Below are 49405 nucleotides of genomic sequence, written 5' to 3'. Positions count from 1 at the left end.
ACAGTAGCATATTCTGCAATGTCTGTACTAGAAATTTGGAACACATAGTTTGACGTTTCTACTTCACGGAACTCATTAGTTAACGTATTAGTTAATCTAAAACGGTAACCTGTTCTAGCAACCCCATTTGGAACACTTGGTGATACTAAATCACCACGTAATACCTCATTAATAGCTGTTAGTGTTGCTCCGCAATTATTTGTACGCAATTGAGCTAAAACAACAGGACATCCGTCGTCTAAATTACCATTACAGTTTTGAAGAATGCCATCATAACAGATTTCTGTGGCTCCAGGATAGATAGTATCATCATTATCATTACAATCACCGCCTACTAATACGTATGTTGCACCAGGAGAATTACAGTTACTAACTAATGTTGAATCAACACCAAATCCATCTCCATCAGCATCAATGTACCAATCTAATGGCATACATAAAGTTGTTAATGAAACACTAGCAGGTGAAGAAAATTGATTTGTTTCTGTGTTAAATTGATATAACCAAAATGTGTAGTTTGTACTTGATGTAAGTCCACTAAGAACAAATCCAAAAGCACTTACTCCGCCTCCATCGCCTGGTGTATCACCAAAATTATATTCCGATGCAGTTGTTGGATTTGCAGGAGCTGTTGCAGTTGGTGAGTAAAACAATCTATAAACGATAGTTCCATTTACATTATTTGGACCAACAGCTAAAAATGCACTTGATGGTGTTGGGTTCATTGCCACAAGACCAACAGGTTGCGCAGGTGGAGGTGGAAATGAAAAATTAACAGTATAGGTTTGTTGTACAGATGTATCTTCTGCTGTAACAACAACAGTTGCACTACCGGGTAAAGCTGTTGCTTGAGTAATCACTGTTGAAGCAGCACCACTATTTGGTGTTGCAGATGTTATTTGTGGTATTTCAGTTGTACCAAATGGTATGTTATAGGTATACGTAAGTTGAGACGGATTAAAACCATCAACTGGAATAAAATCTACTTGTAGATCACTTAAAGTTGCATCTGTACTCACACCTGGATTATTCCAAAAGTAAACATTGTCCAGATAGATATCAATTGGAGTTGTACTTCCTGCACCATTGGCAGCAAATTTCATTTGAACAACATTATCCCATGTCATACCGCCAAAAGCACTTTTAGGAATATCTACACTAACCCATTGTCCTTGAACGTGATTGATTGTTACTAAAACTTCACCAGGTCCAGAGCCTGCGTTAATTGGGCTTACTTGAATTATTGCATTAGAAGTAGCAGCATTTGTCCAAAGATCAACATGCAAAAATTCCATTGCAGATAAATCGGTTGCGGTAACTTCTGTTCCTTGATAATTAAAATTCGCATAGTGTAAAATATTATTTCCAGAGCCAGAAACAGCAACAAAATTAGGGTTAACTAAATTATGTCCTGATTGTCCCCAAAATGGATCATAATTCGTTGTAATATCGCTATAACTATCACTGTAGATAGAAACAACATTAGCAGAATTACGAGTTGGAACAGGTGCGTTGGTTGTTGGAGGCACCAAAGGAGCTGGAGCAAATAATGTAGTATTTGTTGACGTACCCGGAGTCGAGTAAACCATACTTACCGTGTTATATTGATACAACCAAAAGGTATAGTTCGTTGATGAACTAAGTCCGGATAAATTAAATCCAAATGCAGCGGTTCCGTTACCATCACCGGGTGTAGATCCAAAAATATATTCTGTGGCAGTTAATGGATTTGCCGGTGCGGTTGCTGTTGGTGAATAAAACAATCTATAAACTATATTTCCACCAACATTATTTGGTCCAACTGCCAAAAGCATAGACGTTGAAGTTGGATTAATTGCAACAAATCCAACAGGTTGTGGTACATTCGTTGCAGATGTAGTTGTTGCTGTTACTGAATTTGGAGCGGAATATAATCCGGTAGTTGAATTATATTGATACAACCAAAACGTGTAATTTGTTGACGAATCCAATCCGGATAACGTAAATCCAAAAGCACTAAAACCATTTCCGTCACCCGGTGTGCTCCCAAAAATATATTGAGAGGCAGTCAACGGATTTGCCGGAGCGGTTGCTGTTGGTGAATAAAATAATCGGTATTCTATTTCGCCACCAACATTATTTGGGCCTACAGCCATAAATACGCTAGAAGAAGTTGGAGTGTTTGCAACAAATCCAACAGGTTGTGCTGGTGGAATATCTCCACCTGGACCTTCGTTTTCAACAATTTCAACATCATCAATATAAACAGCCGCTGTTGTGTTAACTCCCATATTAGCCATATGGAAATTAAGTTGAGCATTGTTATTAGTTGATGTGGCATTAAAAGTATAACTGTAAGTTGTCATTGTAGTGGTTAAAGCAACGGCATTATTTCTGAATTGATCATTCCAAATACCTGTATTTTGAATATTAACAGACATGGTTCTGTTTGCAGCCGCACGAGCTTTAAAAGTCAGCGTGTATGAAGCGGCTCCTGTAAATGACAAGTTTGTTTGTTTTAGCTCAGTTCCCCAAGGATCTCCACCAGCATTTGCCGTGCTGTAGAAAGCTTCTCCGGAAGCAACTACTCCAGGAGGACCAAACACCCAACCTGTTGTGCCATTTTCAAAATCACCGTTGGTGAGTAAGTTCTGAGAAATTCCTATCATCGATAAGAATAACATAATAAGTAAAGTAAATTTTTTCATTTTAAATTGATTTTTTGACACTCAAATTTAATTTTATATTATTTACAATCATTTTTATGTAACTGTACAAAAACTATACAACCAATTAAAACGTTTTCGTAGAATCGAAATCCGTCGTAATAGCTGTATTTCAAGGCTTCAGAGAAATGGTTAATTATATTGTTTCTCACTATTCAAAATTGCAGTTTTTAGCGAATGTTGTGTTGATGTATTGGTGAATGTAGTCTTTTTCTTTTTTTTAAATAGTAAGATATTACCTAATCTGTAATTAATAAGGTAAAAAATTATACTTTTTGTAATAAATAAGCATTTTGATTGTTGTTTTAATAAATCTATTTTCATCAATTTTTTTAATAAAAAGATGATAAAAATGAAGTTATGGTTTTATTATTTTATTAATTTATTAAAATGTTAGGAAAGATGAATTGCTTGAAAATAAATAAGTGCAAATTGACCTTCTTTTTTTCATAAAAATTCACTTAAACGAATAACTTAGTTTAAATTTGTTAGTAATTCCTGTTTATGTTAAAAGTCACTCAAATTTCATTCTCATACGATAAAAACGAAGACATCAATCAAGTCAATTTTTCACTTCAAAAAGGTAAAAACTTGGCTGTAATAGGTGAAAGCGGTTGCGGGAAAAGCACCCTTTTAAAACTCATTTATGGCTTGTATGATTTAGAAAAAGGACAAATTTTTTGGAATAATCAAGAAATACTTGGTCCTAAATTTCACCTCATTCCCGGAATGCCATTTATGAAATATTTGGCACAAGATTTCGATTTGATGCCGTTTATCACCGTGGCAGAAAACGTTGGGAAATACCTTTCCAATTTTTATCCAGAACTAAAAAAAGAACGCATTGCCGAATTACTCGAAATCGTTGAAATGACCGAATTTGCTAACATCAAAGCAAAATATTTAAGTGGCGGACAAATGCAGCGTGTTGCTTTAGCAAGAGTTTTAGCACTAGAACCGGAAGTTTTATTGCTCGATGAACCCTTTAGCCACATCGATAATTTTAGAAAAAACAGCTTACGCAGAAAATTGTTTGCTTACTTAAAAAGTAAAAATATAACCACTTTAGTCGCCACTCATGACAGTACCGATGTACTTTCTTTTGCCGATGAAGTAGTAGTTATGCAAAACGGAAAAATAGTAGCAGAAAATTCACCAAAAGAATTGTATAATTCACCAAATTCAAAATATGTAGCTTCACTTTTTGGCGATGTAAACGAAATACCTGGGTTTTATTTTAATCAAAAAGAGACTCAATTATTATATCCTCATCAATTAAAAATAGTTGAGAATTCCAATTTAGAAGTTACTGTTTTCAACGCATATTTCCGAGGAAGCAATTACTTGATAGAAGCTCATTATCCCGAAGGAATTCTATTCTTCGAAAATAAAAATCACCTAGAGCCCAAAACAGTTTTGTTTTTATCCCAAAAATAAACCCTGAAATTTTTCAACTTCAGGGTTGTTGTTTATCTTTATTAGAAGCTATTCCGGCTATCCGCTGCAAGCTTTTTTGTGCACTCCTTTTTTTGTAAAAAGCCCAAAGAGCTTCCGTTGGTCGCTTTTGGACTTTAACAAAAAATAGTCGTTTACTGCAAAAGGCTTTCCGCTATTATCCGGGCTAGGGAATTGTGCTAAAAAAAAGTTTCAGGTTTCAAGTTTCAAGTTATTATCAACGGTTTTTCAACCTGAAACCTGAAACCTGAAACAATTCTCAATCTACTTCAAATACTTTTCCAAAAACTGATCTTGTTCCCACAATAAATGCAAAATATTGTCTTTGGCTACATAACCGTGGCTTTCTTTTGGTAAAATTACCATTCTAACCGGAGCACCTAAGTTTTTTAATGCTTGGAAATAACGTTCGGTTTGCAAAGTAAATGTGCCTGGATTGTTATCTGCTTCACCGTGTGTTAACAACATTGGCGTTTTCATTTTGTGAGCATTCATAAAAGGTGACATGGTGTTATATACTTCAGGAACATCCCAATAATTGCGTTGCTCGCTTTGAAATCCAAATGGAGTTAAAGTTCTGTTATACGCTCCGCTTCTTGCAATTCCGCAAGCAAATAAGTTAGAATGCGTCAATAAATTGGCTGTCATAAACGCACCGTAGGAATGTCCGCCAACTGCTACTTTTTTTCTGTCGATATACCCTAATTTATCCACAGCATCAATGGCAGCTTCGGCATTGGCAACCAATTGTTCAATAAATGTGTCGTTTGGTTCAGTAGTTCCTTCACCAATTATTGGGAAAGAAGCATCATCCAAAACCACATATCCACGCGTTACCCAATAGACAAACGAACCGTAATAGGGAAACGTAAATTCATTCGGGTTTTTATCGCTTTGACCGGCTGAGTTTTTGTCTTTGTATTCAGCAGGATAAGCCCAAATTAAAAGTGGTTTTTTCTCTTTCTTAGTTTTATCATAACCAACAGGAAGATATAGTGTTCCCGATAATTCAACACCGTCTTTACGTTTGTATTTAATCACTTCTTTGTGCACATTTTCAATACTCTCAAACGGATTTTTAAAATTGGTTAATTGCGTTAGTTTTCCTTTTGATTTAAAATTTCTGTAGTAATAATTCGGATATTCATTTTTAGACTGAATCATCACTAAAGCTTCACCTTTTTTCACATCTTCCACAGACATGATATCTTCTTTTTTGTCTTTATAAGTCGATTGATATAAACGCTTGGTTTTTAACGTGCTTAAATTAAATTCATCAATAAACGGAAATTGTCCTTCTTTTGTGAATCCATCACCAACCAAATACGCTTTATCATTATCCAAAGTCAAAACAAATTTGCCATATTGGTTTTTCTTGGTTTCAAAATTCCCCGGATCAGAATAAATATCTTGGTAATTTCTGTCCGAAATCACCTTTGGAGCCTGAGCAGGATTAGATGGATTGATGATATAGGTTTTCATATTTCGCGTGTCATACCATTGATCCATCACAATGGCAGTATTGTCATTCCCCCAAGTAATTCCGGCATAACGCTGTTGTGTTTTTACCAAAGAAGTTGGGTTAGAGGTAAAAGGAGCATCCCATAAAAACACTTCATCTCTAAAGTCAACTTTGTTCGCTTGATCTCCTTCGTCTAACGCTTCAACAAATGATAGGGTAGAAGGCTTGTCACTTCTCCATCCCATACTTCTTTTTCCTTTTCTAACAGAAGAAAAACCTTTTGGCATAATTTCTGTCAACGGAACTTCGTTCACCACTTTTACTTCTTTTCCGGATTTGTCATACACAACAGATTTCTGAGGAAAACGACTCAACGGAACTATATATGAAAATGGTTTCTGAATGGTTGAAATCATCACATAATTACCATCAGGCGAAATGCTTTCTCCGGCATACATATCTGCTTTTTTAAACAATTCTGCTTTTCCGTCTAAAGTAACTTTATATAATTCTGAAGTGATTAACGTTTCAAAGTTTTGTTCGTCCAACGGATTTTTCAATAAATCTTGATATGTTCTGTTTTGCGAAACACTTCCATCACCAGTTGATACAATTGGTCCGGTAGGCAAATCTTTCTTTAAATCGATTAATGCCGGACGGTTTTTTACCAACATTCTAACCAAAATAGTTTGATTATCGGCAAACCAACTAAACGGATTTCCCATATTGGCATTCACCGTAGCATCAGTTAATTTTGTAGCTTGAGCTGTTGCTATATCCAAAACCCAAAGTTCTACACCAGTGTTTGTGGTGTGTGAAAAAGAAAGTTTCTTTTCATTAGGCGACATGCCCAAATTGCTAATTCTTGGATTTTCAGGTAATCCTTTAACTTGCACTTCATTTTTTTCGGAAACTTTTCTAACTTTTAAATTAGTGATGTACGTAACCGTGCTGGAAATGTTGGTCACCGGATTAATCCGAAGTCCGCCCAATCGCATTTCTTCCTGATTCAAATCGTCTAAGGTTTTGTAAGTACTTCGATAAGATAACAGCATATATTCTTTTTTGCTGTCCATGTTTACCGATGGAGCTCTTTCGTAATCGGCCAATTCCAAAATTTCTTTGGGTGGCTTTTGAAACGATAAATTTTCTTGGGCCGAAGCAAAATAGCCCACACATAAAAGTAATAGTAATTTGATTTTCATAAAGTTTTTGATTGATTTATTGAGGCTCTAAAATAAGACTTATAAAAATCAAACTTCTAAAAAATCTGTTAAAATAATGAAAAGGAAAGAGGTTGGTTGAGAATTATTCTCTAAAAATACTCATCGTAGCTTTTGCTCCGGTGGCTAAATTCCAAATATTTGACATGATGGTCGCATCAAATTCATCCAAAACAGCAAATTGAGCTGTGTTCGGACCGGAAGCACCTTGATTCAAAGCCACAAATTCTAAATTATTGAATCCGGGAGCTAATTCAATGTAAAAAACAGAAAACTCTCCGTCAAGAAAAATATTGGCTTCCACCACTTTATCATTCAAAATAATGCTCACGCGGTCTCCATCAATGGCTTGATGATCTCGACATAAAACTTTGACATACTTTGATTTACTGATAAAACTTCCAAAATGTTTTCCGCGTTTGTATTCTTCCATCATTTCATTTTCGCCATTCAAATTGGGTTGAAGTTTATGCTCCGGTTTAATAAATCCGTAATTTTTGGTCAAATCAATTTGTTTCTCTTTTCGAAGCGGTGCAGAATATAAATCTGATTTTTTATCTTCTTTCTCTTTTGGAGAAAAGATAGAAGTTCCGGAAGTACTCGGAGTAATGCCAAAATTTCCACTAGGTGAAATTGATTTTCCGCCCGTGTCAAATTGTGCCATTCCCGTAAGGGAAAAACATAAAACTGAGAGGATGGAAAAGAGTACTTTCATAGTCCAAATATACTGTTTTAATAAAAAAAGAGTCTTAACAAAACGCTAATTTTGAAAATACCTTCTCAACAATAGTGCCAAATTTGTAGTGTCGTTTTTTGTCAACTTATAAAAAAAACGTTAACAATGACGGCTATTTTTAAAAGATTGCTAAATTTGTTAGACTAATTTTATTAAAACAGCATACTATGTATCATTCAAAAATAACCGGATTAGGATTTTATGTTCCTGAAAATGTGGTAACAAATGACGATTTGTCTAAGATTATTGAAACAAATGACGAATGGATTCAGGAGCGAACCGGAATAAAAGAACGACGACATGTAGAAAAAGGAGACGGAAACACCACCACAACAATGGGTGTAAAAGCCGCCAAAATTGCCATTGAACGTTCGGGATTATCGAACGATGAGATAGATTTTGTTGTTTTTGCTACGTTGAGTCCCGATTATTATTTTCCTGGTCCCGGCGTGTTGGTTCAAAAAGAATTAGGGCTTCGAACCGTTGGAGCGTTAGACATCAGAAACCAATGTTCCGGATTTGTGTACGCACTTTCCATTGCCGATCAATACATTAAAACCGGCATGTATAAAAACATTCTAATAATTGGTTCCGAGTTACATTCGTATGGTTTAGACATGACAACAAGAGGTAGGGGAGTTTCAGTAATTTTTGGCGATGGTGCCGGTGCAGCTGTGGTTTCTCGTGAAGAAGATACAACCAAAGGAATTCTCTCTACACATCTTCATTCCGAAGGTCAACATGCCGAAGAACTCGCCGTTATCGCACCCGGAATGGGCAAACGATGGGTGACCGACATTATTAAAGACAACGACCCAAACGACGAAAGTTTCTTCCCGCACATGAACGGACAATTTGTGTTTAAAAACGCAGTTGTTCGCTTTAGCGAGGTAATTAACGAAGGATTGCAAGCCAACAATCTCAACGTTTCCGATATCAACATGCTGATTCCGCATCAAGCAAATTTGCGTATTTCCCAATTTATTCAGCAAAAATTCAAATTATCAGACGATCAAGTGTATAACAACATTCAAAAATACGGAAACACCACAGCTGCTTCCATTCCAATAGCCTTAACCGAAGCGTGGGAACAAGGCAAAATAAAATCGGGAGATTTGGTTGTGTTGGCCGCATTTGGTAGTGGTTTCACTTGGGGAAGCGTGATTATCCGATGGTAATTTTTTGAACCTTTTTCCAGCTTTCCACTTCAAGATTTTGGGCAAAAAAAAAGAATTCAACAAACCAAAAAGAGCTTCCTCTGGTCGCTTTTTTGCTTTAAGAATTCTAGTTTTTTTGCCCAAAATGCTTTCCGTTACAATCTGGGGTAGGGTTGGGCACAATCAATCATTTCGTTAGAAATTACAATTGAAAAGTTTAATTCATTTTTTCTAAAACACAAAACCCGAAGTACTTCTACTTCGGGTTTGCTGATTAACTAAAGCAATATATAAAGAACCAATTTTTAAAATATTCCGCCACCTTGGGTTTCGTTTTGGTCACGTTGTTTGCGTTGCAACGCTCTGTTTTTTCCTGAGCCAAAACGGTAATTAAAGTTCACGTTAACCATTCGGCTTTCCCATCTAAATTGTCCGGTAGTTACGTCTGGATTTTCACCATAAAAACGTGCTCTCATCGTGTTAAAAATGTCATTTACACGAATACTGATTGAACCTTGGTCTTTCAAAATAGAATAGCGAGCTGCTACATCGGTTTTCCACATCACTTTGTTGCTAAACTGGATGTCTTCTACACCACCTCTATACATAGCAAACCAAGTAAAGGTTAATTTTTTATTCGCTTTAAAAGTGTGATTCATTCGGGCATTAAACGGAGTAGACAAAACCGTTTTTTCAACTAGATTTTGATTTACATCTTCTACCACACCGGTTGCATTTCTAAAATAAACATCAGCACCATAATTCACACTCCACCATTTTTTTAGATTCAAATTTCCGGAAGCTTCAATACCGTATTCTGTTGTGCTTTCAAAGTTGTCAAAAGTCATTAACTTTTTGTTTTCATCATACGGACTTTGAATGAATACCTGATTAATTGGGTCATTAATATATCTAAAAAATACTCCCGATGTAATGGCTCCAATTTTCGTAGTTCTAGTATAATTCAACTCCATAGAATTAGTAAATTGAGGTTCTAAATTTGGATTTCCTTCCTGATCAATTGTTGGGCTACTCCAATTTCTAATTGGGTTCACTTGACCTAAATTAGGGCGATCAACTCTTCTGGAATAACTCAAATTAAACGTGTTTTTTTCTGTTGGGACATACGATAAAAAAGCAGAAGGATATACCGTTAAAATATCATCTTTAAATTGTCCCGGATTTTCATCTACTCTTCTAAAATTGGCTTCAACCTGAAAACTTTCTAAACGCATACCCACTTGATAACTCCATTTGTCCAATTGTTTTCCGTAATTGGCATAGGCACTTTGAATATTTCTTTTATAATCAAAATCGGAGAAATAGGCGTAATCGCGGTCAAAAGTATTGTCTGTTCCGTCAAAACGACTTTCTAAACCTAATTCTAATTTGGTTTTCTCGTCAAGCGGATTAACAAAATCAAGATTCACAATCACATTTTCACCCAACGTTTCAATTTGGTTTGTTTGTAATAGATTATTGTTGCCATCCAAAAACACACTGTCTTCCGGTCTGTCGTTGCGGTTATAGTTAATTTCTACGTCAAATGTTTTTTGAGGTTTTTCAAATTCATATTTATAACCTAAATTATACACTTGATTTCTGCTTTCATTTAATGCAATATTGTTTTGAACAATGGTTGGATTAACTCCTGAGAAGTAGTCAATTCTGTTATAAAAATCTCCTTCAGAATTATTCATATTTTGATTAGTGAAGAACGAAATTGTGTTTTTTTCATTCAAATAAAAATCAACCCCGGCTTTTACAAAATGATTTTTGTTGAAATTGTTAATCACAAATTCAGAACGATTGGAATTATCAGCGTCTAGAGCATCGGTTGTATTTATAAAACCTTTGTTGTTCCATTTTCCATGATTAAGTGAATACGTAGTATAAAAATTAAATTTGTTTACTCTGTAATTCAAATCCAAAGAGACATTTGCTTTTGGCGTTACACCAAAATTTGTTCCGGCATTGATACTTCCGTTAAAACCTAAATTTGAATTTTTCTTTAAAATAATATTGATAATTCCACTCATTCCTTCCGGATTATATTTAGCCGAAGGATTCGTAATCAATTCAATTTGCTTAATCGAAGTAGAAGGAATCTGTTGCAACGCTTGTGAAGCCGATAACTGCGAAGGCTTTCCGTCGATAAAAATCTGTACATTCGGATTTCCGCGTAAGGTTACAGTATTGTTTTGAGAATCAACACTCACAGATGGAATGTTATTTAAAATATCGGATGCAGTCGGCCCGGCATTAATTAAGTCGGGACCAACGTTTACCACTTTTCGATCGATTTTTTGTTCAATTGTTGTGCGTTCGCCTACAACTTCAACTTCTGCAAGCGACATAGCATCTTCAGATAAATAAATGGTACCAACATTCAAATTTTTAGATGTTACGTTTATTTTTGAAGAATGTGATTTATAGCCGATAAATTGTGCTTCAAAATCATAATTTCCATAGGCAATTTTATCGATAGTAAATTCACCTTTTTCATCGGTAATTCCGCCTGTGATAACTTTGTCTCCCATTTTTATTACAATGGTAGCGTAGGGGATAGAAGAATTGTTGGATTTGTCTATAACTTTTCCGTTAACGGTTGCAGTTTGTGCAAAAGAAAAAGTGATAGTACACAAAAGCAACAGTAGAGTAGCTTTGATTTTCATGTTGATTGATTTTTGATTGATGATGCAAAGATATTCGCTTTTTATTATTATGCAATACAAAGTACTATGTATTGTGTAAATTTAACAAACGTTTATCATTTAAAGTAAGTAGACTGTTAATAGTATTTTTTGTTACAGTATTTAACAAAAAAAATGACCTTCACGAGGAAGGTCAAATTTTCTAAACAACAAAACAATATAAAACTATCTCTTTAATGAAAAGTGAGATTTAAACTCTTTGGTTTGATTATTTTCTTCATAAGTCACTGTAAACCAGTAGTCAGAAGAAGGCATGGCGGTGCTGTTATAAAATCCATCCCAACCATTTTTAGAAGGATAGATTTGTGAAAGCAACTTACCGTAACGATCATAAATATATATCACAGCATTTAATTGCGAGTCTAGGTCGGTAATATTCCAAGTTTCATTATATCCGTCACCGTTTGGTGTGAAGAATTTAGGATAATTAACTACTAACACTTCATCTGTTACACTACCACAACCGTTCTTGTCTCTCACAGTAACTATGTGTGTTCCGGAGGAAACATTATCAAAAGTTGGGCTATCTTGAAATGGACTACCATCTAACGAATATTCATAATTTCCGCCAACACCCGAAGCATTAATCGTAATTGAATTTGTGTCGCTAAACGCCATACTTACAGTAAAATCAATTGCAGCTGGTTCAGAGGCTACAACTTCAACTTCAGTTGGTTCAGAAGAACATCCTGTCGCATTGCTGGTTGCAATCACACTATAAATTCCGGGAGCTGTAACTTGGAGTGTGCTTCCTATTGCACCATCAATCAAAGAAGTATTTAAATACCATTCGAACGTGTGCGTAGAAGAGGATAAACCACTAACAATTGTAAACGGATTCAATAGGTTTCCTGATTCACTTTCAACACAAACTATTCCACCTACCGGAGTTGGTTCCGGAATTTTATTGACAATAATTGTGATAGGAAGTAAATCAAAACAGTCTGGGGCAAGTGTATTATTTACTCGAACATAAACGGTTTGCAATGTTGTATCAGTTATTTCGTTTGTACCTGCCGTTGCATCAGCTAATGTTGGATAATAGTCAACTGTAAATTCTGTTCCGGTTTGAGTTCCTAAAACAATAGTGTTTAAAGTACTAAGAACAAAACTTGTAACGCCGTCATTTGTTCCATCTTCATCACAAACTGTTCTATTTACAGCCGGAACTGCATTTGCAACCGGAGTAGGGATGATGGTTACTTCAAAAGATGTTTCATCAGAACAATTAGGAGAAAATCCTGATTGAGCATAAATATAAACTGTTTGAGAAGCTGTAATTGAACTTCCAAAAGCCAATTGCCCGCCAGTTCCGTTCGGACCGTTATAAAATCTTCCGGTTGTTAACGTTGGTAAAACATAGCTTGAACAAATAGTAACATCATCTAAATCATCTACATTAAAAATTGTAATAGCAAAACTCTCTTGGTCAAAACAATTTGGATTTGTACCCGTTTCTGCATAAACATATAAAGTTTGAGATGTTGTAAGTTCTGTTCCTCCGGCAATTTGTGTTCCACCACCATTTGGTTCTGTGAAATAGTTTCCAACAGTAAGCGTTGGTAAAACATATGAGTTACAAACATTCACATTAGCAATTGGCAATACATCCGGTGTTTCATAAACTGTAACTGTAAAGGAAGATTGATCTATACATGAAAAAGCGGGACGAATTTGATTTTCTTTATAAATAAAAATTGTTTGCGTTGTTGAAATTTCTGTACCCGGAGTTAGTTGTGTTCCAAAACCATTAGGGCCATCAATAGCTGTATAATAAAAATTTCCGGTTGTTAAAGCGGGTAGAGTAAAACTATCGCACACTTGAACATTTGGCAATGAGTCAGCTTGGATTTCAAAAACATTAATTTGGAAACTCGTTTCCGCAGAACAACCATTTTCTATAGCATAAATATAAATAACTTGTGATGTAGTAATAATATGTCCTCCTTGAAGCATAGTACCCGTTCCGTTCGGTCCGGTATAATAGTTTCCTAATGCTAAGTTGGTTAAAACATAATTATTGCAACCATCAATATCAGATCTTGAATCAATCTGAGGAGGTGAAAGAACTAATGCATTAAAACTTACAGAGTTCTGACATCCTTGACCATTATTCAAGTAGATATAAATTCTTTGTGACTGAGTAATTTCAGTGCCCACAGCAAGTGGAGTCCCTGTTCCGTTTGGACCGGTAAAATAATTTCCAATCGGAATAGAAGGTAAAATATAGGAGCCACAACCCGAAACAACTTCCGGAATTTCTATTGTTGGTAGGGATATTGTTACTGTAAAATTCAAATTATCAGTACAGTTTGGAGCAGACTGACTAGGTGCATACACATAAATTGTTTGTGTTGAACTAATAACTGTACCTACCGGAATTTGCTGTCCTCCTCCATTAGGTTCTGTAAAATAACCACCAATCGGGAGAGAAGGTAAAGTATAGCTAACACATTGTATTGATGACGTTGGAGCATCCAAACCAATAACTACTGAAAAGCTGGATTGACTTTCACAAAAATCATTGGCAGCATAAATATAAATCGTTTTACTTTCTGTAATTACAGTTCCAACAGACAGTTGATTGCCGGTTCCGTTAGGACCATCAAAATAGTCTCCATTAGCTATAGAAGGCAAAGTAAATGAAGTACAGTCAAAAACATTTGGTAATGTGTCAACTGTTGGAGTGGGAAGAATTGTTAACCCAATCGGAAGATCTAAAACACAATAAGGTGGTTCTGGTGAAACAAAGTAAAAATAAATTACTTGTGATGTTGTAATTTGGCTTCCGCCAACTAGTTCAACTCCTGAACCGCCAGGTCCTGTAAAATAGCCCCCAATTTCTGAATTTGGAATAGTATATGAATTACAAAATTGATTACTAGTTGTACTAATGTCTTCCGGTTTGATAATTGTAACTAAAAAACTAGACTCATTAGGGCAAAATGGTAAGTTCTCACCTAAATTGAAGATATAAATTCGTTGTGTTTCATCAATAATATCCCCAGGAAATTTTTGAGTTCCTGTTCCGTTTGAACCAGTATAATATTTTCCATGAACCAAATCGGGAAGAATATAATAATCACAAACAATAACATCTTCTTTATAATCAACCAATGGTAACGGAGCTACTAATATTGTGAACGATACAATACTGTAACAGTCAGAATCTGTGATGCTTTGAACACGTGCATAAATAATTCTTTCAACAGAATTGTATAAATTCGAGCTTAGTGAATTACTGCCTGCAACAGCATTTTCCATTGAAGAGTGATAAGAAATCTGGTATAAATCTGTAGATTGACCATTTAAAATCTGATCGTCTTGAAGTGATAATCTAAATCGGCTTCGGGTTGGCACTTCAACAATTGCACAGCCTAACAAATCAGATGGTTGATGAGCAACTGGGGGAGCTGTTAATAGTAAATTGAAAGGTTTTATTGCAAAACAAGTGGAATTGTTTTTTTGAACTCTAACATAAATTGTCTCATTTCCTGCACTTGTGTAAATAAGCGGTAATGGACTGGTATTGTTTTGTGCATTATTTAATGAATTAAAGTAGCTAACAGTCGTTCCTCCGGATATACCTTCTGTTACAACTGGGTTATTTAATCCCAAATTATAAGTATAAGTGGCAGCTCCACTATCACAACGCATTAAATCAATTGGATCAGCAATTAAAAGTTGTTGATTGTATTGAACAAGTACTTGATCTGTTACAACTTGGCAAGGAAATGTAATATTGGTATATGTTAATTCATAAGTTCCTGCTTGTGAAACGGTTAGGGTGCTTCCTGTTTCACCGGCTAAAATAGCACCATTTCTTTTCCATACAAATGAGTAAGTGTTCGAGTCTAAACCACTGTCTAAAACATGAACATCACCACTACATAGTGCAGTGTTTGTGGATACTGTTAAATCTTCACCCAACACGTTCTGACCAATATTAAACGTATTTGCAGATAAAAATATGGCAGAATCAGACTGTGGGTCAATACGGTCTGCAATAACTAGTTTTATTTTATAAGGAACATTTGGTGTAAGAACAGCCGAAGCATTCATCACAACAGTTTGTCCGTTAAAATTAATTGGTGATAAATTTGAATTGGCTCCTCCATTAAACGAACCAAAATATTGTGCATTTTCAGATTGACATGCTGAGTTGTAAAGAAAATCCCTAACTGTTACCACAGAAATTGGCGTCTGAGTTCCGGGAACAATAGCCAAATTGGTCGTAATTCCTGTTTCTAAATTAGTTAGTAAAAAAGCAAATGCATCCGAAAATTGACATTGGAAATTTCCATATTCTTCAGAAGCAAATAAAAAGTCAAAATCAAAATAAGGCGATAATGCAGTAAAATTAAATTCTAAAACAGTTGCGTTTGTTGAAGTCATTGATATACCTGCATTGGCTAAAATATCCTCCAAATCTGAATCTCCCGGCCAAGTATTCAATCCATCATCCAACATCGTATTGTTAGGTCCGGGTGCATTTAAAACATTTCCTGTACTCAAAATAACACCTCTTTGCATCGGAAAGTTCGGATTGGTGTTCTCAAAATAACCAATTCCATTTGATGAACCATAATTTGTACCCGTGCTCCAATTGATATCATTTACAGACAGACAAGGTGAGTTTACAAGAACATTTGTTACTAGTTCTGGAACTGTGTAAGTCGTTGTGTTTACAGTAATGGATTGAGAAATACCTACTAATGGAATTAGCAACAGCAAATAAAGTAATTTCGTTTTCATGTTTTTAAATTTGGGTGAACTTGAATTAATTGAATTTTGACACTGCAAATAAAGTAATACTCATCGATTAAATGCAAATAAAGTCGACGAAATGCACGATTTAACGAAATAAAAGTGATAATTCTTACGATATTGTGTCCGTGATTTTGCAATGTGATTTCGTTTAGTATCAAATTGTTACATAAAATCATAATTTCTAAACTTTGAAATGCTTTTAAGTTGCCTATTTTTTACTTTTCTATATCTTTGCACCCTTAAAAATAAGTAATCATGAACGTTGCAAAAATCCTTAACGAGCCAATTAAACAGGCTGTTTTAAATGTGTTTGAAATAACCGTCGAAAAGATTGAATTTCAGGCAACCCGTAGGGATTTTGAAGGCGATATTACCGTGGTTATTTTTCCTTTACTGAAATTGATTAAAGGAAATCCGGCAGAAATCGGCAACAAAATTGGAACGTATTTAGTTGAAAATGTTGCTATTGTAGAAAAATTCAACGTAGTTTCCGGTTTTTTAAATATTGTCATTTCAGATGATTATTTCATCAATTTCTTTTCATCGATAAAAAATGATGCCTCTTTCGGATTTGTTCAACAAAACAATTCTGAAAAGGCTGTGATGGTTGAATATTCTTCGCCAAACACAAACAAACCCTTGCATTTAGGGCACATTCGAAATAATTTATTAGGATTTTCAGTAGCCGAAATTATCAAAGCGTCCGGTAAAAAAGTCTATAAAACTCAAATCATTAATGATCGCGGAATTCATATTTGCAAATCGATGCTGGCTTGGCAAATGTTCGGAAATGGACAAACGCCTGAGTCAACTGGTTTAAAAGGGGATAAATTGGTAGGGAATTATTATGTAGCATTTGATAAACAATACAAATCCGAAATTAATGAATTAATCGGAAAAGGTCAAACAGAAGACGAAGCAAAGAAAAATGCTCCAATTATTCAAGAAGCCCAACAAATGCTCCTCGATTGGGAAGCCGGTAAACCCGAAGTCATCGAACTTTGGAAAACCATGAACAATTGGGTGTACGACGGTTTTAATCAAACGTATAAAAGCTTAGGAGTCGATTTTGATAGTTATTATTACGAATCAAATACGTATTTATTAGGAAAAGAAGTCGTTCAATTAGGTTTGGATAAAGGAATTTTTGAAAAAGATCCCGATGGTTCAGTTTGGATTGATTTAACCGAAGATGGCTTAGATCGAAAAATCGTGCTTCGTTCAGACGGAACAGCAGTATACATGACGCAAGATATCGGAACTGCCATTCAACGTGTAAAAGATTTTCCGGATGTGGGCGGAATGGTGTACACTGTTGGTAACGAACAAGATTATCACTTTAAAGTGCTATTTCTTATCCTGAAAAAACTTGGTTTTGATTGGGCAGAAAATTTATATCATTTGTCGTATGGAATGGTAGAATTGCCGTCCGGAAAAATGAAATCTCGAGAAGGAACTGTAGTAGATGCCGACGATTTAATGGTGGAAATGACCGAAACCGCCGCAAAAATTTCTCAAGAATTAGGAAAATTAGACGGCTATTCAGATGAAGAAAAACAACGTTTGTATAAAATCATCGGATTAGGAGCTTTAAAATATTTTATGTTGAAAGTAGATCCGAAAAAATCAATGCTTTTTAATCCTGAAGAATCTGTTGATTTTGCAGGAAACACCGGTCCGTTTATTCAATATACGTATGCTCGAATTCAATCGATTTTACGAAAAGCCAACTTCGATTTTTCCGCAGAAGTAAACGAAATTTCGTTACATCCAAAAGAAAAGGAATTGATAAAAGTGTTGGAATCGTATCCGGAACTCATTCAAAATGCAGCTCAATCCTATAGTCCGGCTTTGGTGGCTAATTATACGTATGAATTGGTGAAAGAATATAATTCGTTTTATCAAGCGGTGCCCATTTTACCGGAAACCAATGAAAACCTGAAAAAATTCAGAGTTCAATTGTCAAAAAAAGTAGGTGAAACCATAAAATCGGCCTTTTCATTATTAGGAATTGAAGTGCCGGAACGCATGTAAAAAATCGTAAATTTTCATATAAAAAGACAGTCAAATATAGGCTGTCTTTTTTGGTTTTTTTAGAATTGAATTTAATACATTTGCACTTTATTTTTAGGTAGCTGTGGGCAACAAAATTTCTTACTTTTTCCAAACATTGGCAGTGATTTCTATTTCTGCCGTATGCTTTCTTTTTTTCAAAGAGGTATTGCCTAAACGTATTTTTTCTGAGGCAAAACCATCGGCTAAAAATGTTGTAGTAGATAGTATTTTATTGGAAGCAGTTGCTTTAGGCGAAAAAGAAGACAAAGCTGAAAAAGGTGTGGATACTTTCCGCAGAAAAAAAATTGTTTTCGAACAAATCGACGGAATCACTTTTCCACCCGAAGAATACGAACAATACAAAGGTTTTCAGTTTTTAATTCCGTTCTTCGAAAAACTATATTTATTAGAAACCGAACAAAAAGGCGATATTCGAATTGCTTATTTTGGTGATTCCATGACCGATGGCGATTTAATTGTGCAAGATTTTAGAAATTCACTTCAATCACAATACGGCGGAAAAGGAGTCGGGTTTGTTTCCATAACTTCCGAATCGGCAGGCTCAAGAAGCTCTATTTCACATCAATATTCCGGCAATTGGAAAACCCAATCGTATCTCAACGTGAAACGTCCGTTGAAACCTTTTGGTGTAAACGGACATGTGTTTTTTGCGAATGACACGCTCTCAAATCCTTGGGTGCAATACAAGGCAGGTCACGGCGTGCATACTTCTCAACTAAATAATCCAACGTTGTTTTATGGAAATTCAGACAACCAAGAAGGGGAACTCATTGTAAAAATTGGAAAAGATACCATTATAAAAAAACTAAGTCCGGACAAATTGCTCAACACGTTGGCTATTTCAAATTCGGCTGTAAAAAGTTTTAAAGCTTCGTTTAATGTAGCTGATTCTATTCCGATTTACGGATTTAATTTTGATGATGGGAAAGGCGTTCACGTGGATAATTTTTCCAATCGAGGAAATTCAGGTTTACCTATTTCAACATTTAATGTGAAGTTGATGAACCAGTTTCAAGAACGATTTGATTATGATTTAATCATTTTGCATTACGGAACCAATGTGTTGAATTACGGTTCGTATAATTATGATTGGTACGAAAAAAGCATGACTCGTGTGGTCAATCATCTAAAAGCATGTTTTCCGGGTGTAACCGTTTTGGTAATTTCTACCGCAGACAAAGCCACGAAATATGATTTGGAAATGAAAACCGATTCGGCTGTTGTTCCATTAACATTGGCTCAACGAAAATATGCCGTGCAATCAAAAGCAGGTTATTTCAATTTATTTGAAGCCATGGGCGGAGACGGCTCAATGACCAAATGGGTGGAAGAAGAAGTTCCGGCCTTAGCAGCCAAAGATTATACGCATTTTAATTACAAAGGAGCACAAAAAGTGGCAGGCTTGTTGTATCAGCAAATTCAAACAGGTTATGCTCAATACAAAGAAATGCGAAAAAACAGAAAAATAACACCCAATAAAGCGGCTGTAGATTCCGTTTCATCTAAAACGACAACGGCTAATGCTCAATAAATCTCTTTGCTTTCTTTTTGTTTTTCTAATGAATTTGAGCGTTTCTGCTCAAACGGATTCGTTGTATGTTGAAGTTGATACGACTCAGGTTGTTATTGCTGTAAACGAAATTACAAACCAAAAAGCATTACATCCCATCTTCGAAAAGATTAAAAAAATCCAAGCCGATAAAAGTGGAAAAATAAATATCGTTCACATTGGTGATTCGCATATTCAAGCCGATTTTTTCTCAGGAAAATTTCGTCAAAACTTACAACAAAATTTTGGTGATGGCGGTCGCGGATTTGTTTTTCCGTATAGTTTAGCCAAAACAAACGGACCGAGTGATATTCGATTTTCATCGAATGAATCGTGGGAAAGTCAGCGAAACATTTATGCAGATAATGGCAATCCTGTTGGGTTAAGCGGTTTTGCCTTGTTTACCAAAAACAAAGATTTCGCCATTGAAATGAATGTAAAAACCAAAGAAAGCGGTTTCTCCAAACTAAAAATACTAACGCCAAACAATCAAAAAATGTTTGAAGTGGCGTTGGCTTCCAAAATCATCAAATTAGAATCGGATATTCCTAAAAATATCGTGCATAAAATTCGAAATGGCGAGAGTTTATCGGTTATCGCAGATAAATATGATGTTACGATTAAATCCATCAAATCGGCAAACGGATTAAAAAACAATAACATCAGAGCGGGAAAAACATTGAAAATTCCATCCAATCAAATGGAAAAAAGAGTAGTGGAACGTTCCGAATTTATTCCACTGGAAACAAAAAGGGAAGAGGGTTTTCATTCGTATGAATCAGATTCGCTTTTACATAAAATTTATTTGATTCCTGCCCTTGAACAAACCGATTTTGCGTTAAACGGATTGGTTTTGGAAAATAATAACCCCGGAATTATTTATCATACCATCGGTGTAAACGGAGCAAAATGTTCGGATTACAACAAGTTTCCACTGTTTTTTGAGCAGATTAAAACATTAAATCCCGATTTGGTAATTATCTCATTAGGTACCAATGAAAGTTTCGATAAATTGGTGACAGCCGATTATTTCTTGCAGCTCAATCTGATGATGGAAGCCATTGTAGCCAAAAATCCTTGGGTTACCTTTTTGATTACAACACCGCCGCCATCGCAATTTAAACGAAAATTTCCCAATACATTTGTAGCCGATTATACCAAACAAATTATGGCAGAAGCAGAAGTGAGAAATTACGCTGTTTGGGATATGTTTACCAATTTTGGAGGACTTTTCGGCATCAATCAAAATGCAAAAGATGGTTTGATTGGTGGCGATAAAGTGCATTATACCAAAGCAGGTTACGAAAAACAAGGACAATTGTTAACCGAAGCTTTTTTACAAGCTTTTCAAAATTATAACACCGAAACAGGCAAGTGATACCGCTTTTTAATTTCAATCAATGGATTGATCAGAACATTGGAAATGTCACTTGGGAGCAGGTGCAGAGTTGGTTTGTTTTTGACCCGCAAAAGCCATTGTTGTTCAACAGTGCGTTGTTTTTGGGATTGTTCCTTATCTTTTATTTCTTTTATATTCTTACTCAAAAAACACATCGGCTAAGGATAGCGTATGTGGTGGCATTTTCGCTTTTCTTCTATTATAAATCAAGTGGCATTTTCTTTTTACTGATTATTTTTTCATCGGTGTTGGATTATGCAATTGCTAAGTTAATTTATGATGAAGAGAATAAATTTTATCGTAAGTTCTACTTAATCGTAAGTTTAGTGGTGAATTTAGGATTGTTGGGTTATTTTAAATACACCAATTTCTTTATTGATAATACTAATTTACTTTTTGATAGAAATTTTGAATTTCAAGATATTATTCTTCCGGTTGGAATTTCGTTTTACACTTTTCAAACGTTAAGTTACACGATTGACGTGTACCGAAAAGAGCTTGAACCCACCAAAAGTTTTATGGACTTTTTGTTTTTTGTTTCCTTTTTTCCGCAATTGGTGGCGGGACCGATTGTTCGTGCAAGCGATTTTATTCCGCAGATATATAAACGATTAAATCTTACGAAAGAAGAATTTAATGCGGCTTTGTTCTTGATTATTGGTGGTTTGTTGAAGAAAGCCGTGATATCCGATTACATTTCTATCAACTTTGTAGATCGTGTTTTTGATGCTCCAAATAGTTACACAGCCTTTGAAAACTTAATGGCTTCGTATGGATATGCGATTCAGATTTACTGCGACTTTTCGGGTTATTCCGATATGGCAATTGGTTTGGCTTTGCTGATGGGATTTTGGTTGCCGCCGAATTTTAGAACACCTTACAAATCCGCTTCTGTGACGGAGTTTTGGCGACGTTGGCATATTTCTCTTTCCACTTGGTTACGTGATTATTTATACATTTCGTTGGGCGGAAACCGTAACGGAAAATTTAGAACTTATATCAATTTATTCCTAACGATGTTGTTGGGCGGTTTGTGGCACGGAGCTTCTTGGAAGTTTGTGTTTTGGGGCGTTTTGCACGGATTGGCATTGGTAGTGGAACGTTTTTTTGGCAAACTAATCAAGTTACCTAAAAACTATTTCGTGCGAACGATTCAAATTTTCTTGACGTTTCATTTTGTAGCGTTTTGTTGGTTGTTCTTTAGAGCAAAAGACTTTCAAACGGCGTTTCAAATCATCAAAAATATTGGGGAGATTACTTTTAATCCGAACCAGTGGATGATTATTGCTCAAGGATATCAAAATGTGTTTTTATTGATTGCCATTGGTTTTGTATGGCATTTTCTTCCTACCAATTTTATTAAATTACTTCAAAAAGGTTTTGATGCTACGCCATTAATTGGAAAAGCCGTTGTGTTGGCTTTTGTATATTGGATTGTGTATGCCACGGCTTCTGCAGGACCGCAACCGTTTATTTATTTTCAGTTTTAGGGGGTTTTAGGAGTTTACCTAAAAATAAGAATCCGCGAAGTAGGGAGACATTTGCGGAGCGTTCTAAGAACTCTTTGCGAAGCTGGTTTTCATTTCAATTTATTTTCAACAATTACTAAATAATCAGATGTATCATTTTTCAAAATTTGAAAATCTTCCTTTAGGGAAAGTACCAAAGTGTCATTGATAAAAAATGACGGTTTATAATCTTTATGAAATTCGAATACAAATAGTGTATCGTTTATGTTTTTAAATTTTCCTGAATAATATCCGGAATTAACCAATCCGATAACTTTTGAATAGTATCGAAATGTTTTATTTTTTCGTAAAATCAAAATATCATCTCCCATTTTCCAGTTCTTTGTAGCCTTTAATTCAGTTTTGGAGAATCGATTGAAAAAGTCATTTCTTCTTGCCATCCGATCATTTTTTTCCATCGTTCCACATGATAAAAATATGAAGAGTAGAAGAAATAGAAATATGATATTTTTCATTTTAAATTTTTTTAATGAAGTCGGTGCCCATTGCTATCGGAATTGATGAGTGTTCTAAGAACTCTTTGCCAAGCTGTGAGCTAGTTTTTCAGTAAGGTTCATAAACTAATTTGGTAATTCCATTAGGATATTCTTCAACTAAATTTTCACCCACTTTATATATTTTACTGATATATTCTATTCCATTAGGCAAGGTAAATTTATAATTGTTTTCGCCTAAATTAGTCCAAATAACTCCTGTATCTAAATAGATGAGGTTGCATGGGTCGTAAAAACTCCCCGATGGCAGTCCAAATCCGGTAGCAGTTCTGTTTGCTCTAAATTCTTTGTAATATTCTAATGTACAAGGTAGAATTTCTTGAGGCTCATCAGATTCATAATGTTCAATCGTTCTCCATTTCCCGATGATGATATCGTTATTACTATCGTCATTATTATTTGAGCAAGATGTAAAAAGCATAAAACCAGCTAAAAACATATAAAGTAATCTCATTATTTTCATTTGTAAAGTGTCGTTTTATTTGTTTAAAAAAATAGTTATCTGGTGGCTTTAGAATTAAATGGTTTACCAATTGCTATTCTTTAATTTCAACCCAACTATTATATTCATTAATCAGATTAATTATCTGCTCTTTATTAGCTTTAGGTTTTGATAAAAATAATTTTTCTAATTTATTTCCAATTTCATCATTACCATATAAATATACTTTTAATAATTCATATAATTCTTCTGTCAATTCTAATCCTTGTCTTTCGTTGATTAATTCTAATTTTGAATCGTAAATTGAAATATAATACGTTACATCATCATAAGAACTTTGAAAATTACCATGGTAAGCATCTCCACTAGCAGGTAGTGTAACAACTTTTTTAAATAGTTTTACTTTTCCATCAGTTAATCGATGAAAAAATTTATACTCAATTCTTTTTTCATAATCGTCTATGTGTGCCGTTTCTAATGCTCGATAATCATATCGATCTATTTGCTTCGCTTTAAGTTTATCTGCCTGAGGATTTTTTACTCTTTCATAATGTTTATTTTCTTTTGAAATGTAATAACTGATTATTTCATCTGTGTTATATTTATTTTTTTTGCCGTTTATCACCGTTTTTACGTTATGGTCAGTTACACTAACTTTATCGACAGAAATGGTGTCCAAAGAATTTGTAACAATAAAACTAGACGTTTGAGCATTACAATAGGAGCAAAGTACTAGTATAAGTAGAGTTATAGAGTTTAGAATTTTGTGTTTCATTTTTGCTAACGTTTCATAAAGTTTCAAACAGATGCTGCTACGTGTGGTTATTTTTTTAGTTCGTTAAATAGTATTTCATCATTAAATTCAACTTTAGAAATATGTATAACACTATTATTCCAGTCGAGTGGTGTCCAATAGTTCGGATATTTCACGACGATTGCATTTCCGATTAATTTTTCTTTCAGATTGTTTAATTCTAATCCATTTTCCAATCCTCTATTAATGTAAAATCTACGTTCAGTATTTTCCATGACGAAAATAACATCATTTCCTTTATTACTATAAATCTCCTTTACAATTCCGCTTTCCGATATAGCTTTATCTTCAGATACGATGGGTACAGGTCTAAAAATTAAGACAGCCATTATAAAAATAAGTAAACTGAAACTAACTAAAACAATCTTCGCAATTTTCTTCATAATCGTGATTTTTAAATTGGCTACAACTTGTCCCTAAACGCTGAAAATATTCGTATTTATACTTGATTTGGATAGTTAACTTATATTAACCAAACTCAAATATATCCTTTTTTACTTTGATTTGAAAATGGTTAGTTTTGATTTTGAAAAATCACTTGTTTAAAATGGAATGGTAAATTGCAGCGAAGCCATGTCCAGATGGCGATTTGAGCAACGGTTACGACTGTTACTAGTAGTTTTTTAGAAAATTTTCCAAAACTTCTTCAATTCAATATGTTTTTTGTACAGTTCTGGCAAAAATGGTTGCATTTCTTTTAACGTCCAATCTCTATTTCTATTAAGATTTCCGTATTTAATTTCTGATTTTATAGATTCAAATATATTTTTGAAAGGTGCTATTTCATATTCTTTATTTAAATCTGCAATGGTTTGTTTTATTTTTCCTTTCATTTTTATTTTTGCTAACCGAATTGCCATAAAGCGTATTCCTTCAAAATTACATTTATCTTTTTTAGCATCAGTTTTTGCTAAATAATCAGCATTTTTCAACGTATTCAAATAAGTTTCTTTTCCATTCGAAATTAACCAACCTGCAAATCCATAAGTGTTAGTACAATATCCTTTATTAATTAGTATTAAAGCTGACCAAATTAAATTATTTGCATGTAAGATAACAGCTGTTTCATATACTTCGTAAATTGTTTGAAAATGGTATAAATCTGAATAAGACCAAATCGATAATTCCTCACTCATTATCTTTGTAAACGCATCAAGATTTCCTCTTGATTTTAATTTGGCATTTTCAATTGTACTCCAAAATTTTTCAATGGTCATTGAAGTATTTTCCATACTGGATGTTTTAAATTTATGTTATTGAACTCTCCCTTCGATTGTAAAATTATCGCCAACAAGTCCCTAATCTAAAAACATTTGAAGATACACCTCCTTTTAGCGGTATAATGAAAGTTCCCCTCGTGTTAACCAAACCCAAATATAGTTTTTTCCTCTAATTTAAAACTAGTTTGTTTTGATTTTGAAAAATCACTTGTTGAAAATGGAAAGATAATTTGCTTCGAAGTCTTGTCTAGCTAGTAATCGACACTGGAGAACACCAATCTTTATTCATTCCAATAATCAAATTTTTTAATGTCAATTTTGAATACTTTTGCCCATTCATTTATTTCTAAAGGCTTCCAATTTTCGTCGTTATAGGTTTTGTAAATTAAATCATATTGAGGCTTAGTTAATATAACAAGTCTGCCGTCATTTCCTCCATTCACGAGGTAAATTTGTTCGTCTATTTTTTGTTTATGTAATTCAATATTTAGAATTTGTGCCATTCTAAATGGAGCCTCGCCCCAACCATATTCGGTAAAGTTCTTGAAAATATGATATTCATTTCCATTAATCGTTATCTTATGATTAAGCCATTTATTTTTATCATCCCATTCTTCGGAGTGGTTGGTCACTTCACATTTAAAATTCATTTTTTCAAACACCGGTTTCAAATCCTTTAAAAGTCCAATTATTCCGCCTTGTTCGAAGATTTCTTCACCATCACAAAAATAATATCGAAAGTCTTTGGGCAAATTAGTATCGTCGTCCCAACTACTTATCAGTTCAGAATTTGGGTCAAACTCTTGGATGAAAGCGTCTTTTAAAATAGCACGATTTGATTTTTCAGCATACTTGAAATAGCCATATTGGTCAAGCTGGTTTACAAACTTTTCAGCCTCATTTTTTTTGTGAACAGTTACTTTTTCTTGAATTGGTTTTGATTTTCCGTCCGATTTAAAAAGACGTAGTCCTGTTATAACGATCACAACGATTGATATGATGATTCCTAATGTCATTTTCATTTTATGTATTTTCTTGGAATTGTCAGTAAATTGTATACGCAACAAAATATATCGATTCCTACTTTTTTATCTTAAATTTATACGGGACAGAACATCGTGGTATAATTTAGATTTCGAGCAACCATTTCGAGCTTACACTAAGCATTTCAGCTCAACAACAACAAATTCAGTAAAAAAAATTGTTACCTAATTTTAAACATTTGCCCCAGATAAATTTGACCCTCCCATTCCATTTCAACAAAAATAGATTCTTCATCCTCATTTATAATTTCGTACTTAAATACTTGTCCTTTCTGAAACATTTCTTTTTTCAATGGATCATCACTTTCTTGAAAAATTAAATCATATTTACAATTTTCTTTCCACACTATTTTTAACCGCGAATAAGTTGTGTTATTTCTCATCTTTTCAAAATATTCATCTTTCGAAATCGTTACAAACGTTGTGTCTTGAATTTTCGAATCAGGTCGTTGCGTTAGATAATAAAATTTTCCAACTTTCAAATTTTCACAATTCAGATTTAATTTTTTTGGCACTTTTTTACTGACAAGTCCCGTAGGAAAGTTATTTTTAATGTATGCACAGCTATACAGCATTTTTGCTGCAACCTTATTTTTAAGTTCAAATATTTGTGCATCGCTTAACTTCTTCGTTTGATAATATTCTTTGGTGAGGTTACCATTTTTGTTAAATAGTTCTTCATAGCAGGGTTCAATTTCGCTGGCATTTTTATATCCGGCCAATTCAATACATTGGCACATTTCATTTGATAGATGATCTATAGTGTCTTGTCCTGACATTTTATTTGCACAAGATGTCAGAACTATACTACTCACAATCAAAACAAAAAATATTCTGGACATTAGTTTTTTTTTAAGGTATTCAAAATTAAGATAATTTAATCATAACTCAGTTTTATTTTAGTCGCTCCGTTGTCTTTATAACATTTCAGTATTTTTTTTAACGTTTCTAAATCGTTCAGAATAGCATTTGAACTTAAATACTCATCGTCGTTAGGGTAACCATACATCGGATGATTTTCATATTCTTCTCGCTTTTGTTGTATTTTTTTCATCTCAGTTAAATCTGTTGAGAACGCAGGTCCAAGTATTATTGGATTGTATTTTACTTTTTGATAATACGTCGGGTTTGCTTCAATTTTTGAAATGAACGCGTCAATGACAGATTCAAATTGTGTGATGTCTTTCCAATATTTTTCAGAGGGTTCTTCATTGTCAATAAAATCATATTCTTGAAAGGTTGATAAATCAATACCGAGAATGCTCTCCGTTTGAGAAACCATACTTTTGTCACCGTAACCGCCCACTTGCTCAAAGAAAAACGAAAGTCCTGAAGGAAAATTATCTTGGCAATTTGTTTTTACATTTGCTTCAATGGAATAGTGCATCCCGATAGACATAAAACTCAAATTGATAAAGCATAGTAGTGCGATACTTATTTTTTTCACGATTCTGTAAGGTTTTAAACTTTTATACTTTTTTTAGGCTAGGTTTTAGAGAAGTTGATTAGTATATGCTGCGAAGTCACAGACATTCGAAGAGCGACGTGCTGATGATTAGACTACGGTGAGCCGGGGGGTTCTCCTTATCAGTTTCTGGCAGGGCAGTCTACTCGATTAGACGTTCGTTTTTTTTATAATATTTCTACTTCTATTTTTTTTATTATTTTCTCATTTTTAAAACCAATCTGCTCAAATTCAAAATCAAAAGACATAGTAATTTCAGCAGTTAATTTTTCATTCTCAATAGTTATAATTTTTATTTCAGTTACATCAACCGGATTATGAGAATTTCTGATCCAAACCGAACCATCTATATAACCTTCCACTGGATTTATTGGAAAATGGATTGATTTTCCAACGTAGGTTTCTAAATTATTTTGTAATACTATAAAATCTAATCGAATTGAAGTGTCAACAATTTCGTTATCAAGAACAAATTTTGAAAGGGGTAAAAATAGCGTGTAATAATTTTCTTCTTCGTTTTTAACAATACTACCGGTAAGAAATTCTAATTGAGTAACAGAAAAGTGTTGCGTCAAATCAATATAATCGTTTAGACTTTCGTTTTCATTTTCAAAATCTAAATAAGTTTTTCCTTTTTCAAATTCTAAAATTAGTTCATTAATAAACTCATTTTCGGTTGTAGCACCATTTTTCCAAAATAGTTCCATCATTCTTATGTCATTTCCATAAGAACTCCATTCAATTCCTGTTGTGTCAAATCCCAAAGTTCCATTATCGATTGGTTTGTTTACATCAAAACCATTTCGAATTAGAGTTTCAACCGCTACATAATTTCGCTCTACAATTAAATTTAATATTTCTTTATCGGTCATAATTAATTGTTGTTTTTATTCGCTTTCTAATTCATCCTTAGTTAAGTAGATGTAAGACAAACTGTTTCCATCACCACCCATATATTCATCATTCGCCATAGTTAACTTTAGTTCATTGAAAAAATAGTTTCCCTCATCATTTTCAGAGTATGGATACTGCAATTTTTCAATTACTCTATTTATGTCTTCTCCTATTGCGATTTTCGTATTTCCAATAGTTAATTCAATTCCCATGTGAAATTCTATTTCGCTAAGTTTGTTTTCTTCGTCATAATTAAAGAAAAACAAATTTTCCTCATTTTGAAAGTCTTGATAAATATCTCTTTTTTGAATTATATTGAAAGATGTATCTCCATCAAAAAAATCAGAGTTATCAAACTCTTTGTCATCCTCCTTATGACTTTGTTTAAGTTTAGCTCTTACATTTTGACGAGATTCGATCCAAAAAATTTTTTCAGAATGGATTTCGATCCCTAAATTTATAAAATAAGTAACTTTCATTTTTTAAAAGTAATACGGTATATACTGATGGCTAACGGAGTCACTGGTATTTGCAGAGCATCTTGCTATCAAAGAAGTCTTAGGGGAGCTGGCTACTCACAATTTACCATTTTTAATTTTCAAAATTTTAGTTTCTAATTCTAATATTCTTTCACTTTTTATTATTAGACCTAAATTATTTGGTATTCTCGATATTGTAATTTGTTTTTGAACAGTTGGAACATCAACTATTTCTATTTCTCCTTTTGCATTATGCTGAGGTCCAGCATAAAGAACACCCAGAAATATAATCCTATTTCCAGCAGAAAGAGGAGTGTTTTTAGTTTTGTAAACTCCTTCATTTAAAATAAATACTGGAGACCCGCTTGAACCGGGAAAACAGGCTGCATCTATCATAATTTCTTTACGTCCGCAATAATCAAATTTAGGATGAGTAGCAGTTATTCCTCGTCTTAATATAGGTTTATTATTATATGTATCCCAAATGCCGTTAGGATATCCTATCATTAATATTTCTTCAAGTGCTGTCATATCATCAATTACATCTTTTGAAGGAATTAGTTCTTTGTTTAAAGGGATGTAAAATATCTTTTCATTTCGAGAATGGAAATGAAGTAAAATATTTGCGATTGGAAGAACACAAAGGTCAACCTCGTTGTCATCATGATAAATCCATGATTTCCCAAAATTATCAATATCTATGCTTAAATGTTCGGTATCTAAAGGCGAGTTGTTTTCATTTGATTTAGTGAAAATTATTTTACCCCTTAATGCACCATTTATCACATGTTTATTTGTAATTATTACAGGTACGTGTTCTCGAGTTTCTTTGTTTTCTAAAAAATTAAAAAAGAAACCTGTTCCTGTACCAACAATTCCCTCGTTAAATTTGCATTCTATTCTTACAGTTGAATATGATAATTTTTCTGATATAGTTAAATTCATTGATATCTTTTTTAAAATAGCATTCAATCTTTGCCGATGTGCTTTAGAGAAATATTATTACTAACAATATGTTGCGAAATCTTGCGATTTAGAAAATCACTTAATCTGTTTCAACATATTTAATAAATCAGGAATTCTGCTTACCTGTGTTTCTGTCCAAAAATAATGGTAATTATCTGTTAAACCCAAATCTTTTAGATAAACCGAAATACGCTTATGATTGCGTTCAATATGAAAGCTGAACCTGATCTCTTTAGAGTTGAAAACATATGTCGTTGATTGCTTAGACTCTGTTCTGTCTTTAAGGTTTGGTACAATATATGATTCAAGGAAGTTAATAAATTCATCAACTTCTTTTAAATCAATCCAAGAAGACTTAAAATAGCTTCGATTTCCATCAGTAACAGTCATATCCATTTGCAAAGCATTAATTTTTGAGTTTGATTTTAAATCAATTGCTTCTACAGGGAAAAAAGAAACTACTTCGCCTAATCCAGACCTAAATTCAGCCTTAATGCTCCAATCTCTATTTATTTGAGTAAACTCTGCATCATCGATGAATTTTCGTGTTTCAGAATTTTCTTGTGTGAAGGCTATCGAAGAAATTAAAATAAAAAAAAGTGTAATTTTAAATTTTAAAGTTTTCATATTGAGTTTTTTAATTAATTATTTTTAAAGAGAACTCCTTGCGGAGCTTGAGGCTAGTTGTTTCTAAGAACTCTTTCCGGAGCTAGGTTTTTGATCTTTTAGAGAGCCTTTTACGGAGCGAGGCTTCTTAACAATATCCTCTTTTTGAGAAAGTTTAAGATTTTGGACTTCTAATTCAATTTTTTCTAAATTTAATTTTGCAGTTTTATCGCTAATTAACTGTGTTTTCCTCCAATTATAAAAGCCAAAAATAATTAGTAAAACAGAAAAGGAAATCAAGACATAAAATTCACGATGTATGAATCTATTGTATTTCATATTTAATATACTATTTTTCCTCATTGGATATCCAGTTATAGAATTAGCTAAATTTATTTTTTCTAATGCTAAATCAATAGAGTCAACATATTTATCTAAAATAACCTTTAAAGCAACAGAATCCTTTTTGAAATCTTCATTTGATATATAAGTTGAATGTTTTAATGCATTTAACTTTTCAATAAAAATTTTATATTGTTTTTTATAAATAGTATCATGATGTTCTAGTTTATCATATAAAGTATCAATATTAGGCTTTCTTCTCATAATAAATTCCGAGTCCAAATTGGTCTCATCATTTTTATTTTTGTAGTCAACTCTTAATGTAATAGCTAATACAAAAATTATCACACCTAAAGTAAAACATGTTTTATAAAGTGTTTCGGTTGGTAAATTGGTATTAAACATAGTTTAAGCAAATTTGTTGTTCATTTATTTTTAAAATAACTAGATGCCATTGCAGAGCAGTGAAATAATGATGGGATTTCGGATAGCTATAGCAAATAGCTTAATGATTAGTTACTTGAATTATCAACTTTTTTAAGTTCAACTAAAATATTTTTGATACAATTTTCAAAATCAACATAAGGAATTATTTTTAAAATATTTGGAAGTCCAATTGCCATTAGTGATACATAACCTTCTCCAATCTGTAGGTTGTATTCTTTTTTATCAGGATTTGTATAGGCTATAGGCATAGCTTTATAAGATTGATTTTCATTATATATGAGAATTATTGGTATGTTTTTAGCTTCTGCTATTTGAAGTTCTATACCTAAACCAATAGATGGAAAGCTAGCTTCAGCGATTATAACGTCTGATTCTTCAACCATTTTTCGATCCCATAAATAACAATATTTAGCCTTTTCATTTGACGGTATTTCTTTAAGTTGAGGGTCACTATGAAGTAAAGCGTATTTTACCTGAAATTTTTCTAAATGACTTGCCAAGGTATGAATTGTTTTTACATATGCATCAAAATAATCTCTTGGTACATGTGTAAGACCGCAAGCTATGTAAATTTTTAAATTCATGATGCTTTCCTAATATTTGGTTGTAAAAATTGGTATCCGGTTATTTCACTTGCGATTTCATCCAGAAATTGATCAGGTGATTGTTGTATAAATTCGCTTATGAGCCAGTTTTTTTGACTATCTAAAAAAGAGTTTAACTCTGTTGGTTTATATCTACACAATTCACTTAAACGATGCATTGCAGCAAGTGTAAGCGTTGTGGGAAATCTTGCTACTATTCCTGGTCCATTAGTTGTACTTTTCGCATACCATAGTGTATGAGAACCATTAATATATAAAAGATCTTTCCTTAAAAACTTATGAAAAGTTAATAAATCTAATTTTTCAGCATTACTTAAATTACTTGGTCTATTTATAGTAATAAAATTAACAGATCTGATAAAGTATTTACCATTTTCAATCTTATCAAGTATGAGAGAAGACGGCAATTTCTGGAGTGTATATCGATTTGAAAAGTCATGAGAAAGAACTGCACTTAGATAAGTTTCGTTTGTTAAATTATTTTTCACAAAGTGACATTCCATAAGAGGGATAAACATATCTTTTTGGCTTGGATAGCTTAAGCAGTAAGTTCTATGTATGTAAGGAAGATTAAAAAAAACTTGTTGTAAAGTGTGCTTACGCAATGTTTCAGTTTCATTGTAGAACAACGATAGTGAAGGTAGGATCCCATGATTTTTTATTTCAACTCCTTCATTAGATAAGCTAATCTTTCTTCGAGCTGTTGCAGTATGTGCTCGTACACCATGGTGGTGATTAAAAGTAATTGTTTTTGAAGTTAGTAATGCTTTAGCGGCGTTCATAAATGAGTAATAATGTAAAAGAGGCGAGGCTTGTATTGATAAACCAACTGTTGCTTTGTTAAATTCTTTTGCTTGAATCCAATAAAACAAAGCTTCTGACTTTTTTTCTTTTTTTAACCATAATTCGACAAACTCCCATCGTGAATTTGTCAAAACATTTTTAGATCCAAATAAAGGATTATTTATAGCTTTTTGCAGAGTTATTACTTTACCGTTGATTTTAATTGGAGTTGTACTCATTTTTTTTGTTTAAAATTTGCCCTTAATGATAACGAGGTTTAAGTAGTTATAGATTTTCATGGCCGAAAAATTTTAACTTAGTATTTAGTACAAATATTCAAAACAAACCTAAAATGACGCCATAATGTTTTAATTACTTAAAAACGTTTTTGGTTAATTTATTATTCTAGGTCCATTTTCAATTGAATTGGATTTTCTTTTCGTTGCTTTTTATATTTTTTTCCTTGAGTTGTCTCAAATGTATTATCAGAAGTAATTACTTCTATAACTGTAATGACTTTATTTAATGTTATGTAAATTTTGCCTGTATCATCAATTCTTCTATTCTGTTGTAAAACACATTTTATTGCTGTAGCTGTATTAAAATCAACTTCAAAGTTCAAAACGGAATCTTTAAAATACTGATCTTTCATTTGAAAACCAATAATCTCTTTGTTGTAATATCCTTTCCAATGGAAATTCCCAGACTTGAGAACTGGTGAAATTATATCGATTGTTGCATCTTCATCAATTAAAGGTGGAAATTCAGAGGTATTTATTATGAATGAAGAAAATTGATTTCTTTCAACAATTTTTTCTGGTATTGTAGTATTATCATTTGAATCTGTTGCAGTAAATGAAACGCTTGTAATTTCTTTTTCAGAAAGTAATTTCTTATAAAAATTTGATTTGTGCCAATTAATTTTAAAATCATTTTCAAAATATTCTACAAGTAAAATTATTGTATCATTTTCTACGTCATTGATATTTGATTTTTCACGTAATTGTTTAAGTTGCTCTTTTTTGATTTCATTATCTAATTCAAGATTTTCAATTTGCTTTTCAATTAATTTTTTATTTTCAACTGGGACGCGAGAATATATTAATGCAAGAACAGCAATTAATAAAGAAAGTTGTCCAGAATGTTTGCCAAGAAACTTCCATATCTCTTTAAAACCACCTTCTTGAGGTATTTCAGAAATAATATTTGCATCAATTTCTAAATCTGAGCATAAAATTTTTATAACACTTAATAATTCGTGTTCACATTCATTTAATATAAAAGTATCGATTATATGTAATTCATCATTACGATAAAAATGTAATTTTAAAATATTTGATATTTCTTCCATTTATTCTGAGTTTATCAATGTGTAGCACAACTTGTTGATAGCTCACCAAGTTCATATTATTCTAAACTATTGATTATAGTTATTGTTAAAATTTAGTTTCAAAAAATTATTAATTCTTTTAAATCACAAACCCCGCAATTTCTTGAAACGTTCGATGTTAGATTTTTTTTACTTTTCTAAATTATTCCATTCATCATAAACTTTCATTATTGCTTTAAACTTTGATGTTAGTGGATTAAAATATTTTAAATTCAAATTCTTATTTTCTACTAATTGTCTAATTTCTGTATGATACGTTTTTTTAAATCTTTCTGTGTCAATTTTGCAATCAATATATTTACTGCAAGCAAGTTCATATGCGTTTAAATTATTTTCAATAGATGAGTCTAAAACTTTCATTTGTGCTTCTAAAGTTAATTCCTCATCGTCAGTTATGGTTTTTAATTGTCTTTTTGAAAGTAAAGGAGAGATAATTATTGTAATATCACCAACTTTATCTCGAGAATTTGATATTCTTTCGTTTATAGTTGCCTCCAATGTTCCCATTGAAATAAGATTTTGTATTTCAGATTTATTTAATGAATTTTTTGAAAATAAATTTGATTTTATTAGTGCAATAATTGCAACAATTAGTGAACCAAGGGCAAATAATACTGAAAATATTGCGATTATCATAGTAATATTGTTTTCCATTATTTTTTAACATTAATAAATATATAGTCTATTACATCAAGATAATTTGAATTGTCTTTTTGTTGTGATAAAATTACTTTTCCCCCATCTCTGTATTGAAATGGTCTTTTTCCTGAAATAAATTCACCAATTAACCTAACTAAATCAAGTTTGTCTTCAATTGAAATTTTATTAGTGGAACCTTCATAAGTAAATGAATTTAGTTCATTAATAATTTTGCTAGCTCCTTCTTCTTTTGATGATGAAGCAATAAATTCTTTAGCTAATCTATTAGCTATTTCGATTTTTGTTGCCATTTTTTTGTTCTAATTATTAAATTGTTCTTTTTTTTAGGAAAAATTACTGCCAACTTGTTTATACTCTCTATACATAAATATTTGAGTAGACTGTCGCTAAAAGCAATCTATTTTTTTATTTTTTTAATTCAGCAATATTCGTATTCTTAATTTATCCCACCACAAACCTAACCCATCCCCACCAAACATTATTACGGATTTCCGTAAAGCACTAAAAAAATAAATAAGGAGTTAATTCGCCAACCGGCAAATTCGTTTTTGGAATCACTAAGATATACAAAAAGCAATTAGTCGCACAAAAAAGTTAATTATTTTTTATATCCATAAAAAAATGCCTTCCAAAACGGAAAGCATTCAAATAAAATTTGAAAATTCGATATTTTATTTATTCAGCAACTTCTCCAAATAAGCGACCTTATCTTTTTCTGCTTGAACCAATCTTTCATATAGTTCTACTACTTTGTCCAACGGATTGAAAGTTGGAGAATAGCTTTCAGTCTTTAAAATTGCTACTCCATTATCATTAGTATTAAAAGTATTATTAATGATATTAAGAACTGCATCCTCAGAGAAATTCTTAATTCCTTCCACGGAGACACCTAATTCTTTAGCGATTAGCTCTAACTTTTCTTCTTCTACGTTTTCACTTGCTTCAATATTCGAAATCGTCTGTTGGCTCACACCAATAGCAAAGGCCAAAGCTTCCTGCTTCATACCTCTAAGTTCGCGAATGCGGCTAATGTTCCGCCCGATGTGTTTGGGTTTGGCTGTTGTATTCATAAGCCAAATATATAAAAATGTTTGCAATCATGCATGGCCAAAAAGGAAAAAATAAGTGGTAAAAAACAAAAGTGGGCTGGTACATTACCAATCAACGTGGTTAACTTCAGCAGCGAGGCTTCCCAATCTAGTGCAAATAGCCCAAACCATAAAAACAAAATCCGTCAAAACCCGTTCCATCCGCCCAACCTGCCTGCCGGCAGGCAGGTCCGTGGCCCAACAAAAAAAGCGAAGCGTCTTCGTGCCCTTTGCGACCTCCTTCGCGACCTTTGTGGTTAAAAAAAGCCAAGCAAAGCGTCCTCCTTTCCAGTAAAAAAAATTCCTTCAAAAGAAAATACCCCACAAAACGAATCCCTTCTAATCCAAATATAGCAAAGCGATCAAAATCCGCGATAATCCATTCCATCCGGCGAATCCGTGTCCCATATAAAGCGAAGCGTCTTAGTGCCCTCTGCGACCTCCTTCGCGAACTTTGCGGTTAAAAAAAACCAAGCAAAGCGTCTCTTCTTTACCTTCCGTGAGAAACAAAAAGCGAAGCGATCAAAACCCGTACAAACCAGCGTTTTGCATTGCAAATCCGTCAAATCCGCGTTCCAAAACCAAGCAAAGCGTCCTCTTTGCGTCTCCGCGACTTTGCGAGAAACAAAGCCCCCAACCCGTTCGTTACCAACTCCAAATAGTACAATACAACCCTCCATAGTTCCCTACCGCACTCACCCTCCATAACTTAGCCACAAAATCACAAACCATGAACACAAAAATAAACACATCAAAAACAGCTTCGCTACCTCAACCGGTCGCAGAGCAACTACACTTTTTATCCAAACAACAAGCCGTCGAGGCCATGTTTGTGAGCACGATAATAGGAAGTAATCACCCTTGTATAGTGGTACTTCTAAACAGCGAGGCCAATGCCGCCGAATGGCGTACCCAAAAATGGATCAAAAAAGCTTTCCAAAAACACGGAGTAACATTTCTTATCATTAACATCGATAAAAGGGTGTCAAACCACAAAAAGGCTACGTTGTTCCTACACCACCATACCTGCCCCGAAAAAGAAATCTACAGAGCAGCAACAAGCCAATACCAAGCAATACCCTTCGCTAAAGCAAAAAAGAGAAGTAAAAAAAGAGCCAAAAACTACCGGCTAAAACAAAAGTTCCTACGGGCAGAAATCCACAAAACAGACGTAGAAGAAGGCTTAGTGACTGTCTTCAACCTCTACAACTCCCTTTACGAACTGCACCTAACTTTCCTCGAAGAACTACTTTTTGGCACGTCCTACCAAACAGAAGACCTACACCAACGGGTACTTAGCGTGGCAAGCTATAACAAGGAAATACAAAGAGCATTTGTCAAAAAATCACCCACCAAATTCTATCTGCTGGAAACACTCATCATGGCAAAAACCATAAACGACCTCTGCATGCTCGAAGACCATTTCGTAGCCCCCATCCAAGCCAACGAAACCCTTTTGGGTAAAATCAACACAAACCTGCTAAAACAACTAAAAAAAGAACAAAAACACAAACCTAAAACCCAGCAACCTGTTCCGGCAAAACCCACCTACGATAGCCCCAAAGTCCTAGAATTCATAACCACCCATCCCAACATAGAAGCCATATATGAATATAAAAGAGTAGAACAACAACAAAACCAAACCACTTGCTCCATACGGTTTTGGCTAATCGTCGCCGAAGGCATCAGCAATCACCAACTAAGCAATTGGCATGAGGCCATCAAACAACAAACCCAAAACACCATCGAAATCATCCCCGTAGTCTACAGTCGCAGTTGGATACAACAAAACCTATACGAAAGTCAACACTTCTTCCAAAACGCCATGAAAGAAGAAAACAGCATCTACCAACAAAACGATACACTAGCCCAACTGCATTGGCACGTGCCCTACACCGCACATTATCCCGACCTGAATTTTTATAGCCAAGGATGCCAAAAGTTATACAAAACCCTACAACACATCCGCACCCTCGATGGCACCCAAAACAAAGAAGGACTGGGCATAATCTACACGAGCTTCATTGTCCGCATTTGTCAAGTAATCGTCTATGCAAACTGGAGTTATTTCCCAAACCAACTCCCCTTCGCCATCCTATGGCGACTCTGCGAAGCAGCCCACCCCAACAACCAACACCTGCAATTTCTTTTTCAAAAACTATCCTTCAAATGGCTCACCTTCATCACCCACCACCAAAACACCTTCAACCCAACACACCCAATCGACGAACCTGACCTCCAACTCCTCGACCAAATCGCCACCCAACTCCTCCAAACCCTAAACACCTCAAAACAAGAAGAACAATAAATCTCCACAATTGACACATCGCCTCATTGACTCATTGCCCCATTTACATACAATCCTTCAACGTCCAATCCCCGCTCTCCTTTGGAGAGAGGGCGGGGGTGAGGTTAAATTCAAAATCCGCATAAATCCGTCCCATCCGTACAATCCGTGGCCCCAAAAAAAACCAAGCGAAGCGTCTTAGTGCCCTCCGCGAACTCCTTCGCGTCCTTTGCGGTTAAAAAAAACCAAGCGAAGCGTCCATTCTGCGTTTTCCGTGCTTTCCGTGAGAAAAAAAAGCAAAGCGTCTTAGTGCCCTCTCCGGTTTAAAAAAACGAATCCATAAAAATCCGCATAAATCCGTATAAATCAGTTCAATCCGTGGTCAAAAAAAAAAGCGAAGCGTCTTAGTGCCCTTTGCGAACTTCGCGGTTAAGCCTTCTCCACACAAAAAAATAAACTCGGCACCTCACAAATCCCTCAAAATAGACCAAAAAAAAACCAATCTAAAAAGATTGGCTTCATGCTTAAAGTAAAATATATCTTAGATAACGTTTACGTCTACTGCTGTTGGTCCTTTTTGTCCGTTTTCTACAGAATAAGTAACCTGATCGTTTTCACGCACTACACCATTAAGGCCAGTTGCATGAACAAATACGTCTGCACCACCACCTTTTGGAGTGATAAATCCGAAGCCTTTTGCTTCATTGTAAAATTTAATTGTTCCTTCGTTCATAATATGAAATAGTTTATAAGTGGCAAATATAAGTTAAATTATTGATTTTTAGTGTTTTATTTTAAAAAAGTAAATTTTTTCTAAAAATAGTCCGATTTTATTAAGTATTTTTTAAAAATAAAGTTGAACTAAATGCTAATCAATAGCGAAATAAACAGTTTGAGCTTCAAACAGAAATAGTTGTTTAAAAGAAAATAGTAGTACAATCAAATCCGTGCAAACCTTATATAGCGAAGCTATCAAAATCCGTAAAAACCAGCGTTTTGCAAAGCAAATCCGTTCAATCCGCGTTCCAAAAAAAAGCGAAGCGTCGTAGTGCCCTTTGCGATCTCCTTTGCGTCCTTTGCGGTTAAAAAAAGCGAGCGAAGCGACCCAAACCCCCATCAACAATCAAAAATTCACCTTCAAAAAAGCATTCGGTGTAAGTTCTAACGAATACGTATTTACTTCCTCAATCGCATCTGTATCCTGATTGAGTCGGTAAAAACGATTGATAGTATTGCGTTGGTTGAAAAGATTCAACACCGAAACGCCTAGAAAAAGGTTTGCTTTTTTGCCTAACTGCACCGAGTAAGCCGCTGAAAAATTCACCTGAAAATAATCATCCAAGTTTTCCTGATTGGGTTGGCTGTAAACAATTTCCGGGTTATCGGGTGTGGTGTAAATGGGTTCGTTGCTCAACGGAATCGTGTTAGGTCGTCCGGTAAACCATTTGCTGCCCAACGCTATTTTTAGGTTTTTGTGTTGGTAGGTTGCCCCGAACGCCATGCTGTGGTTGACTTCAAAATTATTGGCAAATTGCGGCGGAATATAACCTTCAAACGTATAATCATTATCATTAAAACTGTAGTTAAACCAGCCAGTGAACTGGTTAATTTGTTTCTGAATGAGCACTTCTAAACCGTACACCTCATACTGACCAATGACTTTGACAAACTCCAGTTGATTTTGAAAACCCTGAGCAGAACTGGTAATACCTTCTACTTTTTTATAAAAGACTTCGGGATGAATGAGCCACTTGTTTTGGCGAAACACAACGCCCAACGACGCCTGGTTGCTTTTTTGAATGGGAATGGTTTCATTGTTGGCCAACACCCAACGGCGTTTTTCTACACCTAAAAAGTCTTGCTGTAAGTCGATAATTTGAGAAGCGGTTTGGTTTTTTTGCTCACCGGACAATTCTACGTTGAGGTGATCGGTTAACGCATAATTCACATGCAAACGCGGCTCCACGATAAAAAGCGACCATTTTTCAAAATAGTTGCCGCGTGCTCCTAATCGGGTAAACAAGCGGTTGTTGTTAGAGCGGTAGTCGATTTCTGCAATCAACGCATGACTTCGCAACACTTCTTTAACCGTTCGGGTGAATTGCGGAATGTTGATGTCATCAAAACTGCGGATACCGATTTCATTGAATTGATAACCGTTGGTAAGCGTAAGGGTTTCTGACAGTTGATGGGCGTTTTTAAACCGAATGCCATTGTCTAACACTGTGTTTTCCTGCAATAAAATTTGGTTGTTTTCCACCGATTGGTTGTTGGCATCCAATAGATAATAGGAACTGTACACACTGAGTTCGGAACTGTTTTTGGCGTTCCAATTGGTTTTCCAAGTTAAATTACCACCCAAGGTTTGCTGATCCAATTGGCTGTTTTTGGAAAGGATTTGGTTGTTAAGTAACGTACTTTCGTTAAACGTTAATTCATTGGAAATGGCCAACGCATCAAAAAACAATTCGCTTTTTTGACCTATTTTTTGATGGTATTGCAGCGTGACATCGTAAAAATAGAAGTCTTCTTCGTGGTTGTAATTGAGGTCTTGGTTGTTAGTGACATCAATCACTTCGGTGTTTTGAAAAATCCGATTAAAGTAATTTTTGTAGGTTGGCGAAGCAAGCATATCCGTAAACGAACGCCGTGCAGCAACTTCAATAGACGATTTTTCGCCGGTTTTTACTTTGGTATAAAGTTCGGCATTAATCATGTTGACACCGACCGTACTGCTGCTGTTTTCTACGGAATTTGTTCTGGACGAAATATCAATCACACTCGAAACACTTTCGCCATAAAAAGCCGAACTGCCGTTTTTAGATAGTTGAATCGTGTGAGCCAAACTGGGATTTAAAGCCGAAATTAATCCGTAAAAATGGCCGGTTTGAAACAACCGAATACCGTTCCACAAAAACAAATTTTGGTCATGGGTGCCGCCGCGAACATTCACGTTGGCAATGCTTTCATCGGTACTGATGATGCCCGGAATTTGTTGCATGGTTTGCAACACATCGGGTTCAACCAAACCGGGAAGAATACCGAATTGTTTGGGTTTGATTTCAAACGTACCTTCGGTTTTTTTGCGAATACCAGCGGTGAGGTAAAGTTGAGCCACCACTTCTTCCAGTTCCTGAACAATCAAGTTTAATGGAAAAGAGGGACAATTATCCACATAAATTTCATCGACAAATAGGGTTTTGGATGCATAACTCACATGGCTAATTTCGATGGGATTGGAGGAAACCGCCGGCAGTTGAAAAAAACCTTTTTCATCAGAAAGCACAAACACATTGGTACCCGAAATGCGAATGGTTGCGTTAGAAATTGGAACATTGGATGTGTTATCGACCAAATAGCCACACAGCGGTTTGTCGAGTTTTTGATTGTTGGAAATGGTGATTAGTTCATCATTCACAAATTTAAACCTAAGTTTTGTTTGGGTTTGAATGTAATCGATTTTTTGCTCTATCGTATTTTTTGGGTTAGGAGAAATGATTTTATAAATAACAATTTCTTCTTCAATATAATTAAAGGTAACGTTGTGTTGTTTTTCTATTTCAATTAAAATTTGTTTTAAAGGCAATGCCTCGCCTTGGTCTTGACCAAAAAGCGTCAAAACTGAAAAAAGTGTAATTAAAATGGATAATCTCCAATTATTAAAATGCATCTACCTATTGTAAAACAATGTTGGAATCGCTTAATTTTGAAACGTTTAAATGGTAGGTTGTGGCTATTATTTCCAAGGCAACGTCAAGATCATTCATCGGAATTGTTCCGGAGAAAACTTGGTTGGTTGGTTTTCCTTTGTAACTAATTTTTATGTTGTATTGTCTATTTAATTCCTCTAAGATAGCGAATAGATTTTCTTTTGAAAAACGGACTTGTTTTTTCAACCATTCCGGTTCATTTTTATCGGTTTGATCTGCAATGATTTGGCTTCCGTTTTCAAACGAAACCGTCATTCCTTTGGTTAAAATGATTTGTTGGTTTTGATAGTTCACTTGCACTTTTCCTTCGTAGCAACTGACATCTAATCGTTTATTTCGGTTTTTGACGTTGAATTGGGTTCCTAAAACAGTCACATTTCCCAAGTCGGTGGCCACTTCAAATTTTTTCCCTTTGGCTACTTTAAAGAAAGCTTCGCCGTCCAGTTTTAGTTTTCGCTCGCTCTTCCAATTCCATTTTTTGTATTCCACAGATGAACCTGAATTCAGTAACACACTGGAATTGTCAGGCAATAAAAATTCAGTGGTAACTCCGTTCGCCGAAAACTCAGTGAAATTGGCGAAATTTTTCACCGCCAACGTGATTCCGAATCCTAAAATGAGCACCGCAGCGATGCGAAGAAACACTTTTTGTATCGAAATTTTGTTTGATTTTTTAGTTTTTAAAATGGTTTGCAGCATTTTATCGTCATTAAAATCAGGTGTTTTTAATTCGGCAGAATAGTGTTTTATTTTTTGGTAAACGGCAAAATCATCAGAGGCTTCAAAAGCTTTCAACTCTTCGCCTTCCAATTCATTATTCAGCCATTTTGCTAAGGTGTAATTTTCTTCCATAATCGGATTTTTATCTAAAACAGTTTGGATTTCAAAAACCCTACTTAAAATACTCAATTTCTTTTCGCAATTCTAACAATGCCAGATGCATTCGTTTTTCAACGGCTTTGACGCTTATGCCTAAGGCTTCGGCAATTTCGTTGTATTTCTTGCCGTCAATGCGGTGCATTAAAAAGCAGGTGCGTTGCCCTTCGGTTAATTTATCGATAGCCTTTTGCAGTTTGACTTTGAATTCTTCTTCTTCTAAGTGATAGTCGGGACTTTCGAATGTTTTGTCTTTTCCGGGAGAACTTTTGGCGTATTCCAACACTACTTTTTGATGAGCAATTTGATTTAAGGTGGTGTTATTGGCAATGGTGTATAAATACGACTTTGCTTTATCCAACGGTACTTTTTCACAGTTTTCCCATAACTTTATAAACGCTTCTTGCGTTACATCTTCGGCTTGCTCTGCATTTCCGAATTTGTAATACATAAAATTTCGCAGGGCTTTGACGTGGTTTTTGAAAAAATTCGAAAAAATGAGTTCTTCACAAATTCCTGAAAGTGATTTACTTTTCATTTACTTTTATAAAACTTTTGTGAAATTATAAAAAAAAAGAAAACCACGGTAGGGTATTTTAATTTTAATTTGTTTACTAACTAAATGCATCACTAATGAAAAGATTTTTACTTTATTATGTATCTATTTTGAGTGTACTATTTTTTACTTCTTGTCAGGAAGAAGAAAATACGATTGTGCAAGACACTACGCAAAATTTGAATGTAGCATCGCCGACATCAAAATTTTTAGCGAGAGCAGCACAAAATAATACGTCGGTGGATAATATAATGGACGGAACGAGTGTGTTTCGAGTGAAATTGCCGGTTTCTATCAATTTGAATGATGTTGATTTAACTGTGGCTACTGAAGCGAATTATGCTACTGTTGCCGATTTAAAAAATGCTTCGAATTCAGATGATGATGTGGTAACGTATGTGTATCCGATTACAGTTTCGTTGCGGAATTTTGAGGAGATTACAGTGAATAATTTGACGCAACTAAATGCTATTATTACGCAAAATGAAGACCTAAGTGATATAAGTTGTGTAACGATTATTTATCCTATTACAATTAATGAATATGATAGTGCGAACCAGATAGCTGATATTCTAACGATAAACAGCGATTCACAATTGTTTAATTATCTCATCAATTTGAACACTGGAGTTTTTTATTCAATCAATTATCCGATTTCGGTGATTAATCCCAATAGTCAAACCGTTGTGATTACATCGAATGCAGAATTGACGAATGTGATTGAAAGTGCCATCAGCCAATGCGGTTCCAATTCCGGTTCAACCGATGATTTTATTGATGTGTTAACCAGCGGAACGTGGCGAATATCATATTATCATGAAGGCGATGACGATGAAACGAGTGTGTATAATGGTTTTGTTTTTACATTCAACACCAATAACACAATTACGATTATCAGAAATAGTTCAACATTTACCGGAACATGGAGTTTTTTCGAAGAAAATGGTGTTGATGTTTTAGAGATTGATTTTGAAGATGATCCACTGGATGATTTAGATGATGATTGGGAATTACTGGAATTTTCTTCAACGTTAATTCAGTTAAAAGAGGAGGGTGATGACGAGTATTTGAATTTCACTAAAATATAACCCGCTAGATTTAATTATTAAATTCTCTAGTAGTAAGATCATTTTTGCCACGAATTCTCAAATTTTGAATTAGACAAGTGTAACAATTTGTTCATCTTTGATGAAATTCGAATTGAATCAAATAATTATTCTACAAAAATTTGTGAATTAGTGGTAAAATCATCTCAAAATTTAACTAGCCCCCATAGGTAAAAATTTAAAAAACAATAACCATGAAGACACTTTTTCGAAACTTTATTTTTGGGAAAAGTAATGTAGTTTATTTTCTCACCCAAGCCGTAATTTGGGTATTTAATGTGCTTTTGATTTATATATTATTTTTTTAAACAACCTAACCTTAAACAATTTTAAACATGAAAAAGTTTTTTTTAATTCCTTTATTATTCGGCGTTTTTATGCTGAATGTGGCTTCAACGTGCAGCAACGACGACGATGATAGTAATGATGATGACGACAATAATTCATCGAGTGCAATCATCACCCAAACTCAAAATACGTTTGTAAACGGATCGTGGCGAGTAACGTTATTTTCTGAAGATGGTTCAAACCAAACATCTCAATTTTCAAATTACGATTTTGTTTTTGGAACGAATGGTTCACTCACAGCCGAAAACGGAAGCACTACGATGAACGGAACCTGGACAACAGGAACGGATGACAGCACACCAAAATTCATTATTAATTTTAGTGCAACCAATGGACCATTTGAAGAGATAAGCGAAGATTGGCAAATTTTAAACGCCTCTGCCACCAAAGTAGAACTCAAACACGTGAGTGGAGGAGACGGAAGTATCGATATGCTTACGTTTGAGAAGAATTAAATAGGTATTTATGAAAAGTATCTTGGCTTATTTTGATGACGAATTAGTAAATACTTTTGAAAAAGAGGGCATCATAAAAAATGTTCCAAAAGATACAGAACTCATTCGCGACGGTCAATATATCAACTCGATCCCTATCGTATTGAATGGAATGGTAAAAGTGTTTACAAAATACCACGAGAAGGAATTTCTGTTGTATTATATTCAGCCTACCGAAAGTTGTGTGTTATCGTTTATTGTAAGTAAAAAAAATGAGCCAAGTACCTTTTTTGCCAAAACAGAAGAAGATAGTGAAATTCTGCTGTTACCTTCAGTAAAAGTGCAAGAATGGATAAAAAAGTATCCACAATTTAATGCCATGTTTTTTAATCTATTTAATGAGCGTTATTTTGATTTAATCGATACGCTAAACCATGTTTTATTTGATCATTTAGATGCAAGGTTGTATTTGCATTTAAAAGAAAAAATGGATGTACACAATACAACAATCATTACTACCTCCCACAAAGATATTGCCAACGAAATGGGAACTTCCCGCGAAGTGATTACGCGTGTTCTGAAAAAATTGGAAGCAGAATCGAAAATAATTCAAACTTCCAAAGGCATTCAACTTTTCTAGATGTGACTTTTGTCACATTTTTTTGTTTTTGATTGATTTACTTTTACATAGGTAAACACATAAAAATCAGAATCATATGAAAACAAATGTTGGCAGCACAGACAAATTAATCAGAATCATATTGGCTATTGTTCTAGGAACGCTCTATCTTACAAATACTGTGAGTAGCGTTATAGGACTTGCAGTTTTAATAGTTGCAGTTATTTTAATTGCAACAAGCGTAATTAGTTTTTGCCCAATTTATCCTTTGTTTGGAATAAACACTTTTCCCACTAAAAAAAGCAATAAACTATGAAAAATTTTATTTATTACATGTTTTTCTTTTCGCTGTGCACGCAGGCTCAAGTCAATGTAGAGTGGTCTAATTACCCGGGAGGAGTTTCGGTTGCTGTAAACCAATTGCATGAGGTATATTCTGCCAATTGGGACTATAATCCTGGAGGTGATATTACGTTAACCAAACGAAATGCATCAGGCACTATTTTGTGGAGTGCTACGTATGATAATGTGGAGGACACAAGACATGAAGTAGCTACTTGGATTGAAACCGACAATCAAAATAATTGTTTGGTGGCAGGAACCATTCGTTCCGGTTTTTCTAATCCCGTGAATGCAGCCAGTATTTTAATGAAATATAATCCGCAAGGAGAGTTGCTTTGGCGAGTGGTTTTTGAGGATTACTTTGAAGGTTCATATACTACAAAAATACTCGTTGATTCTGCTGACAATAGCTATGTGTTAGGATTGGGAATGGGAGAAAATGGGTTGGTAACAAGAGTTAAAAAGTTTGATTCCAATGGTGAATCCATTTGGACCTATTACGATGTCAATGGAGTGGGAGCTCCCATCAATATTAAATTTACACCGGACAATGCAATAGTCGTTTCCGGCAGAAGTATAACCGGAATTATAAATGGTTATTTAAAAATTAGTACAGATGGAAATCTAATTTGGCATAAAGTAGGCATTACCAGTCCAACTGTTGGTGATATTGCCGGAGATGCTTTTGGCAATTCGTATATCATTAATGGCGAAAATGTTATTTCAAATGCGGGTAGTATTCTCGAAAAATTGGATGAAAACGGAGTTTCTCTTTGGTCAGAAACGAATACGATGGCAGGAAGCCGAGTGGAAGTTGGTTCTGATAACAATCCAATCATCAGCGGTTTTCCTAATTCTGGAACGGGTGGAGCTGCTTTTATGAAGTACAATGCGGATGGAGCTGTACTTTGGCAAAATTTAAATGCTGACGGACCTGAAATTTTGCTTATGCACGGTCAATTAAAATTGGATGCTGCTAATAATGCGTATCTGTCAGCAGGGAATTTGTTTAATATGGCGATTTGTAAAATCAATTCCGACGGAACAAATGGTTGGGTTGGATTGGTTTCAGGAAGTAGTTCGGCCAGCTCGTTTGTGATTGATACCGATAATTCTATCTATGTTACAGGCGGAACTACTGCAAAATTAGGCCAGGCTCCACTTGGTTTTAATACAACAGAAGTAGCTCCATTTGCAATTTTTCCAAATCCATTTTCATCCACATTCACAATTCAATCATTTATCGATGAGGGAGAAAAGCAAGTAGCTATTTATGATTTATTAGGTAAATTGATATACGAAGAGAAGTTGACAGGATTAAAAGCAAACATAAATTTGAATTATAGTTCAAGCGGAATTTATTTTTTAACCATCACCGATCAATTTGGCAAAATACATCGCCACAAATTGATTAAAAAATAAGTAGTAAGCACAAAAAAAAGCTGTACAATTTGTACAGCTTTTTCACATAGTAGGTTAAATGTGGTATTTGGAAACTAACTAACTTTAATCATCTAACAAATCGGTATATTCTTCAATTTTATCTTTGATGGTATTGGCCAAACTTCGGTTGCCATCCGTATCATTTGGGCTAATTTCAATTAAACCGTCACCGTTATCATCGGTTGCATTCGATAAATCAACATTTGCTAAAACCGCATCTAAATTAAAATCAATAACAATAGTGGCTGAATTGTCAGAAATGACTAAGTTTTGTCCGGCATCTTCATAGTCAATTTCAAAATCTTCATCAATATTATGCCAAAACACAAAGGGAGTAGTACCAATGGTTCCTTTAATTAAGACAGATTTGTTAAACAACTCACTTTCAGAATTGGTATTTCTTGCCATTTTAAATTCAACTTCTTCATACACTCCGTTTGGAATATTGATGCTTGTAATAGTGGTTTGACCACTTAACAAATCCAATTCAAACGGACCTCTTAATTCAAATTCATCGTCATCGCCATAAAATCCATCGCCATAATCATCATCATCATCATCATAAAAATCATCATCCAATTCAAATTCAATTTCTTTTAAATTGATTTTAAATTCAGAGATGCTCACGGCATTTTCCATTCTGCCGTTATTGCCCGAATAAGAAGCTTTGGCAACAATAGTTAAATTGTCATTGGCATTGTTAGAAGAACTCTCGTCATTACTACAAGAAGCAGTTGAAAAAATAACCGCTAAAAGGCCTAAAAGAATTTTTTTGTTTTTCATAGTGTGTAAAATTTTGTTGTATACCAATAAAACAATTTACTTTCCATTTACCCTACCTGAAAAATAAAAAAAAGTACAAAGCGACATTTCTGTGCATTCTGTGCCTTCCGTGAGATCCAAAAAAAGCGAAGCGTCCTTAGTGCCCTTTGCGACATTCTTTGCGACCTTTGCGGTTAAATAAAAAGTTTCTACATCAAAAACAATTATCCAGTAAGTGTAGAATTAAGAAGTATAGTTGTATAACTATAATAGGATTTATTTAATAATCTGTCTGTATAGTTAATTTAGGACGGGTCATAGTTATTTTAGGATGTCTTGTCCTAAAATAGCTATACACAAAAAAATGTATATGGAAAACCCAGAACAAGAAATTTATGCTTCACGGGAG

Annotated in this window: 42 protein-coding genes; 12 read left to right on the top strand and 30 right to left on the bottom strand. The window is 34.2% G+C overall.

Going from position 1 to position 49405, the window contains the following annotated elements; all coding sequences use genetic code 11:
* On the bottom strand, positions 1-2687 hold a 2687-nt coding region (locus AC23MC_RS14080), incomplete at its 3' end, for a carbohydrate binding domain-containing protein (RefSeq protein WP_487570650.1).
* Positions 2688-3209: 522 nt separating this feature from the next.
* Between AC23MC_RS14080 and AC23MC_RS14075 the strand changes: the two genes are divergently transcribed.
* Positions 3210-4142, top strand: coding sequence for an ABC transporter ATP-binding protein (locus tag AC23MC_RS14075; protein WP_487568985.1), 933 nt, complete (start codon positions 3210-3212; stop codon positions 4140-4142).
* A gap of 282 nt (positions 4143-4424) precedes the next feature.
* Here AC23MC_RS14075 and AC23MC_RS14070 read toward each other — a convergent pair whose 3' ends face one another.
* Entirely contained in the window at positions 4425-6827 is a 2403-nt protein-coding gene (locus AC23MC_RS14070; protein ID WP_487568984.1) for an alpha/beta hydrolase family protein, read from the bottom strand.
* A 103-nt stretch (positions 6828-6930) separates the two neighbouring features.
* Positions 6931-7560, bottom strand: a complete 630-nt coding sequence (locus tag AC23MC_RS14065; RefSeq protein ID WP_487568983.1) for a hypothetical protein — start codon at positions 7558-7560, stop codon at positions 6931-6933.
* Between the two features lie 188 nt (positions 7561-7748).
* On the opposite strand from AC23MC_RS14065, the gene AC23MC_RS14060 reads away from it, so the two are divergent.
* On the top strand, positions 7749-8759 hold the full coding sequence (locus AC23MC_RS14060; RefSeq protein ID WP_487568982.1) for a 3-oxoacyl-ACP synthase III family protein: 1011 nt from the start codon (positions 7749-7751) through the stop codon (positions 8757-8759).
* Between the two features lie 284 nt (positions 8760-9043).
* Here the strand turns inward: AC23MC_RS14060 and AC23MC_RS14055 are convergent, their stop codons facing one another.
* Complete coding sequence (locus AC23MC_RS14055; protein ID WP_487568981.1) at positions 9044-11413, bottom strand: TonB-dependent receptor; 2370 nt, start codon at positions 11411-11413, stop codon at positions 9044-9046.
* A 204-nt stretch (positions 11414-11617) separates the two neighbouring features.
* Positions 11618-16207 (bottom strand): T9SS type B sorting domain-containing protein, encoded by a 4590-nt coding sequence (locus AC23MC_RS14050; protein WP_487568980.1) that lies wholly within the window; start codon positions 16205-16207, stop codon positions 11618-11620.
* A gap of 270 nt (positions 16208-16477) precedes the next feature.
* On the opposite strand from AC23MC_RS14050, the gene argS reads away from it, so the two are divergent.
* The 4 genes from argS to AC23MC_RS14030 all read left to right on the top strand — a co-directional run bounded on the left by argS (position 16478) and on the right by AC23MC_RS14030 (position 22736).
* Entirely contained in the window at positions 16478-18256 is a 1779-nt protein-coding gene (gene argS, locus AC23MC_RS14045) for an arginine--tRNA ligase (protein WP_487568979.1), read from the top strand.
* A 142-nt stretch (positions 18257-18398) separates the two neighbouring features.
* Entirely contained in the window at positions 18399-19829 is a 1431-nt protein-coding gene (locus AC23MC_RS14040) for an SGNH/GDSL hydrolase family protein (protein ID WP_487568987.1), read from the top strand.
* Positions 19819-21225, top strand: coding sequence for a LysM peptidoglycan-binding domain-containing protein (locus tag AC23MC_RS14035; protein WP_487568978.1), 1407 nt, complete (start codon positions 19819-19821; stop codon positions 21223-21225). The genes AC23MC_RS14040 and AC23MC_RS14035 overlap by 11 nt, the downstream gene beginning before the upstream one ends.
* A complete protein-coding gene (locus AC23MC_RS14030) occupies positions 21222-22736 on the top strand; it encodes an MBOAT family O-acyltransferase (RefSeq protein ID WP_487568977.1) in 1515 nt (504 codons plus the stop codon). The genes AC23MC_RS14035 and AC23MC_RS14030 overlap by 4 nt, the downstream gene beginning before the upstream one ends.
* Before the next feature lie 89 nt (positions 22737-22825).
* Here the strand turns inward: AC23MC_RS14030 and AC23MC_RS14025 are convergent, their stop codons facing one another.
* From AC23MC_RS14025 to AC23MC_RS13930, 20 genes are all read right to left on the bottom strand, one after another.
* Entirely contained in the window at positions 22826-23230 is a 405-nt protein-coding gene (locus AC23MC_RS14025; protein WP_487568976.1) for a hypothetical protein, read from the bottom strand.
* Positions 23231-23318: 88 nt separating this feature from the next.
* Positions 23319-23723: a hypothetical protein gene (locus AC23MC_RS14020; RefSeq protein ID WP_487570649.1), complete on the bottom strand. Its 405-nt coding sequence runs from the start codon at positions 23721-23723 to the stop codon at positions 23319-23321.
* An 82-nt stretch (positions 23724-23805) separates the two neighbouring features.
* Positions 23806-24486: a hypothetical protein gene (locus AC23MC_RS14015; protein WP_487568974.1), complete on the bottom strand. Its 681-nt coding sequence runs from the start codon at positions 24484-24486 to the stop codon at positions 23806-23808.
* 47 nt (positions 24487-24533) lie between these two features.
* Positions 24534-24908 carry a hypothetical protein gene (locus AC23MC_RS14010; protein ID WP_487568973.1) on the bottom strand — a complete coding sequence of 125 codons (375 nt, stop codon included), beginning with the start codon at positions 24906-24908 and terminating at the stop codon, positions 24534-24536.
* Between the two features lie 240 nt (positions 24909-25148).
* The gene (locus AC23MC_RS14005; protein ID WP_487568972.1) at positions 25149-25757 is read right to left on the bottom strand and encodes a DUF4240 domain-containing protein; all 609 of its coding nucleotides are present in this window, start codon (positions 25755-25757) and stop codon (positions 25149-25151) included.
* A gap of 269 nt (positions 25758-26026) precedes the next feature.
* Positions 26027-26767 (bottom strand): hypothetical protein, encoded by a 741-nt coding sequence (locus AC23MC_RS14000; RefSeq protein WP_487568971.1) that lies wholly within the window; start codon positions 26765-26767, stop codon positions 26027-26029.
* Positions 26768-26949: 182 nt separating this feature from the next.
* The gene (locus AC23MC_RS13995; protein ID WP_487568970.1) at positions 26950-27630 is read right to left on the bottom strand and encodes a hypothetical protein; all 681 of its coding nucleotides are present in this window, start codon (positions 27628-27630) and stop codon (positions 26950-26952) included.
* A gap of 35 nt (positions 27631-27665) precedes the next feature.
* Positions 27666-28235 carry a hypothetical protein gene (locus tag AC23MC_RS13990; protein WP_487568969.1) on the bottom strand — a complete coding sequence of 190 codons (570 nt, stop codon included), beginning with the start codon at positions 28233-28235 and terminating at the stop codon, positions 27666-27668.
* Between the two features lie 185 nt (positions 28236-28420).
* Positions 28421-29125 (bottom strand): hypothetical protein, encoded by a 705-nt coding sequence (locus tag AC23MC_RS13985; protein ID WP_487568968.1) that lies wholly within the window; start codon positions 29123-29125, stop codon positions 28421-28423.
* 15 nt (positions 29126-29140) lie between these two features.
* Positions 29141-29626 (bottom strand): hypothetical protein, encoded by a 486-nt coding sequence (locus tag AC23MC_RS13980; protein WP_487568967.1) that lies wholly within the window; start codon positions 29624-29626, stop codon positions 29141-29143.
* 96 nt (positions 29627-29722) lie between these two features.
* The gene (locus AC23MC_RS13975; RefSeq protein ID WP_487568966.1) at positions 29723-30571 is read right to left on the bottom strand and encodes a S1 family peptidase; all 849 of its coding nucleotides are present in this window, start codon (positions 30569-30571) and stop codon (positions 29723-29725) included.
* A 96-nt stretch (positions 30572-30667) separates the two neighbouring features.
* On the bottom strand, positions 30668-31219 hold the full coding sequence (locus AC23MC_RS13970; protein WP_487568965.1) for a WapI family immunity protein: 552 nt from the start codon (positions 31217-31219) through the stop codon (positions 30668-30670).
* 63 nt (positions 31220-31282) lie between these two features.
* Entirely contained in the window at positions 31283-31945 is a 663-nt protein-coding gene (locus tag AC23MC_RS13965) for a hypothetical protein (RefSeq protein ID WP_487568964.1), read from the bottom strand.
* A gap of 107 nt (positions 31946-32052) precedes the next feature.
* Entirely contained in the window at positions 32053-32571 is a 519-nt protein-coding gene (locus AC23MC_RS13960; RefSeq protein ID WP_487568963.1) for a nucleoside 2-deoxyribosyltransferase, read from the bottom strand.
* Entirely contained in the window at positions 32568-33614 is a 1047-nt protein-coding gene (locus tag AC23MC_RS13955; protein ID WP_487568962.1) for a YaaC family protein, read from the bottom strand. Before AC23MC_RS13955 ends, AC23MC_RS13960 begins: the two co-directional genes overlap by 4 nt.
* Before the next feature lie 161 nt (positions 33615-33775).
* Complete coding sequence (locus tag AC23MC_RS13950; RefSeq protein WP_487568961.1) at positions 33776-34726, bottom strand: hypothetical protein; 951 nt, start codon at positions 34724-34726, stop codon at positions 33776-33778.
* Positions 34727-34894: 168 nt separating this feature from the next.
* The gene (locus tag AC23MC_RS13945; protein WP_487568960.1) at positions 34895-35419 is read right to left on the bottom strand and encodes a hypothetical protein; all 525 of its coding nucleotides are present in this window, start codon (positions 35417-35419) and stop codon (positions 34895-34897) included.
* Positions 35419-35715: a hypothetical protein gene (locus AC23MC_RS13940; RefSeq protein WP_487568959.1), complete on the bottom strand. Its 297-nt coding sequence runs from the start codon at positions 35713-35715 to the stop codon at positions 35419-35421. The genes AC23MC_RS13945 and AC23MC_RS13940 overlap by 1 nt, the downstream gene beginning before the upstream one ends.
* A 381-nt stretch (positions 35716-36096) precedes the next feature.
* Positions 36097-36495 (bottom strand): helix-turn-helix domain-containing protein, encoded by a 399-nt coding sequence (locus tag AC23MC_RS13935; RefSeq protein WP_487568958.1) that lies wholly within the window; start codon positions 36493-36495, stop codon positions 36097-36099.
* 127 nt (positions 36496-36622) lie between these two features.
* Positions 36623-36901 carry a hypothetical protein gene (locus AC23MC_RS13930; protein ID WP_487568957.1) on the bottom strand — a complete coding sequence of 93 codons (279 nt, stop codon included), beginning with the start codon at positions 36899-36901 and terminating at the stop codon, positions 36623-36625.
* A 342-nt stretch (positions 36902-37243) separates the two neighbouring features.
* Here AC23MC_RS13930 and AC23MC_RS13925 point away from each other — a divergent pair, with 342 nt between their 5' ends.
* Positions 37244-38821: a hypothetical protein gene (locus AC23MC_RS13925; protein WP_487568956.1), complete on the top strand. Its 1578-nt coding sequence runs from the start codon at positions 37244-37246 to the stop codon at positions 38819-38821.
* 520 nt (positions 38822-39341) lie between these two features.
* Here AC23MC_RS13925 and AC23MC_RS13920 read toward each other — a convergent pair.
* From AC23MC_RS13920 to AC23MC_RS13905, 4 genes are all read right to left on the bottom strand, one after another.
* A complete protein-coding gene (locus AC23MC_RS13920; RefSeq protein WP_248433030.1) occupies positions 39342-39533 on the bottom strand; it encodes a cold-shock protein in 192 nt (63 codons plus the stop codon).
* A 390-nt stretch (positions 39534-39923) separates the two neighbouring features.
* Complete coding sequence (locus AC23MC_RS13915; RefSeq protein ID WP_487568955.1) at positions 39924-42470, bottom strand: TonB-dependent receptor; 2547 nt, start codon at positions 42468-42470, stop codon at positions 39924-39926.
* A gap of 4 nt (positions 42471-42474) precedes the next feature.
* The gene (locus tag AC23MC_RS13910) at positions 42475-43362 is read right to left on the bottom strand and encodes a FecR family protein (RefSeq protein WP_487568954.1); all 888 of its coding nucleotides are present in this window, start codon (positions 43360-43362) and stop codon (positions 42475-42477) included.
* 40 nt (positions 43363-43402) lie between these two features.
* Positions 43403-43924, bottom strand: coding sequence for an RNA polymerase sigma factor (locus AC23MC_RS13905; protein WP_487568953.1), 522 nt, complete (start codon positions 43922-43924; stop codon positions 43403-43405).
* A 95-nt stretch (positions 43925-44019) separates the two neighbouring features.
* Between AC23MC_RS13905 and AC23MC_RS13900 the strand changes: the two genes are divergently transcribed.
* From AC23MC_RS13900 to AC23MC_RS13880, 5 genes are all read left to right on the top strand, one after another.
* The gene (locus AC23MC_RS13900; protein ID WP_487568952.1) at positions 44020-45030 is read left to right on the top strand and encodes a lipocalin/fatty acid-binding family protein; all 1011 of its coding nucleotides are present in this window, start codon (positions 44020-44022) and stop codon (positions 45028-45030) included.
* Between the two features lie 353 nt (positions 45031-45383).
* Entirely contained in the window at positions 45384-45851 is a 468-nt protein-coding gene (locus AC23MC_RS13895) for a hypothetical protein (RefSeq protein WP_487568951.1), read from the top strand.
* Between the two features lie 10 nt (positions 45852-45861).
* Positions 45862-46470: a Crp/Fnr family transcriptional regulator gene (locus AC23MC_RS13890; protein ID WP_487568950.1), complete on the top strand. Its 609-nt coding sequence runs from the start codon at positions 45862-45864 to the stop codon at positions 46468-46470.
* Between the two features lie 76 nt (positions 46471-46546).
* Positions 46547-46765: a YgaP family membrane protein gene (locus AC23MC_RS13885; protein WP_487568949.1), complete on the top strand. Its 219-nt coding sequence runs from the start codon at positions 46547-46549 to the stop codon at positions 46763-46765.
* Positions 46762-48213, top strand: a complete 1452-nt coding sequence (locus tag AC23MC_RS13880; RefSeq protein ID WP_487568948.1) for a T9SS type A sorting domain-containing protein — start codon at positions 46762-46764, stop codon at positions 48211-48213. Before AC23MC_RS13885 ends, AC23MC_RS13880 begins: the two co-directional genes overlap by 4 nt.
* An 84-nt stretch (positions 48214-48297) precedes the next feature.
* On the opposite strand, the gene AC23MC_RS13875 is transcribed toward AC23MC_RS13880, so the two are convergent.
* Positions 48298-49017, bottom strand: coding sequence for a hypothetical protein (locus tag AC23MC_RS13875; RefSeq protein WP_487568947.1), 720 nt, complete (start codon positions 49015-49017; stop codon positions 48298-48300).
* Positions 49018-49405 lie beyond the last annotated feature (388 nt).

The organism is Flavobacterium sp. T50_26 (assembly GCF_057652995.1).
Note: the sequence above shows the minus strand (reverse complement) of the source record. Positions and strands in the feature narration are given on the sequence as shown.

Coding starts and splice junctions, on each gene's coding strand:
- AC23MC_RS14075 (WP_487568985.1), top strand. CDS start 3,210: ATGTTAAAAGTCACTCAAATTTCATTCTCATACGATAAAAACGAAGAC.
- AC23MC_RS14070 (WP_487568984.1), bottom strand. CDS start 6,827: ATGAAAATCAAATTACTATTACTTTTATGTGTGGGCTATTTTGCTTCG.
- AC23MC_RS14065 (WP_487568983.1), bottom strand. CDS start 7,560: ATGAAAGTACTCTTTTCCATCCTCTCAGTTTTATGTTTTTCCCTTACG.
- AC23MC_RS14060 (WP_487568982.1), top strand. CDS start 7,749: ATGTATCATTCAAAAATAACCGGATTAGGATTTTATGTTCCTGAAAAT.
- AC23MC_RS14055 (WP_487568981.1), bottom strand. CDS start 11,413: ATGAAAATCAAAGCTACTCTACTGTTGCTTTTGTGTACTATCACTTTT.
- AC23MC_RS14050 (WP_487568980.1), bottom strand. CDS start 16,207: ATGAAAACGAAATTACTTTATTTGCTGTTGCTAATTCCATTAGTAGGT.
- argS (WP_487568979.1), top strand. CDS start 16,478: ATGAACGTTGCAAAAATCCTTAACGAGCCAATTAAACAGGCTGTTTTA.
- AC23MC_RS14035 (WP_487568978.1), top strand. CDS start 19,819: ATGCTCAATAAATCTCTTTGCTTTCTTTTTGTTTTTCTAATGAATTTG.
- AC23MC_RS14025 (WP_487568976.1), bottom strand. CDS start 23,230: ATGAAAAATATCATATTTCTATTTCTTCTACTCTTCATATTTTTATCA.
- AC23MC_RS14020 (WP_487570649.1), bottom strand. CDS start 23,723: ATGAGATTACTTTATATGTTTTTAGCTGGTTTTATGCTTTTTACATCT.
- AC23MC_RS14015 (WP_487568974.1), bottom strand. CDS start 24,486: ATGAAACACAAAATTCTAAACTCTATAACTCTACTTATACTAGTACTT.
- AC23MC_RS14010 (WP_487568973.1), bottom strand. CDS start 24,908: ATGAAGAAAATTGCGAAGATTGTTTTAGTTAGTTTCAGTTTACTTATT.
- AC23MC_RS14005 (WP_487568972.1), bottom strand. CDS start 25,757: ATGGAAAATACTTCAATGACCATTGAAAAATTTTGGAGTACAATTGAA.
- AC23MC_RS14000 (WP_487568971.1), bottom strand. CDS start 26,767: ATGAAAATGACATTAGGAATCATCATATCAATCGTTGTGATCGTTATA.
- AC23MC_RS13995 (WP_487568970.1), bottom strand. CDS start 27,630: ATGTCCAGAATATTTTTTGTTTTGATTGTGAGTAGTATAGTTCTGACA.
- AC23MC_RS13985 (WP_487568968.1), bottom strand. CDS start 29,125: ATGACCGATAAAGAAATATTAAATTTAATTGTAGAGCGAAATTATGTA.
- AC23MC_RS13980 (WP_487568967.1), bottom strand. CDS start 29,626: ATGAAAGTTACTTATTTTATAAATTTAGGGATCGAAATCCATTCTGAA.
- AC23MC_RS13975 (WP_487568966.1), bottom strand. CDS start 30,571: ATGAATTTAACTATATCAGAAAAATTATCATATTCAACTGTAAGAATA.
- AC23MC_RS13970 (WP_487568965.1), bottom strand. CDS start 31,219: ATGAAAACTTTAAAATTTAAAATTACACTTTTTTTTATTTTAATTTCT.
- AC23MC_RS13965 (WP_487568964.1), bottom strand. CDS start 31,945: ATGTTTAATACCAATTTACCAACCGAAACACTTTATAAAACATGTTTT.
- AC23MC_RS13960 (WP_487568963.1), bottom strand. CDS start 32,571: ATGAATTTAAAAATTTACATAGCTTGCGGTCTTACACATGTACCAAGA.
- AC23MC_RS13955 (WP_487568962.1), bottom strand. CDS start 33,614: ATGAGTACAACTCCAATTAAAATCAACGGTAAAGTAATAACTCTGCAA.
- AC23MC_RS13950 (WP_487568961.1), bottom strand. CDS start 34,726: ATGGAAGAAATATCAAATATTTTAAAATTACATTTTTATCGTAATGAT.
- AC23MC_RS13945 (WP_487568960.1), bottom strand. CDS start 35,419: ATGGAAAACAATATTACTATGATAATCGCAATATTTTCAGTATTATTT.
- AC23MC_RS13940 (WP_487568959.1), bottom strand. CDS start 35,715: ATGGCAACAAAAATCGAAATAGCTAATAGATTAGCTAAAGAATTTATT.
- AC23MC_RS13935 (WP_487568958.1), bottom strand. CDS start 36,495: ATGAATACAACAGCCAAACCCAAACACATCGGGCGGAACATTAGCCGC.
- AC23MC_RS13930 (WP_487568957.1), bottom strand. CDS start 36,901: ATGGAATGGATTATCGCGGATTTTGATCGCTTTGCTATATTTGGATTA.
- AC23MC_RS13925 (WP_487568956.1), top strand. CDS start 37,244: ATGAACACAAAAATAAACACATCAAAAACAGCTTCGCTACCTCAACCG.
- AC23MC_RS13920 (WP_248433030.1), bottom strand. CDS start 39,533: ATGAACGAAGGAACAATTAAATTTTACAATGAAGCAAAAGGCTTCGGA.
- AC23MC_RS13915 (WP_487568955.1), bottom strand. CDS start 42,470: ATGCATTTTAATAATTGGAGATTATCCATTTTAATTACACTTTTTTCA.
- AC23MC_RS13910 (WP_487568954.1), bottom strand. CDS start 43,362: ATGGAAGAAAATTACACCTTAGCAAAATGGCTGAATAATGAATTGGAA.
- AC23MC_RS13905 (WP_487568953.1), bottom strand. CDS start 43,924: ATGAAAAGTAAATCACTTTCAGGAATTTGTGAAGAACTCATTTTTTCG.
- AC23MC_RS13900 (WP_487568952.1), top strand. CDS start 44,020: ATGAAAAGATTTTTACTTTATTATGTATCTATTTTGAGTGTACTATTT.
- AC23MC_RS13895 (WP_487568951.1), top strand. CDS start 45,384: ATGAAAAAGTTTTTTTTAATTCCTTTATTATTCGGCGTTTTTATGCTG.
- AC23MC_RS13890 (WP_487568950.1), top strand. CDS start 45,862: ATGAAAAGTATCTTGGCTTATTTTGATGACGAATTAGTAAATACTTTT.
- AC23MC_RS13885 (WP_487568949.1), top strand. CDS start 46,547: ATGAAAACAAATGTTGGCAGCACAGACAAATTAATCAGAATCATATTG.
- AC23MC_RS13880 (WP_487568948.1), top strand. CDS start 46,762: ATGAAAAATTTTATTTATTACATGTTTTTCTTTTCGCTGTGCACGCAG.
- AC23MC_RS13875 (WP_487568947.1), bottom strand. CDS start 49,017: ATGAAAAACAAAAAAATTCTTTTAGGCCTTTTAGCGGTTATTTTTTCA.